The organism is Mucilaginibacter gilvus (assembly GCF_004054195.1).
Classification (GTDB): Bacteria; Bacteroidota; Bacteroidia; order Sphingobacteriales; family Sphingobacteriaceae; genus Mucilaginibacter; species Mucilaginibacter gilvus.
Genome location: NZ_SBIW01000031.1, coordinates 57,672 through 115,342 on the forward strand (window position 1 = coordinate 57,672; position 57,671 = coordinate 115,342).

52 protein-coding genes and 1 tRNA gene (2 of these 53 cut by a window edge) are annotated in these 57,671 nt (G+C 43.3%); 25 read left to right on the forward strand and 28 right to left on the reverse strand.

The features are described 5' to 3' along the window. From EPL05_RS23505 to EPL05_RS23540, 8 genes are all read right to left on the reverse strand, one after another. A protein-coding gene (locus EPL05_RS23505; RefSeq protein ID WP_128536434.1) for an SGNH/GDSL hydrolase family protein crosses the window boundary here: on the reverse strand, window positions 1-485 show its beginning. The gene continues 1,492 nt to the left of window position 1, outside the view; only the first 485 of its 1,977 coding nucleotides appear in the window; the start codon lies at window positions 483-485; its stop codon lies off the left edge, out of view. An 87-nt stretch (window positions 486-572) separates the two neighbouring features. Continuing rightward, a complete protein-coding gene (locus EPL05_RS23510) occupies window positions 573-1,799 on the reverse strand; it encodes a DUF4998 domain-containing protein (RefSeq protein ID WP_243837369.1) in 1,227 nt (408 codons plus the stop codon). A gap of 28 nt (window positions 1,800-1,827) precedes the next feature. Then, entirely contained in the window at window positions 1,828-3,072 is a 1,245-nt protein-coding gene (locus EPL05_RS23515) for a DUF4959 domain-containing protein (RefSeq protein ID WP_128536435.1), read from the reverse strand. A 33-nt stretch (window positions 3,073-3,105) separates the two neighbouring features. Further along, entirely contained in the window at window positions 3,106-5,016 is a 1,911-nt protein-coding gene (locus EPL05_RS23520) for a RagB/SusD family nutrient uptake outer membrane protein (RefSeq protein WP_128536436.1), read from the reverse strand. 24 nt (window positions 5,017-5,040) lie between these two features. Then, complete coding sequence (locus EPL05_RS23525) at window positions 5,041-8,295, reverse strand: SusC/RagA family TonB-linked outer membrane protein (protein WP_128536437.1); 3,255 nt, start codon at window positions 8,293-8,295, stop codon at window positions 5,041-5,043. 631 nt (window positions 8,296-8,926) lie between these two features. Next, window positions 8,927-10,579, reverse strand: coding sequence for a sodium:solute symporter (locus EPL05_RS23530; protein WP_128536438.1), 1,653 nt, complete (start codon window positions 10,577-10,579; stop codon window positions 8,927-8,929). A gap of 22 nt (window positions 10,580-10,601) precedes the next feature. Next, window positions 10,602-11,834: an enolase C-terminal domain-like protein gene (locus tag EPL05_RS23535; protein WP_128536439.1), complete on the reverse strand. Its 1,233-nt coding sequence runs from the start codon at window positions 11,832-11,834 to the stop codon at window positions 10,602-10,604. Window positions 11,835-11,836: 2 nt separating this feature from the next. After that, window positions 11,837-12,664: an SDR family NAD(P)-dependent oxidoreductase gene (locus EPL05_RS23540; RefSeq protein WP_128536440.1), complete on the reverse strand. Its 828-nt coding sequence runs from the start codon at window positions 12,662-12,664 to the stop codon at window positions 11,837-11,839. A gap of 355 nt (window positions 12,665-13,019) precedes the next feature. On the opposite strand from EPL05_RS23540, the gene EPL05_RS23545 reads away from it, so the two are divergent. From EPL05_RS23545 to EPL05_RS23555, 3 genes are read left to right on the forward strand one after another with little or no spacing between them, the layout of a single operon-like run. Next, entirely contained in the window at window positions 13,020-13,928 is a 909-nt protein-coding gene (locus tag EPL05_RS23545; protein ID WP_128536441.1) for an AraC family transcriptional regulator, read from the forward strand. A gap of 17 nt (window positions 13,929-13,945) precedes the next feature. Continuing rightward, window positions 13,946-14,521: a hypothetical protein gene (locus EPL05_RS23550; protein ID WP_128536442.1), complete on the forward strand. Its 576-nt coding sequence runs from the start codon at window positions 13,946-13,948 to the stop codon at window positions 14,519-14,521. 57 nt (window positions 14,522-14,578) lie between these two features. Beyond that, on the forward strand, window positions 14,579-15,637 hold the full coding sequence (locus EPL05_RS23555) for a nucleoid-associated protein (RefSeq protein WP_128536443.1): 1,059 nt from the start codon (window positions 14,579-14,581) through the stop codon (window positions 15,635-15,637). A 191-nt stretch (window positions 15,638-15,828) separates the two neighbouring features. Here the strand turns inward: EPL05_RS23555 and EPL05_RS23560 are convergent, their stop codons facing one another. The 4 genes from EPL05_RS23560 to proS all read right to left on the reverse strand — a co-directional run bounded on the left by EPL05_RS23560 (window position 15,829) and on the right by proS (window position 20,041). Further along, window positions 15,829-16,197, reverse strand: a complete 369-nt coding sequence (locus EPL05_RS23560) for a DUF5655 domain-containing protein (protein ID WP_128536444.1) — start codon at window positions 16,195-16,197, stop codon at window positions 15,829-15,831. 188 nt (window positions 16,198-16,385) lie between these two features. Next, a complete protein-coding gene (locus tag EPL05_RS23565) occupies window positions 16,386-17,237 on the reverse strand; it encodes a TIGR02757 family protein (protein WP_128536445.1) in 852 nt (283 codons plus the stop codon). Window positions 17,238-17,327: 90 nt separating this feature from the next. Continuing rightward, the gene (locus EPL05_RS23570) at window positions 17,328-18,467 is read right to left on the reverse strand and encodes a cystathionine gamma-synthase (protein ID WP_128536446.1); all 1,140 of its coding nucleotides are present in this window, start codon (window positions 18,465-18,467) and stop codon (window positions 17,328-17,330) included. A 101-nt stretch (window positions 18,468-18,568) separates the two neighbouring features. Next, window positions 18,569-20,041, reverse strand: a complete 1,473-nt coding sequence (gene proS, locus EPL05_RS23575) for a proline--tRNA ligase (protein ID WP_128536447.1) — start codon at window positions 20,039-20,041, stop codon at window positions 18,569-18,571. Window positions 20,042-20,147: 106 nt separating this feature from the next. On the opposite strand from proS, the gene EPL05_RS23580 reads away from it, so the two are divergent. Further along, the gene (locus EPL05_RS23580) at window positions 20,148-21,107 is read left to right on the forward strand and encodes a hypothetical protein (protein WP_128536448.1); all 960 of its coding nucleotides are present in this window, start codon (window positions 20,148-20,150) and stop codon (window positions 21,105-21,107) included. Between the two features lie 24 nt (window positions 21,108-21,131). Next, window positions 21,132-22,616, forward strand: a complete 1,485-nt coding sequence (locus tag EPL05_RS23585; RefSeq protein ID WP_128536449.1) for an OmpP1/FadL family transporter — start codon at window positions 21,132-21,134, stop codon at window positions 22,614-22,616. 115 nt (window positions 22,617-22,731) lie between these two features. Here the strand turns inward: EPL05_RS23585 and EPL05_RS24135 are convergent, their stop codons facing one another. After that, a complete protein-coding gene (locus tag EPL05_RS24135; protein WP_166727802.1) occupies window positions 22,732-22,902 on the reverse strand; it encodes a hypothetical protein in 171 nt (56 codons plus the stop codon). Between the two features lie 7 nt (window positions 22,903-22,909). After that, window positions 22,910-23,389: a Dps family protein gene (locus tag EPL05_RS23590; protein ID WP_128536450.1), complete on the reverse strand. Its 480-nt coding sequence runs from the start codon at window positions 23,387-23,389 to the stop codon at window positions 22,910-22,912. A 202-nt stretch (window positions 23,390-23,591) separates the two neighbouring features. Here EPL05_RS23590 and EPL05_RS23595 point away from each other — a divergent pair, with 202 nt between their 5' ends. From EPL05_RS23595 to EPL05_RS23605, 3 genes are read left to right on the forward strand one after another with little or no spacing between them, the layout of a single operon-like run. Continuing rightward, on the forward strand, window positions 23,592-24,341 hold the full coding sequence (locus EPL05_RS23595) for a DUF4905 domain-containing protein (protein WP_166727803.1): 750 nt from the start codon (window positions 23,592-23,594) through the stop codon (window positions 24,339-24,341). A gap of 21 nt (window positions 24,342-24,362) precedes the next feature. Beyond that, window positions 24,363-25,430: a DPBB and LysM peptidoglycan-binding domain-containing protein gene (locus EPL05_RS23600; protein ID WP_128536452.1), complete on the forward strand. Its 1,068-nt coding sequence runs from the start codon at window positions 24,363-24,365 to the stop codon at window positions 25,428-25,430. After that, the gene (locus EPL05_RS23605) at window positions 25,423-26,064 is read left to right on the forward strand and encodes a uridine kinase family protein (protein WP_128536453.1); all 642 of its coding nucleotides are present in this window, start codon (window positions 25,423-25,425) and stop codon (window positions 26,062-26,064) included. The genes EPL05_RS23600 and EPL05_RS23605 overlap by 8 nt, the downstream gene beginning before the upstream one ends. Window positions 26,065-26,072: 8 nt before the next feature. Here the strand turns inward: EPL05_RS23605 and EPL05_RS23610 are convergent, their stop codons facing one another. The 3 genes from EPL05_RS23610 to rpsO form a co-directional block, all read right to left on the reverse strand. Beyond that, window positions 26,073-26,342 carry a hypothetical protein gene (locus tag EPL05_RS23610; RefSeq protein ID WP_128536454.1) on the reverse strand — a complete coding sequence of 90 codons (270 nt, stop codon included), beginning with the start codon at window positions 26,340-26,342 and terminating at the stop codon, window positions 26,073-26,075. Window positions 26,343-26,500: 158 nt separating this feature from the next. Further along, on the reverse strand, window positions 26,501-28,627 hold the full coding sequence (gene pnp, locus EPL05_RS23615; RefSeq protein ID WP_128536455.1) for a polyribonucleotide nucleotidyltransferase: 2,127 nt from the start codon (window positions 28,625-28,627) through the stop codon (window positions 26,501-26,503). A gap of 220 nt (window positions 28,628-28,847) precedes the next feature. After that, window positions 28,848-29,126, reverse strand: coding sequence for a 30S ribosomal protein S15 (gene rpsO, locus EPL05_RS23620; RefSeq protein WP_128536456.1), 279 nt, complete (start codon window positions 29,124-29,126; stop codon window positions 28,848-28,850). Between the two features lie 248 nt (window positions 29,127-29,374). On the opposite strand from rpsO, the gene EPL05_RS23625 reads away from it, so the two are divergent. Together EPL05_RS23625 and EPL05_RS23630 are read left to right on the forward strand one after the other, a co-directional pair. Continuing rightward, entirely contained in the window at window positions 29,375-30,598 is a 1,224-nt protein-coding gene (locus EPL05_RS23625; RefSeq protein WP_128536457.1) for a fibrobacter succinogenes major paralogous domain-containing protein, read from the forward strand. An 88-nt stretch (window positions 30,599-30,686) separates the two neighbouring features. Further along, window positions 30,687-31,097, forward strand: a complete 411-nt coding sequence (locus EPL05_RS23630; protein ID WP_128536458.1) for an acyl-CoA thioesterase — start codon at window positions 30,687-30,689, stop codon at window positions 31,095-31,097. 74 nt (window positions 31,098-31,171) lie between these two features. Here EPL05_RS23630 and EPL05_RS23635 read toward each other — a convergent pair whose 3' ends face one another. Both EPL05_RS23635 and EPL05_RS23640 read right to left on the reverse strand, forming a co-directional pair. After that, on the reverse strand, window positions 31,172-31,471 hold the full coding sequence (locus EPL05_RS23635) for a hypothetical protein (protein ID WP_128536459.1): 300 nt from the start codon (window positions 31,469-31,471) through the stop codon (window positions 31,172-31,174). A gap of 196 nt (window positions 31,472-31,667) precedes the next feature. Further along, the gene (locus EPL05_RS23640; RefSeq protein ID WP_128536460.1) at window positions 31,668-32,654 is read right to left on the reverse strand and encodes a D-alanine--D-alanine ligase; all 987 of its coding nucleotides are present in this window, start codon (window positions 32,652-32,654) and stop codon (window positions 31,668-31,670) included. A gap of 300 nt (window positions 32,655-32,954) precedes the next feature. On the opposite strand from EPL05_RS23640, the gene EPL05_RS23645 reads away from it, so the two are divergent. The 9 genes from EPL05_RS23645 to EPL05_RS23680 all read left to right on the forward strand — a co-directional run bounded on the left by EPL05_RS23645 (window position 32,955) and on the right by EPL05_RS23680 (window position 39,164). After that, window positions 32,955-33,746: a PASTA domain-containing protein gene (locus EPL05_RS23645; RefSeq protein ID WP_128536461.1), complete on the forward strand. Its 792-nt coding sequence runs from the start codon at window positions 32,955-32,957 to the stop codon at window positions 33,744-33,746. Beyond that, window positions 33,733-34,038, forward strand: coding sequence for a rhodanese-like domain-containing protein (locus EPL05_RS23650; protein WP_128536462.1), 306 nt, complete (start codon window positions 33,733-33,735; stop codon window positions 34,036-34,038). Before EPL05_RS23645 ends, EPL05_RS23650 begins: the two co-directional genes overlap by 14 nt. A gap of 25 nt (window positions 34,039-34,063) precedes the next feature. Then, window positions 34,064-35,119: an endolytic transglycosylase MltG gene (gene mltG / locus EPL05_RS23655; protein WP_128536463.1), complete on the forward strand. Its 1,056-nt coding sequence runs from the start codon at window positions 34,064-34,066 to the stop codon at window positions 35,117-35,119. Next, window positions 35,119-35,526, forward strand: a complete 408-nt coding sequence (locus EPL05_RS23660; RefSeq protein ID WP_128536464.1) for an acyl-CoA thioesterase — start codon at window positions 35,119-35,121, stop codon at window positions 35,524-35,526. The genes mltG and EPL05_RS23660 overlap by 1 nt, the downstream gene beginning before the upstream one ends. 11 nt (window positions 35,527-35,537) lie before the next feature. After that, window positions 35,538-36,539: a YihY/virulence factor BrkB family protein gene (locus EPL05_RS23665; protein WP_128536465.1), complete on the forward strand. Its 1,002-nt coding sequence runs from the start codon at window positions 35,538-35,540 to the stop codon at window positions 36,537-36,539. An 87-nt stretch (window positions 36,540-36,626) separates the two neighbouring features. Further along, window positions 36,627-36,711 (forward strand) — tRNA-Ser (locus tag EPL05_RS24140). Window positions 36,712-36,963: 252 nt separating this feature from the next. Next, window positions 36,964-38,181, forward strand: coding sequence for a site-specific integrase (locus EPL05_RS23670; RefSeq protein WP_128536466.1), 1,218 nt, complete (start codon window positions 36,964-36,966; stop codon window positions 38,179-38,181). 39 nt (window positions 38,182-38,220) lie between these two features. Next, window positions 38,221-38,490 carry a hypothetical protein gene (locus EPL05_RS23675; protein ID WP_128536467.1) on the forward strand — a complete coding sequence of 90 codons (270 nt, stop codon included), beginning with the start codon at window positions 38,221-38,223 and terminating at the stop codon, window positions 38,488-38,490. Between the two features lie 2 nt (window positions 38,491-38,492). Then, window positions 38,493-39,164, forward strand: a complete 672-nt coding sequence (locus tag EPL05_RS23680) for a zeta toxin family protein (RefSeq protein ID WP_128536468.1) — start codon at window positions 38,493-38,495, stop codon at window positions 39,162-39,164. Window positions 39,165-39,478: 314 nt separating this feature from the next. Here the strand turns inward: EPL05_RS23680 and EPL05_RS23685 are convergent, their stop codons facing one another. After that, entirely contained in the window at window positions 39,479-40,174 is a 696-nt protein-coding gene (locus EPL05_RS23685) for a hypothetical protein (RefSeq protein ID WP_128536469.1), read from the reverse strand. 269 nt (window positions 40,175-40,443) lie between these two features. Between EPL05_RS23685 and EPL05_RS23690 the strand changes: the two genes are divergently transcribed. The 4 genes from EPL05_RS23690 to EPL05_RS23705 all read left to right on the forward strand — a co-directional run bounded on the left by EPL05_RS23690 (window position 40,444) and on the right by EPL05_RS23705 (window position 42,896). Next, window positions 40,444-40,701, forward strand: a complete 258-nt coding sequence (locus EPL05_RS23690; protein ID WP_128536500.1) for a helix-turn-helix domain-containing protein — start codon at window positions 40,444-40,446, stop codon at window positions 40,699-40,701. A 124-nt stretch (window positions 40,702-40,825) separates the two neighbouring features. After that, the gene (locus tag EPL05_RS23695; RefSeq protein ID WP_128536470.1) at window positions 40,826-41,146 is read left to right on the forward strand and encodes a hypothetical protein; all 321 of its coding nucleotides are present in this window, start codon (window positions 40,826-40,828) and stop codon (window positions 41,144-41,146) included. A 276-nt stretch (window positions 41,147-41,422) separates the two neighbouring features. Beyond that, window positions 41,423-41,974, forward strand: coding sequence for a BfmA/BtgA family mobilization protein (locus tag EPL05_RS23700; protein WP_128536471.1), 552 nt, complete (start codon window positions 41,423-41,425; stop codon window positions 41,972-41,974). Window positions 41,975-41,984: 10 nt separating this feature from the next. Beyond that, a complete protein-coding gene (locus EPL05_RS23705) occupies window positions 41,985-42,896 on the forward strand; it encodes a DUF5712 family protein (RefSeq protein ID WP_128536472.1) in 912 nt (303 codons plus the stop codon). 808 nt (window positions 42,897-43,704) lie between these two features. Here EPL05_RS23705 and EPL05_RS23710 read toward each other — a convergent pair. Then, window positions 43,705-46,179, reverse strand: coding sequence for a TonB-dependent receptor domain-containing protein (locus EPL05_RS23710; RefSeq protein ID WP_128536473.1), 2,475 nt, complete (start codon window positions 46,177-46,179; stop codon window positions 43,705-43,707). A gap of 208 nt (window positions 46,180-46,387) precedes the next feature. Continuing rightward, complete coding sequence (locus tag EPL05_RS23715; RefSeq protein ID WP_128536474.1) at window positions 46,388-49,096, reverse strand: DUF5686 and carboxypeptidase-like regulatory domain-containing protein; 2,709 nt, start codon at window positions 49,094-49,096, stop codon at window positions 46,388-46,390. Between the two features lie 286 nt (window positions 49,097-49,382). Between EPL05_RS23715 and EPL05_RS23720 the strand changes: the two genes are divergently transcribed. Together EPL05_RS23720 and EPL05_RS23725 are read left to right on the forward strand one after the other, a co-directional pair. Continuing rightward, the gene (locus EPL05_RS23720; protein WP_128536475.1) at window positions 49,383-50,060 is read left to right on the forward strand and encodes a response regulator transcription factor; all 678 of its coding nucleotides are present in this window, start codon (window positions 49,383-49,385) and stop codon (window positions 50,058-50,060) included. Window positions 50,061-50,062: 2 nt separating this feature from the next. Further along, the gene (locus EPL05_RS23725; protein WP_128536476.1) at window positions 50,063-51,322 is read left to right on the forward strand and encodes a sensor histidine kinase; all 1,260 of its coding nucleotides are present in this window, start codon (window positions 50,063-50,065) and stop codon (window positions 51,320-51,322) included. Between the two features lie 195 nt (window positions 51,323-51,517). Here EPL05_RS23725 and EPL05_RS23730 read toward each other — a convergent pair whose 3' ends face one another. The 6 genes from EPL05_RS23730 to EPL05_RS23755 all read right to left on the reverse strand — a co-directional run. Further along, window positions 51,518-52,177, reverse strand: a complete 660-nt coding sequence (locus tag EPL05_RS23730) for a phosphatase PAP2 family protein (protein WP_128536477.1) — start codon at window positions 52,175-52,177, stop codon at window positions 51,518-51,520. A 72-nt stretch (window positions 52,178-52,249) separates the two neighbouring features. Beyond that, complete coding sequence (locus EPL05_RS23735) at window positions 52,250-52,882, reverse strand: outer membrane beta-barrel protein (RefSeq protein WP_128536478.1); 633 nt, start codon at window positions 52,880-52,882, stop codon at window positions 52,250-52,252. Continuing rightward, the gene (locus tag EPL05_RS23740) at window positions 52,872-53,699 is read right to left on the reverse strand and encodes a sterol desaturase family protein (protein WP_128536479.1); all 828 of its coding nucleotides are present in this window, start codon (window positions 53,697-53,699) and stop codon (window positions 52,872-52,874) included. Before EPL05_RS23740 ends, EPL05_RS23735 begins: the two co-directional genes overlap by 11 nt. Window positions 53,700-53,909: 210 nt before the next feature. After that, on the reverse strand, window positions 53,910-56,384 hold the full coding sequence (locus tag EPL05_RS23745; RefSeq protein ID WP_166727804.1) for a DUF5686 and carboxypeptidase-like regulatory domain-containing protein: 2,475 nt from the start codon (window positions 56,382-56,384) through the stop codon (window positions 53,910-53,912). A gap of 185 nt (window positions 56,385-56,569) precedes the next feature. Further along, window positions 56,570-56,998 carry a PepSY-like domain-containing protein gene (locus EPL05_RS23750; RefSeq protein WP_128536481.1) on the reverse strand — a complete coding sequence of 143 codons (429 nt, stop codon included), beginning with the start codon at window positions 56,996-56,998 and terminating at the stop codon, window positions 56,570-56,572. 98 nt (window positions 56,999-57,096) lie between these two features. Then, on the reverse strand, window positions 57,097-57,671 hold the 3' portion of the coding sequence (locus EPL05_RS23755) for a COG4705 family protein (RefSeq protein WP_208394828.1). The gene runs 184 nt beyond the window's last position; the window shows 575 of its 759 coding nt (coding positions 185-759); its start codon lies off the right edge, out of view; its stop codon occupies window positions 57,097-57,099.

Consider the following 57,671-nt stretch of genomic DNA (forward strand, 5'->3'; position numbering starts at 1 on the left):
CAAACCGGGGTTTCGCCATAAATGCAGCTCACCTTATCTGGGTTGCGTTTTGCCCAGGCGTACGCGTATAAACCACCACGGCTCACGGCTTCCAAAGCCGGTTTTGTGCTGAACCACGCGGCTTTAAGCAAGTAGGCGTAAAACTTATCCCAAACCTGCATGGCCTGTGGACTGCCAAATTGGTTATCTGCATCAATATAAGCCACATACATGCCGCGCGAAAGCAAAACACTATCTGCATCGGTATGCCAATCTGCAAAGGAGGAACGCCAAACCCAGGGGTTGCCCGGCAGGGGTTTATTTGGTTTTACATAATAAGCATCATGCCCCTCGATAGAAAAATTTACCCGTTCGAAACCTTTCCATTTGGTGTTAAGCGGGGTGGCCTGCTGCGCCTTGGCCGGCAATATAAAACAAAGTAAAACACAAAAAGTAAAATAGTATTTCAACATCGGTATTGTGGTTTGGCCTGGTAAAGCTGCCATGTATCAACGAAAATAAGGTGTTTAAAACCAATAAACCATCCCTTTTGCAAAGAATGGTTTATTGATGTGTATCGGATAAGATAAAGTTTAGTTAAGAACGTCGTTCCAGAAGGTCATCTCGCCCATGTTGCTGTAGTTGCCATCATTGGTGGTTACGTGTTTTATACGCACACGGATGTATCTTACCGGCGGTACAGTGCCAAAATCGTATTTCTGGGCTTGCTGGCCATCGTCGGTTCTTTGGATGTCTTTCAATAGCGTCCAGCCTTTGGCCACCATCTCTGCAGACCAGCCGCTATCATGTGGCGATAAGCTTGTTTCGGCACCGCTGATATTGGCTATGCCCCAAATTTCAAACTGGTCGGGGTTGTTACAACAGTTACGGCCGGTCTCTTCTATCGAAGTAAGTTTTTTATACACCTTACCCATATCAAAAGTGATGGTATGCGGCATACCGTGGTCGCCATCGCTGTGGAAGATATTTGGATAACCCTGCGGACCTACCGAACCATCCCAGAGTTTGCTTACGCTGGTTTGCCCTTCGTAAGTACCGGCATCTCCGGATAACTTATTCTCTTTGAACAATGATTTGCTACACTGCGCTATGCCGCTAATAGCCGGAAAAGTACCGTAGTTTGCCACGTAAAAGGTATCGATGGAATTTTTGATCGGCACGTAAGATGAACGAAACTGCACGGGGGCACCCGATTTGTAATCGGTTAACGTAATGCCCAAACTATCGGGCTTTAGCTGTTTTACCACTTCTGCACCATTGCGGTTGGTGTATTTTATATCGGTACCAATATTTACTACGCTGGTATCGCGCGGCAAAAAGTTGAGCCTGATGTTACCGTTATCGCTCACCGAGAACGGGTTGGCGGCATCGTAAGTGCGGTTTAGTAAACCCGATTGGTAAATCGGCCCGTAAACCTTTACGTTATTTATATCCAATGGGATAGACCTGTTTCCCTTAGCATCGTACGAATAAATGGTGAACGAGTAAATGTACTCGTTCAACCCCGGGATAACCGCCGTGATAGAGTCAGTAGTATTGTGGTTGGTTGACGTTAAAGTGATCGAATCGGCCTTGTTGTTCCAATAGATCACATACTTGCTTATGCTTGGGTCCGGGCTTGGGTTCCAAACCAGGGCCGCGCGCAGGTTACCGCTTTTGGCATGTATTTTACCTACCAAACCCGGGTAGGTTACTTCCTTATTGTTAAGGAAGTTTTTAAAGTCTTTATCCTTGTTTCCGCAGCTGAATAAGCCAAGCATCACACAGGAAAACAGACAAATATTAAAAAGGCTTTTCATAATTTCTTTTTTAAATATTGATGAAATACTACTGCGGTTTACCGTAAACCGAAACTTCCATTAAGTGCGTTACATCGCCCTTGCCCCAGGTATCGTGCACCAGCAAGCGCAGGTATTTTACCGGCGGAGCCGATGTTGGCACCACAAAGTCTACCCCTGCCTCAACAAATTTTTCGTCGGTACCGTTGGTGAAACCCGGCTGCAAACCCGATGGCGGATTTGGATAACGGTAGTTAGAAAGGTTAACCCAATCCCCAACCACAGTACCTACCGATGCCGATGCCGGCAGCACTACATCCGCAGGCGACTCTTTACTCGAGCCCCAGAAAGTGAAGTTTTTTGGGTTACCATGGAAAAAAGCGTACTCCAGCGGGCGCTCCCAAATTTTGATACGGCTCAGCTGTGTAAGCACGCCTAAGCCAAATGTACATTGCAAAGGCTTGCCTGTACCCGGCTGCGTATGCCATCCATTAGAGTAGCCATCTGTTTTACCATCCCATAAATAGGGCAGCTCCCAGCCGTAACCAATATCGCTATCGCTTGCCTTTTTGTAAACCGAGAATTTGGTTTTATCAAGCTGGGTTTCAAACAGTGGCGTAAGGGTTACAATGGTAGTATCAGAAAGGTTGCCGAATTTATCGGTAAGGTATACGCCAAACTTGGTAGGTACCGAAGGGAACCCACGTACCGTATAGCTGATGGTATCGGTATTGGTGTAATGCTGGTCGGCAACTTCCAACGCTTTGGTAGAATTATCCAGGGCTATTAAAATTACACCCAGGTCTTTCCGGTTGGGGTTTAGCGCGTTTATGGCAACTCCGCCAAAATCTGTCGCTATGGTTAGCGATGGCTTTACCAGTTTATAAAACGGCGTATTGGGGTGTACGGTAACCTTTACGGGGTCTGATGCCACGTTGGCGCGGCTTATGGTGGTAAGCGTTACCTCATAGTCCTTCACATCGGCAAAACCATCAACGGCAACCGTATCGGTGTAATAGCTCGATTTGGTTTCGCGCGCGGTTTTATCATTTATATTATACTTTGCCAGTACATATAAAATATTTTCCGAGTTGGGCAGATCGTACGTAATGTAGGCGCCGCCGTTAAAGTTTTTTACCTGTACGTTGGTAACCACACCCGGCTTTGCTTTATCGGTACTTACCGGCTCTTTGTTGTAGCCATCGTTCTTTTTGCACGAACCGATGATACAAACCAGCGCCATGGCCAATGCCCAAAGCCCTGTTTTTGTTGAATATCTGTTTATCTTTTTCATATATCTAATACTTTTAGATGTTCCGTTTAAATTTTACCAGTAAGTATTTTGTACCAGGTTGCTGTTAACCGTAATGTCCTGGTCTTTAATAGGCCACAGGTAATTTCTCAACCCAAATACCGATGTAAATACGGTGTGCGGCTGGTAATAGTTGGCTGGCTGGCTTTCGTAAACGCTCCACCCTTGTATAGGTTGGCTTAATACGTTTTGCAACTCTTTCCACCTGCGCAGGTCCCAGCCGCTTTGTGCTTCAAAACAAAGCTCGATACGGCGCTCCTGGTGTACTATCTGGCGGAAACCATCTTTTGTGGTTACTTTACCCGGGGTGTTAGAGTAGTTTGTCCATGCGCTAACTACGCCCGGTATACCTGCCCTTGTGCGCACTTTATCTATATACGTTATGGCATCGCCTGTTGGGCCGTTTACTTCATTTGCACACTCAGAATATAAAAGGTACAAGCCTGCAAGCCTCATTAAAGGCAAACGGTAGCTCGATTCGATAAAACCATCATCATAAACCGATAAGTAGTTAACCAGTTTTTTTGGCCAGTAACCGGTGATGTTCAGCGTATTAATATCCTTAGGGCCGGCAAAGGTTTCTATACCGCGTGCTTCCACGTGGAAAAGATCGCCCAGGTTTACCTTACCGTTGCCAAACCATATACCGCCATCAAAACCAATGTTGGCATACATACGCGGCTCGCGGTTAAAGTGCTCTTTTGCGGTCGCGTAATTCTGCGCTATGTAAAAGCGGCTGGCGTTGTCGCCTGTTTTGATGGAATAACGGCCTGCGTAATCAAAGGTTTTATCCTCGTTTATAGGGACGCCTTTATCGCTGTAAAACATCTCCTGTGTAGCCAACGGCACCGCGAACAACGATGGGTTGCTAAAAATATTGATTACCGATTTGTTGGTTAAACGCGGCGTAGCGTATCCCTGGAAAGGGAACGTTGGGTTAAGCGCCCATATCAGCTCGGTATTCAACTCCCATCTTTCGGTAACGGCTGTTTGTACGGAAAGCACTTTACGCAAAGAATCGGGCAGTACGGTGATATTTGCTGGTGGTATAAACGTATGAAGAGACATCCCAGCTGCCTCACACTCGGTAATAGCTGCTTTGGCTGCATCTGCTGCTAATTTCCATTTGTTGGCATCATAAGCAGCCGGGAAAAGTGCAATGCCATCCTTGTCCTTCAAACTATTATAATCGGGGTTACCGTTAAACAGCGGGCTTGCAGCAGTTGCCAAAACTTCGGCTTTAATAGATAGCGCAATGGGCCTGGTTATGCGGCCCAGTTCCTGTACCTGGTTGGTAATAACCGGCGGCAGATCTACAGTTGCTTCATCCAATAAGCTTACTATGTAGGCAAAACACTCATCCAAAGGTGCACGCTTCACCTTTATTTCTTCGGTTGAGGCAGTGATATCCAAATTGGTTTTTATCAATGGTATTGGCCCGTACAAGCGCAGCAAATAGTAGTGGTAGTAAGCTTTTAAAAACTTCACCTCGGCTATCCAGCGTTTCTTTTCGGTTACGGACAGGTCGGTAGGCTTATCTATGTTCTCCAGCATGATATTACACCTGCGGATAGAACGGAAGATAGCCTGGCCGTGGTTTTGGCCATCCCAAAAGTTTAAGCCGGGGTTATTGCTGTTTTGCGTACCGCGCAGCAAAGCAAAGCCGGTTTCATCAAGCGGGTGCTTGGTTAAGTTATTTGGGTATACAATTTCGCCCGAGGTGGTGAAACCCGCGTTGGCCGTTGCATCGTACAATTGCTGCAGGGTTGCATAGCAGGTAAACAAGTAGTTCTCGGCCTCGTTGCGGTTGCGGAAAGCATACTCCAGCGTTCCAGTATTATCCGGAGCAACATCCAGGTACTTTTTGCACGATCCGCCAAGTAGCAGAACTACTATAACGCATACAAATTTTGATATTTTTTTCATGTTACTATGTGTAAATGGTGCTGATTATAAATTGACATTAAGGCCTATGTTAAATACCTTTTGTATCGGGTAAGAAAAACCATTACCGCCAATTTCGGGATCCCATAATTTAAAGGGGCTCCAGGTAAGTAAATTAAGGCCGTTAAAGTATACGCGTGCTTTGGTCATGCCCAATTTCTTTGTTAAACTGGCAGGAAGGCTGTAGCCAAATTCTACCGATTTTAAGCGCAGGAAGCTGCCATCGCGCATCCACCAGGTGCTGCCCTGCCTGTTGTTTTCAATCTGGTTACCGGTTACTCCTAAACGCGGGTATTGCGCGTAAAGGTTCTGGTTGTCTTCGCTCCAGTGGTCATCTGCAAATGCCTTAAGCAATTGTGTATTGCCACTTGCATAAGCACCATCGGGGCTTTGGATGAACGGACTGGTGCGGCTCGGATCGATAAAGAAGCTAACTTGTGCCTGGCCCTGAAAGAATGCAGAAAGATCGAAACCTTTATACCCGCCGGACACACCGTAACCATAAACTATTTGCGGAACGGTTGGAAAACCGATAAACGTTTGGTCGGCACCATCAATTTTACCGTCGCCGTTTAAGTCGCGGTATTTGATATCGCCGCCTCTTGGCGGTACGCCGTTAGATGAGAAGATCTGGCTTGGCGAGTTTGCCGCCTCATTATCATCAACAAACAAACGCTCGGCTATATAACCATAGTTACGGTTAATAGGCTGGCCAGATTGGTAGCGGTAAGCTTCGGCATACTGCGGCTCTTCGTATTTATCATAGTCGCTTTTGGCAATAGTTAGGTTACCCCTTGCCTGGATCCAGCCGGAGCCGCCTAAACTTTGTTTATAATCTGTTTGGATATCTATACCCTTGGAATTTGCAGTACCAAAATTGGCGCTCACGTTTGCTTCCAGCCCCATAGTGGTTGGGATGGCAGAACGCTGCTGTAAAATATTGTAGCGGTGGTATTTGTAAACCTCGGCCACAATGTTCCAGTTTTTAAACAGGGTAAGCTCCATGCCTATATTCAGCTGGCGCGAAGTTTCCCAGGTTATATCTGCATTAGGGTAATTGAAAATAGTAACCCCGTTACGGCTGTAACCGTTGTTGGTACCAAAAGTAGCCGGGTTGCCACCGTTGAGATCAAGCCTCGACAGATAATAGAAACGCTCTGAGCCTATCTGGTCGTTACCTACGGTACCATAGCTGGCCCTCAGTTTCATGCGGGAGATAACGCTGTATATGCTATTACCCCAGAATTTCTCATCAGACACGATCCACGAACCGCCGATGGTTGGGAAAAACCCGTAGCGGTGGTTTGAGGAGAAACGCTCGGTACCGTTATAGCCAAAGTTGAACTCTAAAAAGTAGCGGCTTTTGAACGAGTAAGTTGCACGGCCGGCTACCGTTAAGTTACGATATGGCAATGAGCTGAACAGGTCGCCGGTGTTGCCGTATAAGGTTTGCTGCTGCGTGCCTATTAACGAACCGCTGATGTTATGGTTACCAAAACGCCTGGAGTAATCCATCACTCCCTGGAAAAACAGGTAAGTATTGGCTTGTGTATTATTGGCGTTGCGGTCATAAATCAGGTACTCGGTAGCGTCGCCTGGTTTTGAGTTTAACCAGTTCAGGCTGTAATCATTACTGGTTTTATCGTACGAGCCAATGTTGTAGTAAAAAGGCTTATACCCCATTGATGATTCGAAATACGAGAACCTGTTGGTGTGGAACAACCCGTGAAAATTTAACCCGGTGGTTACAAAATCGAGGTTTTGGTTCAACTCCAGTTGTGCCGACATGCGCGACTGTGAGAAATTTTTATGCCCCCTTAGCAAAGCTGCGTACGGGTTTAAATATGCCGTAGCGTTTGAATTGTTGCTGCCCGGGTCGGGCGAGTTACCGAACAAGATATGCTGGGTATTCTGGTTAGCCAGATCTGCCGGGTAATAAGCCGGGAACAGTACCGGGCTGGTGTGCATGGCTATGTTGTACAAATCGGTAGAGAACGAAGCATCAGCCGTAAGCGGGCCGTTGTATTCGTTAAAACTACCCACAAGCCTTACAATCAGTTCGGTGCTTTTGCTCAGGTTAACGTTAACATTTGAGCGTAACTGGTAGTTACGGAAGTTAACGTTGTTATTATTATTGTTGTTGATATCCTCGCGCAGAATACCATGATCGATATTGTACGAGCCTGATACATAATAACGTGCAACGCCACCGCCGCCGCTTACGCTCATATCTGCGCGCTGGGTGTTGGTGCGATCTTTAAACAGGGTTTTTATCCAGTCTACCGCTGGGTAAACATATTTGTTACTTCCTGGCGCATTGGCTATTGTAGCCTCGCGGTTTAAAATATCGTTTTGGCTAAACGGCAATTTACTATATGGCGGGCGGGCAATAGTGGCCTCGTTGAACAAACGCATATACGTAATAGGATCGGCCAGTTCGAGGTTTTTTATCGATTGCGACGTAGAGTTCTCCACACGGGCGTTTATCACCGGCTTGCCTACTTTACCTTCTTTGGTGGTAACCAAAATAACACCGTTTGCACCACGGGCACCATATAATGCGGTTGCACTGGCATCTTTAAGGATAGAGAAGCTGGCGATATCATCTACCTGCAAACGGGCAAGATCTGATGTGGAAAGCTCCACGTTATCTATCAGTATCAGCGGGTCTTTTTTGTATCCGAAAGTAGTTACCCCACGGATAAAGAAGGAAGCGTTGTCCTGCCCAGGCTGGCCGCTTGGCTGGTAGGCAATTACACCGGCCACCTGCCCTGCAAGCGCATTGGTAAGGTTACTCGCCGGTATTTTAAGATCGCCGGGCGTTACGGTAGTTACCGAGCCCACTACAGCTTCCTTGCGCTGCTTACGGCCGTATGCCGTAACAACTACGTCGTTAAATTCGTTCTTAGCTTCCTTTATAATAATGGGGTAAACAAGTTTACCTGCCAAAACTGTAAAGGTTGTTTCTTTGTAACCTACATAAGTTACGCGAAACACGGTACCCGGTTCGGCGTTGATAACAAAGTTACCGTTAACGTCGGTTACGGTACCGGTGTTCTTGCGGTTTTCCGCAGTTAGGTTGGCACCTATAATTTTCAGGCCGGTGGTATCTGCTACTGTACCGGTAATGGTCACCTTTGTTTGTGCCGACGCTGTACTGCTGATAGCGCATAATACTATTATGCAACATACCGCAGCCAGTTTGCCCTGCACAATTTTAGATAACCAATGGCTTTTTATGCGTTCGTAAAATGGTCTCATAAATGTTTTCTCATAATTGGTTTTAAGTTCGTTGGATCGTTTTTTTGATTTTCAGAAGGCATAGGTATCCACCCACCGTATCTCAGTGTAAAAAATTACAAACCCCAGTTGTAAAATACGCTGATTATAAAGCGTGTTTATGCCACCTGCGGGGATCCGGAAAATAATCTTTTGGAAGATGGGCGGGATCGGGGCTTATTCTTCGCCTTTAACGGGGAAAGCAGTTTTGCTGCCTGCGTTTTGTAATAATGTTTCATAATTATAAGAATTGGTTAATTGGTTGGATAAATTTAGAATGTTCACAACGGCTTTAAAATGGATAAACCTTTAAAGGTGATGGACAATCGTATTATTTATTCCTTTGAGTTTTGTATTGGCTTTTACAAATAACATATATCTGCACCAACAATAATTTTATGTTATTATCAAGCATTCAGCGATATTGTATGGACAAAAACAACTGTATTTTTGACATATTATGGCCCGTACTAACAACCTCTTAAAAAGCAATGGATTGCTTTTTACAACACAGGTGATTTTAGGCGTAATTTGTTTCCATGTTGGCAAATAGTGCTGTAATTGCACCTTTTTTTGTAACCGGCGGAGGGATGCAGGAACTGATATTATTTTATCACCGGAAGAGCCAGAATAAAGCAGCCATTATTACAATAAGCAGCAGCGAAAGAAATTTGTAATTCCCCACTCCTGCCCAACCCAGACTATTAAGTGATTCCAGGGGCGATCGCCAGTAGAGCACCCCGCTCTCGGCGGTATGCTGCACTTTGTAGATAAGGGAAAGCCCCACCTGCAGCAAAACACAAAAAACGAAAAGGTAAAATGCCATCATCATAAATGGCACCTGCCCAATTACGGAGTGCGGCAAAGTTTTGCTGTAGATAAAGATCAGCACACCGGCTGCCGAGCCAATGTATAAGGTAAGCTGTGCAGATATCGCTGAAGCTTTTTTCCAGAAAACGCCTAACAAAAACACGCAGGTAATGGGTGGCGCAATATGGGCGATGATATCGTTCAGTCCGTTAAATATGCTTTCGTAGTTATTTAATAAGGGAAGTAATAGTAAGGATATGACGAAGGAGATCCCGGCGGCTATTTTACCGGCGCGCACCAGCTTATCGTCGCTGGCTTCGGGTTTGTATCTTTTGTAAATATCATAACTGGCCAGGGTGGAGATGGAATTTAGCGCGCCCGAGATCTGGCTCATTAAACCGGATAGTAAGGCCGCAACCAATATCCCGGCCAAACCCTTTGGTATCAGTTGCAATATCATTAGCGTATAAATGCCTTTACTGTTCACCACCTCTTTGCCGGCGGCATCAACCGTTTTAAGGCTGCCCACATCTAAATGCCCGGTTTGGTATAGCGCGTATGCAAACAGGCCGGGCATCACAAAAATAAATACAGGTAATATTTTAATGAAACCGCAAAACAAAGGGCCTACCCTGGCGTGGTTCTCGTCCTTAGCGCCTAATACCCGCTGTACAATGGTTTGATCGGCACACCAGTACCAGATGCCCAGTACCGGGTAACCTAATAATACGGCATACCATGGTAAGCCACTTGCATCGCCATGAGGGCGCATCATCGAAAGCTTATTCAGTTCGTTTTTCTGTTGCAGCACGTGTACCATATCGTCCCAGCCGCCCATTTTTTGGTAGGCAACCACGCTCATGATCACTGCACCCGATAACAGTACTACGGTTTGTATCGATTCGGTAACTACTACCGCTTTTAATCCCCCCACAACAGTATAAATTGTGGTGATGACAGCTATGATGATAACGCTGGTGTACATATTTACCCCAAACAAGGTTTGCAGTACAATACCACCCGCTAATAAGGAGAAGGAAATGTGAATGATGATAGCTGAGAGTATGGAAATAAAAGCCAGCCAGTCTCTACTTGCCCGGTTGTAACGCTTTTCCAGGAAATCGGGCAGGGTTGATACACCCGATTTGATATAAAAAGGCACAAAGAACAGCGCCAGTAAGATCAGTGTGAAGGATGCCATCCACTCGAAGGTTCCGTTGAGCAGGCCGGTATCAAAGCCGCTTTGGGCCAGGCTCACCAAATGCACGCAGGAAATATTAGTGGCAAACAGGGCCAGCCCTATCATGGGCCATTTTAAACTTTTACCGGCCAAAAAGTAACTGCTTGCCGCGTTCTTTTTATTTGCCGAACGATGCCGCAGCCCGGTATATAGGCCAATGGCCAATATCACCAGCACATATAAAATACTCACCGTGGCATCAAAAGAACCTATCATGATAATATATACTACTGTAAAATTAATCTTTTAAAACAAGGAGGTCGCAACTGCTGCCGGGTACTTGTGGTGTTTTGTAAACGCCGCCTATAATTTGCGCGGGGTTTACAAAATGCTTTTGCAGGTGCGGGATATGCTCTAAAAACAAAGCCTCGTGCCCCATGGCAATGTGGTTAAACAATACCAGGTGTTGGTGCAGTTGACCCATATCTCCCACGTGCGGCACCACCGGTATGCCAAATTTCTTACACAGCAGGCTCACCGTAATAAATTCGCTCACCCCGCCTACCCTCACGGCATCTACCTGCATAAATGCGGCGGAACCCGATTGCAGGTAATTTTTAAAGATGATCTTATTGGGCACGTGTTCACCCAGCGCAAGTTTAACGGGCGCTATAGCTTTAGCAAGCGTGGCATGCGCGTTTACATCATCAGGGTGCGTAGGTTCTTCTATCCAATAGGGGTTGATGCTTTTTAGTTTATTACAGATCTCGATAGCCTGCGGCAGGTTCCATTGCTGGTTGGCATCCAGCATCACTTTTACATCCGGCCCGGCAACTTCGCGTACAATATGCGCCCGGCGGATATCGCGCTCCGGGTCGGCAGAGCCCACCTTCAGCTTCATAGCGGTAAAGCCTTCGGCCAATGCTTTTTTGCAGTTCTCGCGCACCAGTTCATCAGAATAGTTAAACCAGCCGATAGACGTGTCATACCCGGGGTAGCCTTGTGCCAAAATTGGCATCCGCTCCGCCCTGGTAGGTTGCTGTGCTTTTAGCAGATCCAACGCCTGCCCGACGGTTAGTTCATCCTCTAAATAAGATAGATCAAGCGTATTTACAATCTGCTGGGGCGAGAGGTCTATCAGCAATTTCCAAAGTGGCACGCCCCTCTTTTTCGCCCAAAGATCGTAACAGGCATTAGTGACCGATGCCAGCGCCAAATGGACTATCCCCTTATGTGGCCCCAACCAGCGGAACTGCTGATCGTTGCTGAGCTGTTTAAACAGGTCGCTAAAATTGGCCATCACTTCTTCAATATCCTTGTCCTGTAGCTGGCGGCCATAATATTCGGCAGCTTTGCATACCAGGTTGTTGCCCTCGCCCAAAGTAAAGGCGAAGCCAGTCCCGGTTAGCCCGCTGTCATCGTGCAGGCGGGTTACGGCGTAAGAATATATCGGGTCGCGATGGATAGCATCGCTGCCGGCATTACCTTCCAGCGGAAAGCGCACATCATCAATAGTTATCTTCCCGATCATAGTTACTTAGCTTTTGAATTAACGGGTAATACAATACCATCTTTTGCTGATGGCTGATCCATATACCTGCGGTAACCCAACTCTGCACCGCCCGATACGGGCAGGATGCAGCCTGTAATAAACCTTGCATGCTCCGATACCAAAAACAAACAGGCATCGGCTACCACATCGCCCTCAGGGCAGTAGCCAAGCGGGTGGATCTCATCCAGGTAATGTTCTATGTGCGCGGCGTTTGGCTGCTGGTTGCTCCAGCGGCGTAGCATGGGTGTCCATACTCCCGCGGGGGCAACGGCATTTACACGGATGCCAAAAGGCGCGTAATCCAACGCCATAGATTTGGTAAGCGCGTTAACGGCCCCTTTGGTAGCGGTATAAGCGGCGTGCAGTTCCTGGCCTATATCGCCAACAAGGCTACCTGTGTTTAAGATGGTTCCCTTGGTTTCCTTAAGCGCGGCTATACCATATTTAGTGGTATGGTAAATGCCTTTTACGTTTACGTTGAAAACCTTGTCCCATTCCTCATCCGTAGTATCACATACGGTTTTTGAGGGGTTGGATACGCCCGCGTTGTTATGGATAACATCTATCTTCCCAAACCGCCCAAGGGTTTCTGTTATGGCCCGGTTCACATCCACTGGTTTGGATACATCCGCCAGTATATAATGGATGTCATCATTAAAAAACTGCATGCGGCAATTCTTCAGACTGTCTTCCTTGTGCGTGATGATACTCACCTTAGCCCCGGCTTTATGGTATGTTTTGGCGCATTCGTAACCTATACCTTCGGTACCGCCGGTTAAAAAAACAACCTTATCTTTTAGTAATTGCATACTGATTTTTGCATTTTTTATTTACGGGCAATAACAATAGGCTATTGCAGTATTTACTTGCTTAATATTATGTGTTTATGTTTGGTATTTAACCGGTTTCATTACCTCAAAAAACCCGGTGCTTTTTGGATAATGCTATAATTGGCTTTGTTAAATACAACAGCCAAATTTAACTGCCGGTTCAAAATCGTCTAATAGGTAATTCGGCTATTTTAATGGATAATTCACCTGAATTATTTTGGAAGAATAATTTGCTGTAATGGTGCGCTTTATCCAAATAAAATATAATTTAGCCCGCTATTATAAACAGCTGCCAACCTATAATGGCATATACTATTATACACCTTTATTAATAATGGGTAACTCTTTTAAACGCAAGGACGGGTTCGACGGTGAAAAACTGATCAGTATCCCTCAGAAAGTATTAACAGACTATGTTAAGCGTTACCCGGCGCTGTTTAATATTTACGTTACCCACATTGGTTACTTCCCAAAAGCATCGTACCATTATAAAGAACGCCGCCGGGGCTGCGTGGATAACATATTGATCTATTGCATAAAGGGAAAAGGCTATTATGTTATTGATAAAAAGAAATTTGAGGTAACCCCCAACCAATTCTTTCTGCTGCCTGCTACCGAGGAGCCCATGCGGTACTGGGCCGATGAAGAAGACCCTTGGACCATCTATTGGGTGCATTTTACAGGCGATAATATCGAAAACTTCAACTCATCGCTCAACCTTAATATTTTTAAGGGGCCTATACAAATTCCCTTTAATAATAAGGCGCTGGAGATATGGCATAATATTTACCAAAACCTGGAGATGGGTTATAGTATTGAAAATTTGTGCAATGCTACGTTTTGCCTGTACAATTTGATCGCGACGTTTTTGTTTCCCGATAAGCACATTGTAAGCGAACAGGTGGAGAACGAGGATATCATCACTACCACTATCCTCAACATGAAGCAAAACATCGAGAAAAAAATGACCGTGGAGGATATGGCGGGGCAGCATAAATTATCCAGCTCACATTTCAGCAGTTTATTCCGCAAGGCAACGGGCATGCCACCGATGGATTACTTTATCCACCTGAAGATGCAGAAGGCCTGCCAGTTTTTATACGCCAACGAAGCCAAGATAAAAGCCATAGCCATGGACCTGGGTTATGACGACCCGTATTATTTCTCGCGCGTGTTTAAAAAATATATGGGCATGTCGCCCGAGCAGTATAAACTGACTACTAATATAAGGTCGCAGGCGTAGAGGTTTTGCAATTACTTATGACAAACGAGGCAATATATAATAAGTCTATTGAAACACAGGAATTACAACTGCCGGGATTGGGGCTAAAACTTACACACTACGGCATTGTTGTTTTTTTGCTTTTTTCGCCTTTGATGACAATTGTGTTTCACCTAACAGATTATTTTAGCTATGGGTACACTTATTTCAAAGATGGTGAACTTTGGTTTGCGTTTCTCCCATCTGCTTTGGCTGTAATTTTTTACTTCATTCAAAAAAAAAGGCTAAAGTTCAAGATAGTTCAAACAACGTTAAGTGCCCAACAATTGAAAGAGGTAATAAGCGAAGTATCTAAGAACTTAAAATGGGTGCCAATGTCCTCATCCGAAAAAACATATGTTGCAAAAACATTTCCCGGCTTTTTCTCAGGAAGCTGGGGCGAACAGATCACCGTGTTATTTCATGAGAACACTGTTTTTATAAACAGTATTTGCGATCCCGATAAGAGGCCGTCAGTGGTTTCGTGGGGTCGAAACAGTGAAAATGAAAACACTCTTGCCGATAAGATAAACGAGGCCACTAATAAATTAACGCCCGCTGCCGGTTTACATTAATAAGCCGCCGAACTAATCCCTCAACCATGAACTAAAAATTTTACCTTCGCCTTAACTATGGTAACTTTTTTTGAAGCCTCGCTCGATACTATTTCTGTACACCATGTAGGTAACCAATCGCAAAACGAAATGTATTCTCTTTCTGACGCACCCGTTGAGCTAAAAGACGACATCATCCCCAACCTGCTCATGCAGTACTTTTTAAAGCCATTTGAAAAAGTGAACGAGGTTTATCACCTGATGCATAGCAGTGGCGACCTTGCCCTAAACGAACTGCACCACTTCGCTACCATGGCTTTTGAGGATAAAAGTAAATTCCACGAAGCATCAGAACAGATAGCCAAGCATTTGTATAAGGTGAGTACCCATCCTAACATCAAAGGCGGGGAACTATACGTGGTATACTTTAATAGCGTACAGATAGAAGGGAACCCGCTGGATGCCATCGGCATATTTAAATCGGAAAACAAGGAAACCTACCTGAAGGTCTATCCGGATAAAGGCGGCTTCGCGGTGGATTATGAACAGGATGCCATCAACATCAACAAACTGGATAAAGGTGTGCTCATCTTTAACATCGAAAAGGAAAACGGCTACAAAGTGGTGGTTATTGATAAAACCACCGGCGGGCAGGAAGCTGCCGTTTACTGGAAAGACGAATTTTTGCAACTAAAAGTGCGCAATGACAGCTACAACCAAACCAGCAACACCCTCGGCATCTACAAAAACTTTGTTACCCAAAAGCTGGACGATGAATTTGAGATGAGCAAAGCCGATAAGATTGACCTGCTGAATCGGTCCATGAAGTACTTTAAGGAAAAAGAAACCTTCGACCTGGACGAGTTCAGTGAAGAAGTGATTAGCAACCCGGAAGCTATCGCATCATTTAAAAATTTCAAGAACCAATACGAGGAAGAATTTGACAGCCCGATTGGCGATAGTTTCGAGATCTCCGGCAACGCGGTAAAAAAGCAGGCCCGGATCTACAAAAGCGTGTTAAAGCTGGATAAGAACTTCCACATTTATATCCACGGCGATAACAAGCTGATAGAAAAGGGTTTCGACGACGATAAGGCGATGAATTACTATAAGGTTTATTTTAAGGAAGAGGCGTAGTTGGGGATCATACCGATTTTAGTAAAGTTTGATGATGGGCAATACATTTGGCAAAATAATCCGTTTATTTTTACTTGAAAGCAATACGAACGGGTTAGTTTCGGCAGACCTTTCAAACTGGACTGGAAAAGCGTTTAAAATTCCTAGAATTAAGCTCAAGGAATATGCAGGCAGAGAGCAGAGTTACAGGTTTAATTTTCATTATCATACGCGAGTTGCATAAAGCCGATCACTTCCTCATTCAGGTCTTCAGCAGCGAGCATCTTGAAATGGTGATTGTATTGCTCCTGCCCCGGCACCTGCGCTATTTTCTGAAAACAAAGATTATCCGGATATTCTTGCTTAAACGGAAACACCACATGGATAAAGTTTTTGCCTAATTGCGTAACCCAGGCTATGCGTTTATGGCTGTTAGAGATCCCTATCATCGTTTTTGTGGCTTCAACTTTTACATCGCCAATGTTTTTAAACTGCGCGATGAAATGGTGGAACAACATTAAAGTATGTTCAGATTTTCCGGTGAGGAGGGCGGAGAGTTGGTGATCGTCGGCAGGTAGCATAGACTAAAGATAAAAAAAATGTCATTTCTAACGAGCGATAGCGAGGAGAAAACCTCTACGCTTGGCATTTAAGCTAATGCATTACGGCTTTGCATCGCTAACTGCGCGTCGTAGAGGATTCCTCGTCGCGCCATTACACAAGCCCTACCCTGGCTCGCTCGGAATGACATTGGGGCGAGTGTTTGTAGTTAAAATTCAGGCAATATCCCTTCACCCCCCCAGCGTTCTTCAATACCGAGACCAAAAAGGGCGAAATCATATTTCACAGGGTCCAGCGGGTCTAATTCGCGCAGGTTTTGGGTGAGTTCGAGGGCGGTTTGCCAGTCGGTTTGTTTGCGGGTGATGAGCTTGAGTTTGCGGGCCACGCGGTCTACATGAAGGTCGCAGGGGCAAATGAGGTCTGCCGGTTTTAATGTGTTCCAGATGCCGAAATCTACGCCTTGCTCATCCTTCCGCACCATCCACCGCAGGAACATGCAAAGCCTTTTGCATGTTGATTTCTGCGATGGCGAGGACACGTGTTTTTTGGTACGGTTAGGGAAATCGGGCAGGGAAATGAAATAGGAACGGAAATGATCCAATGCACCCTCAAGCCCCCCAGCCCACTGAAGGGGGAGTTCTTGAATTGCTGCTTTATTAAAATTCGACTCCCCCTTCAGTGGGCTGGGGGGCTTCGTAAATGCATCTTCTAAACTTTCAAACCGCTCGTAATGCTGCCTGAAGAACGAGATAAAGTACAGGGTATCTATATCGTTAAACGTGCGGTGTTTAAAGTGCAGTAGCTTTATAAGGTCGGGTTCCTGGTGATTGATGATAAAATCGTAGGGTGCGCCATCCATCAGGGTGATAAGTTCTTTGCACTTATTGATGATGGTTACCCGCTGCCCCCAGGCCAGGGTAGCCGCCCAAAAACCCATGATCTCGATATCCTGTTTTTTGGTGAAAAGGTGTGGGATACTTACCGGGTCGTTAGCGATAAACTCCGGGCGGTTGTATTGGGCAACCTTTTGATCGAGGAAGGATTTGAGGTTATCATTCATAGATGAGTATCAAGTAGCTGGTATCAAGTATCAAGTAAAAAAATGAGGGTTCCTCCCATCTTGCTACTTAATACTAAATACTCGATACTATTAGGCCAAGGCCTGTTTCAAATCTTCCAATAGGTCTTCAATATCCTCCACCCCTACGCTTAAGCGCAACAGGTTATCTACAACGCCGGCTTTATCGCGCTCGGTTTTGGGGATGCTGCCGTGGGTCATGCTTACGGGGTGGTTGATAAGCGATTCCACACCGCCTAATGATTCAGCTAAAGCGAACACTTTGAATGAACCGGCAATGCGGAAGGTTTCCTGCAGGTCGGCATTTTTTAGTACGATGGAGATCATGCCGCCAAAATCGCGCATTTGCTTTTTGGCGACTTCGTGGTTCGGCGAATCGGGGAAGCCCGGCCAGTAAATTTTCTCTACCCTTGGGTGATCTTTTAAAAACTCGGCAACCGCGCGTCCATTTTCGCAATGCGCTTTCATCCGCAAGTGCAGGGTTTTAATACCGCGCAGCACTAAAAAGCTATCCATTGGTCCCGGAGTAGCGCCGCAGGCGTTGTAAATGAACCAAAGTTTTTTGTAAAGTTCCTCGTCGTTCAGCATCAGGGCACCCATTACCACATCGCTGTGGCCGCCAATGTATTTGGTTACCGAATGCATCACTACATCGGCACCCAGATCTATCGGGTTTTGCAGGTATGGCGAAGCAAAAGTGTTATCCACCACAAACAATAAATTATTGGCTTTGCTAATTTTACCAATAGCCTCTATATCCACCACCTGCATGGTTGGGTTGGTAGGCGTTTCTATCCAGATGAGTTTGGTTTTGTCGTTGATGTATTCGCTAACGATATTAGGGTCTTTCAGGTCCAAAAAGTGGAACTTGATGCCGTAGTTAGCATAGATCTTGGTAAAAATGCGATACGAGCCACCGTAGAGGTCGTTACCGGTAATTACTTCGTCGCCGGGTGCGAGGAGTTTCATCACCGCGTCTGTAGCGCCCATGCCGCTGGAAAATGCCAGTCCGAACTTTGCGTTCTCCAAAGCCGCTAAACAATCCTCCAGCGCCTTGCGGGTTGGGTTTGTACCGCGCGAATACTCGTACCCCTTGTTATCCCCCGGCGTTTTTTGCCAGTAGGTAGAGGTTTGGTATATCGGCGTCATGATAGCGCCAGTAGTTGGGTCGGGCTCCTGCCCTGCGTGTATTGCTTTTGTTGCGAATTTCATAGCGTGCTTTCAGCACAGTCCATAGTCGATAGTCTATGAACCATAATAAAAATTAAACCGTTCATAGCTATGGACTATCGACCATCGACTATAGACTCTTTCTAATATGCCCGTGCAAACAGCACTCTTTGCGTCGACGGATTACCCGTCAGGATGCATTTGCCTTCTTCCTGCTTATTGTTCAAAGGTATACAACGGATTGTAGCCTTAGTTTCATCTTTTATCTTTTGTTCGGTTTCTGATGTGCCATCCCAATGTGCAGAAATAAAGCCGGGCTGCTCATCAAGCATGCGTTTAAACTCTTCGTAGGTATCAACCTCAGTCGTGTTTTCCGCACGGAAGGTCGACGCTTTGGTGTAGATGTTCGTCTGAATTTCTTCCAGAAGGGCAGTAATGTGTGCTGCTAAACCATCCTGTTGTACGGTTTCCTTAGTTTTGGTATCGCGGCGGGCCAGCTCCACGGTGCCATTCTGCATATCGCGGCTGCCTATGGCTACGCGCAGTGGTACACCTTTCAGTTCGTACTCGGCAAATTTGGCTCCCGGGCGATGGGTATCGCGGTTATCAAATTTTACAGTAACGTCTTTCGAGCGCAATTCCTTGGTTAAACCTTTTACGTATTCGGTAATGGCATCCAGTTCTTCGGGGTGTTTGTATATCGGCACAATAACCACCTGTATCGGTGCCAGTTTTGGAGGCAATACCAGGCCGGCATCATCCGAGTGGGCCATAATTAAGGCACCAATTAAACGGGTAGACACCCCCCATGAGGTTGCCCAAACAAAATCCTGTTTGTTATCCCTCGTGGTAAATTTCACGTCGAACGCTTTGGCAAAATTCTGCCCCAAAAAGTGTGAGGTGCCTGCTTGCAATGCCTTACCGTCCTGCATTAAAGCTTCGATGCAATAGGTATCCAGCGCGCCGGCAAAGCGTTCGTTGGCGGTTTTGCGGCCTTTTACTACCGGCAGTGCCATCCAGTTTTCGGCAAATTCGGCGTAAATGTCCAGCATTTGTTCTGTTTCTGCTACAGCTTCTTCGGCTGTTGCGTGGGCGGTGTGTCCCTCCTGCCATAAAAATTCGCTGGTGCGCAGGAACAAACGGGTGCGCATTTCCCAGCGCATTACGTTGGCCCACTGGTTCACCAAAATAGGCAGATCGCGGTAGCTTTGGATCCAGCCGCGGTAGGTGTTCCAGATGATGGTTTCTGACGTTGGGCGGATAATTAATTCTTCCTCCAATTTTGCGTCCTCATCCACAACAATATTGCCGGTTCCATCGTTCTTTAGCCTGTAGTGTGTTACTACAGCACATTCTTTAGCGAAACCCTCCACGTGGCTGGCCTCCTTAGAGAAGAAAGATTTTGGAATAAGTAAAGGAAAGTAAGCGTTTTGATGCCCCGTCTCTTTAAACATTTTATCGAGCTGGGCTTGTATCTTTTCCCATATAGAATAGCCGTAAGGCTTAATGATCATACACCCCCTGACAGGCGAATATTCTGCCATATCAGATTTAATTATCAAGTCGTTAAACCATTGCGAATAATCTTCGTCTTTACTAATAACACCTTTGCTCATATACTGATTTATTGGAATAGAATTTGACTTTATAATTAATATTACTAACCGCCAAATTTATAAATTTATACGTTTATTTGAACTCGAACTTTATACTCTCTTCAAAATGAAAAGGAACCTACTCTTAGGAATCACAATGATCGGCGCCATGGCGCTGAGTTCCTGCTCCGTTAACAAAACCGCATCCAATCAAAAAAATAGCGACGACGTATACTTTTCGCAGGCTACGGCCGGCGACGAGCCCGAATACGTTGCGCAAAAACCCGTGTATCGCCAGGACCAAGACGCTGCATACCAGGAGGAAGGCGACGATGATTACTACTATTATGACGATTACTCATCGCGTATAAACCGTTTTGGATATTATTCGCCCTTTAGCTATTACGATAGCTACTACGGGGCATACAACCCATACAATTACGGCAACTACGGTTTTAATATAGGCCTCGGCTTCGGCGGTTACAATGGCTTTTACGGCGGCGTTGGTTACGGTTACGGCGCATTTTCGCCTTATGCCGGTTACGGCTGGGGCGGTTATGGAGGCTATGGCTACGGTGGTTATTACGGATACGGCGGCTATGGTGGTTACGGATACTCGCCATATTCTTACTACGGTACTGGCTATGGTTACGGCTATGGAGGCCAATACTGGGGCGGAGTATCGGCAAACAGCAGTTATGGTACTCCACGCCCAAACAGGGGTAACGGCAGCCCGCGCGGCATTGGTGTAAGCGGTCGCAATGGCATAGGCTACACTGGCACCGCCAATAATGGTATTGGTTATTATCCTAACAGGCCAAACAGGGCCGGCGGCAACGGCGGCGGTGTACGCCCTAACGGTACAGGCGGCTACAGTAATGGCGGCTACAGCAATTCGCGCCCTACCAGGGCAGCGCGTGGCGAAAGCGGCCAAAGTTACCAGCCGCAGCAAAGGCCGGCAACCCAGGAACGCCAGCCAGACAGGCAGCCATCTTACTCTCCTCCTCCATCAAACAGTGGCGGCGGTGGTAGCAGCAGCGGATCAGGCGGCGGCGGAGGTGGTGGCGGCAGGCCAACAAGACCATAATTCATTTTTACACACCTAAAGTTTATGAAAATAAAATATCTACTCAGTGTGATCGCTATAGTAGCGGTCACTAAAAATAGTTTTGCTCAATATTCGCAGGATGCCATCCGGTTTTCAGGCGCGCAAACAGGCTCTACCGCCCGTATTAAAGCAGTTGGTAATGCGGGTACAGCCATTGGCGGCGATCTGAGCTCGGTAAGCGGTAATCCTGCCGGCCTTGGTTTCTTTACCAAATCTGAACTGAGCATCACCCCGGAATATAACGATATCAAAATAAAATCGACCTACCAGAGTACACATGGTATGGATACCAAAACATCCGGAAATTTAAACCACGCTGCTTTTGTAATTTACCAGCAATTAAACCGGCCAAAAGGTGCCGACAAAAACAAAGGCTGGTTGAGCTTTAACTACGGCGGCGGTTACAGCCGTACCAATAACTTTTACGAGAACATTAATTACGCTGGCAGCAACGGTACAAACTCCATTAACGATTATTACGCCAGCCAGGCAAATTTATACGGTATTGATGTAGGTACTTTAGCAGGTAATGCTTACGACCATAACCTGATAGACAATTATGGCACAAATGCCAGTCCAAACTATAAAAGTAACGCGTTCCCGGGTGTAGATCAGCAGAGTATTGTTACCCGCACGGGTGGCCAGTCGGCTTTAGATTTTGCCTTCGGTGCCAATTACAGCAATAAGTTTTACATTGGTTTGGGCGTAAGCTTTACCGATGTACGCTTTAACTCATTTAGCAATTTTTATGAGGATGGGGCATTATCTGTATTAGAAGGAACCCCTACGCCTGTAGCGGTAACCCGCGATTACAGTTCCAAATTTTCGCAGGATCAAACCACCCGCGGCTCCGGCTTTGCAGGCAGGTTGGGTGTGATATTTAAACCTGTTGACGCATTGCGTTTAGGTGCGGTAATCAACTCCCCTACCTATTATACTATCGACGATTCGTACAGCGAAAGCCTTGCAACAAACATTAGCAATGGCAGCCGTTTTGAAGATGGCCCGCAGAATTACTCATTAACGTATAACATGCGTACGCCATGGAAATTTGCAGGTGGCGCGTCGGTATTTATCAAGTCGTTTGGTTTTATTACCGGCGATATTGAATATGTAGATTACAGCAGCACCCATATCAGCAGCGACTCTAATTTTGACGCAACAGGCGACAATGCTTCCATCCGCACTTTATATCAATCAGCCGTAAACTACCATCTTGGTGCCGAAGCACGTTTAACCAGTTTCTTTTTACTGCGCGGTGGATACGGTATACAAGGTAAAGCCCGCCGTGATGATAACGCAAGCGACATTAAAACCGTAAGCGGCGGCGTAGGCCTGCGTTTTGGTGCCTATTATGTTGATGCTACTTACACCCGCGCAACAGGCACCCAAACGGTATTCCCTTATGAAATAGGCACAGCAAGCCCAAGCGCCTTGCTAAACAGAACCAACAATAACGGCTTTTTAACTTTGGGATACCGCTTTTAAGATTCGAGATAGTAGATGTGAGATTTGAGACAGAACTCAATTCACCAAAAAAAGCGATGAGGTAATCTCATCGCTTTTTTTATGCTTAATATTTATTGCTTAATCTATCAATTTATTAAATTTCAAAATCGAATCGATATTTAAAGGCTGTAAGTTCAACTTCTTTAAGAATTGAGATAACTAAATCAACTTGTTTTTCAGCTACTGCTTGATCAAACTTCGCCATCAAACCGCTTAAATATAAGCGTTCGTTTACGGTCATCCCACCATATTTATTTTCACTCATAAATTACTTAATCTTCATTCACAAACGAGCGAAGCATCCAGGTATTTTTCTCCTTGAACTGCATAAAGCGGTTCACCATGTCGTTGGTGCCATCGTCTCCGGCTTTGTCGGTTATCTCCAGTATCTCGCGCTCCATCTCTATCAGGCTGGCCATATCTTCAATGATCGCCTTCACCATATCGGTATCCAGCATACCTATCGTGTTTATTTCTTTTAAGGTCGATTGGCTGATGTAGTCCTTAAAGGTGCTGTACGGTGGTTTGCCCAGTGTGAGGATACGTTCGGCTAATTCGTCTATCGTAGTAAGGGCCACGGTGTATAGTTCTTCAAACTTTACGTGCAGGGTAAAAAAGCTTTTTCCTTTTACATTCCAGTGGCAACCACGTAATTTTTGATAGTGGATGTGGTAGTTGGCCAACAGGTCGTTCAGGTGGTCTACAACCGGTTTTACCTTTTTTTCTTCTAAGCTGATCTCTTTAGCGTCCATAGTGTAATTGTGTATATGTTTCGGGTTTGATAACAAGGCCTTTAACGGCATTGTTTATTTAAATTGTGTTGTTTACATTACAATGAAGGAGCCTTGATAGGAATTTCACGGGAAATGTTTTGGCTCCGCTGATGCTTGTTTTGCGTTTATAAAGGTAGCGTTTTTAATATAATTAAGCATATTTGCAGCATAAATGACAATTTTGCAACCATTAATCAGCCATCAATTCGGCGGCACCATCTGGCGGATGGAGATAGACGAGCTTACCGATGTAATGGTGGTAGAGGTCCGCAACCAAACCGATAAACAGGTGAGTTTCGCGTCCCTCAACCTCAACACAGGCGAAATTTATTTTGAGGCTTTTAAAACGGATGAACGCTGGCTTACGGGTATCGAAGCTGTTCATAATGGCGTCGCATTATTCCATTATTACAAGCACGAGAGCGGCCCCGAGCATAAAGGCATCATCGCCATTGATGCCAATAACGCGGCACAGCTTTGGAGCAATTACAGCTATGCGTTTGATCATCTCGGCATTAACGGGCCGGTGGTTTACAACACCAGCCTTCAGCCTAAAAAATTATTGCTGGCAGATATTAAAACCGGGCAGGTGCTGCGTGGTTACGAGGGTGCGGATAAACCTTTGCCCAATAGTATAGTCATACCTGCAATATCATCTGCAAGCCAATTTGTTCCGGGGATGTTACCCGCCGAGCTTGTTGGAAATATAGTGCATTACCTTAATCACAATAATTATAGAATTGTATCTTTGCACGCTTTAAAAAACGGTGTGCTGCAACAGCACATCTATATTATGGATGGTATTGAAGTGTTGTATACCGATTTATTGAACACCGGTATACAAAAATTACAACCCGAGGCGTTTGTATTACATAAAAATGCCCTGGTATACATTAAAAATAAAACAGAAATTATTGTATTACCCCTCTAAAATACTGTATAATAATCAATTATGAAATTAAAGGCACTGTTACTATCTACCATACTTACCACGCTTTCAGCATCGCTGTTTGCCCGCCCGCTGATTGATTCCATTGGTGTGGAGAACTTAAACGGCAAGAAAGTGATCCTGCACAAGCTGGACCCGAAAGATAATTACTACTCTATTGGCCGCAAATACGGCGTTGCCCCAAAAACCATTATTGAGTTTAACAGCAACGCCAGTATGCAAATTGGCAAGATCATAAAAGTACCTACTGAGCGCCCTTTTAGCGGCGATGTACCTGCACCCGCTGTAGTAACTACTACACCTGCACAACAGCCGCAAACCAAGCCGGTGGTACAGCAGCTGGTAACCAAACCTGTGGTACAACAGCCGGTAAGTACTACCCCGCCTGTTAATACGCCGGTAGTAACTACGCAACCTGCAGCCAATCAGCCGCCTGCTGTAAAACCAGCCGAGCAAAAGGTGGAGCAAAAAACAGCCCAGGAAGTTGCCAATAGCAACGTAAGCGGCATTACCGTACAGCAGTACAAGGTAGGTGCCGGGGAAACGCTTTATTCCATTGCCAAACGTTTTGGCACTACGGTAGATGATATTACGGCCACCAATAAACTAACAAGCACCATTGTACCGGGCCAGATATTAACCATCCGTTCGGGTGTGCCTGCTACCCCGCCGCCACCGCCTGTTGCCCATCCTATTGATTCCGCGCTTGCAAAACGCGATAGTACCTACGTGGCATCCCCGGCAGATTCATTGGCAGATAAACGCGCCGGTACCAGCAAATACGGATTGTTTGAAAAGAACGAAAAAGGCGTAGCCACCTGGATAGATGATGCCAGCCTGGACCCTAATAAAAAATTGATATTACACCGTACCGCCCCTATTGGCACGGTGATGCGCATTACCAATCCTATGACGGGTAAAAGCACCTTTGCCAAAGTAGTGGGTCGTTTTACTGATAACCAGTCTACTCAAGGCGTAATGATCGTAATGACCAAAAATATTGCTGAATCTATCGGCGCTATAGACAAACGTTTTCATGTAACCATTAGTTACGGTACTCCTAATGAATAAACCTTACGTAATTGGTATTGCCGGCGGAAGCGGAAGTGGCAAAACCTTTTTTTTGAATTGCTTTTTAGCGCATTTTACACCTGAAGAAGTGTGCCTGGTATCCCAGGATGATTATTATATCCCCGTGGCGCATAATATGACCAAGGAGGAGAATAAACTCTACAACTTCGACTTGCCAAGCACCATTGATGCCGAACTGTTTGAAAGCGACATCAGCAAGCTGATGCGCTGGGAAACCGTTTACCAAAAGGAATATACTTTTAATAATCCCGATATCGTCCCTAAGATATTGGAGATAAAGTCCGCCCCTATCATTATTGTGGAAGGTTTGTTCATCCTTCACTTCCAAAAAATAGCCAACGACCTGGATATGACTATCTTCATTGAAGCCGATGAAGACATTGCCCTGCGACGCCGCCTAAAGCGCGACCTGGCTGAACGCGGCTACTCTAACGAAGACGCCTATTACAAATGGGTAAACCACGTTGTACCGGCTTATAAAGAGTACCTGCTGCCCCACCGTAACCAGTGCGATAAAATTGTGGTAAACAATGGCCACGTTGCTGATCATATTATGGAAGTGACCGACCAAATTTCGCAGGAATTGAGAGAGAAGGTGCTGGAAGGTATATAAAGCTAATACTAATCGCAATTCAGCAGCAGATCGTAGTATTTCTTCATCAGTACGGTATCGTAATTAACAAGGGAATTGTAGGCTTCGGTGACTAACTCGTTCAAAATAGAAGAGCCGAGTTGCCCTGCCCCGTTCGGGATAGAATCGTAATAAGTAATAAGCTCTTTAACCCTTATAATTTCGTACAATAATTGCTGTATCAGGTCGGTTTGCTGCCCGTCCCCCATGCCACGCGAATTATTGAGAAAACCTAAAGGATCGTTGGTTGTAGATGTCATTTGCAAAACAAAGATCCGGCTAAATGTTTCTCGATATAACTATACTTAAGCCTAAGCAACCGCTAAGATTTGCATTTTGTTTTGATTTTTTTCCAAAAAATTCAATTTAAATAGCAAAACCCTCTTTTGGGAGGGTTTTGCTATTTAATTAAAAAAAATCATTTGCTTGAATCTGGTCTTGGCAGTAAAACCTTACGAGAAAGTTTCAACTTACCTTGCTTATCAACATCAAGCAGTTTTACACGTACTTCGTCGCCTACATTAAAGATACCATCCATGGTCTCAATTCTGCGGTGATCAATTTCAGATATGTGTAACAAGCCATCTTTACCCGGCATGATCTCAACAAATGCACCAAACGGCATAATTGATTTCACTTTACCTTCGTAGATCTCGCCAACTTCTGGTTTAGAAGCAATGTTGCGGATACGGGTTAAAGCCGCGTCGATAGAAGCTTTGTTATCGGCAAATACCTGTACTATACCCTGGTTGTCCTTCTCTTCGATAGAGATAGTGGCACCAGTTTCACGTTGCATTTCCTGGATGATCTTACCGCCGGGCCCGATAACTGCACCAATAAATTCTTTGTCGATTTTAATGGTAACGATACGTGGAGCGTGTGGTTTGTAATCTTCGCGTGGCGCGGTAATGGTTTTTGCCATTTCGCCAAGGATATGTAAGCGGCCTTCTTTTGCCTGGTCTAAAGCGTTGGTAAGAACTTCGTAAGAAAGACCGTTTATTTTCAAGTCCATCTGTACAGCAACAATACCGTTTTTGGTACCGGTTACTTTAAAGTCCATATCACCTAAGTGATCTTCATCGCCAAGGATATCCGAAAGGATAGCGTATTTAGTACCCATTTCGTTGGTGATCAATCCCATCGCGATACCAGATACCGGGTTAGATATTTTAACACCTGCATCCATCAAAGCCAATGTACCGGCACAAACCGTAGCCATTGATGATGACCCGTTAGATTCAAGGATATCAGAAACGATACGGATAGTGTAAGGGTTCTCATCTTCGTGTGGTAACACACGTTTTAACGAACGCATAGCCAGGTTACCGTGGCCAATTTCGCGGCGACCAGCACCCCTGTTCGGACGAACCTCACCGGTAGAGAAACCAGGGAAATTGTAGTGTAACAGGAATTTTTGGTAACCGTTGATGAAAGCACCATCTATCATTTGCTCATCGTCCTTAGCGCCTAAGGTAACGGTGGTTAATGCCTGGGTTTCGCCACGGGTAAACACAGCAGAACCGTGTGCAGATGGCAGGTAACCAACTTCGCTCCAGATAGAACGAATTTCTTTGGTATGGCGGCCGTCTAAACGTTTGCCTTCATCCAAAACAAGGTTACGGATGGCATCGTATTCAACATCGTGGTAGTATTTTTTAGCTAACGATTTAGTGATATCGTCAATTTCGCCTAAAGTAGCGATGTAAGCATCACGTACTTCTTTGAATTTAACAGAACGCTCATCTTTTGCAGATGCAGAAGATGCGATATCATAAACCTGCTGGTAAGTAGCTTCGTAGATCGCTTTCTTAAGGTCTTCGTTACTGTGCTCGTGGCTGTAGGTACGTTTAACGGTTTTACCAACTTCTTCGGCCAGTTCAATTTGCGCTAAACACTGTATTTTGATAGCAGTGTGTGCAAATTTAATAGCTTCAACCAGTTCAGCTTCCTGTATCTCGGCACTTTCACCTTCCACCATGTTGATGTCGTGCTGGTTACCTGCTACAATAAACTCAAGGGTTGCAGTTTTTAACTGGGTAAGGGTTGGGTTAATAACCAATTTACCATCAACTTTAGCAACGCGTACTTCAGATATCGGCCCGTTGAAAGGGATATCAGAAACAGATAATGCCGCAGAAGCTGCTAAACCTGCCAGCGCATCCGGCATAATGTCTTTATCGGCAGAAATTAAGGAGATCATCACTTGTGTATCAGCGTGATAATCTTCCGGGAACATTGGGCGCAATGCGCGGTCAACCAAACGGGAGATCAAAACCTCGTAGTCTGACAAACGTGCCTCACGGCGTAAAAAACCACCCGGGATACGGCCGGTGGAAGCGTATTTCTCTTGATAATCTACAGAAAGAGGTAAGAAATCAATGCCCTCTTTTGCGTCTGGTGATGATACTACGGTAGCAAGCAACATGGTATCACCCATCTTAATTACTACAGAGCCATCTGCCTGTTTGGCCAGTTTACCGGTTTCGATCTCAATGGTGCGGCCGTCACCTAAATCAATTACCTTTTTAATTACGTTTAAACTCATCTTTTTTGTGTTGTGGGGTACTTTTCATCTTCAGGAGCACCCCGGTTTTTATGTGTGTGTATATTGTTTCGATGCGTATGTTTTTGCCGGTTTCTCTCGCGGCTTTTGAAGCTATTTTGGCTGGTTTTATAGGTTTATAAGGGGCAGCAACTCATGGTTTCAAAAAGTAAAAAGCCATCCAGCATAATGCGGACGGCTTTTTGAAAAATATTCAGGAGGATTACTTGATGATATCCCTCAGCGCTAAGGCCTTGATGATAGCACGATACCTGTTGATATCTTTTTTGAACAGGTATGCCAGCAATCCGCGGCGTTTACCTACTAATTTTTGTAGCGATAACTGGGTAGAAAAATCGTGTTTATTTTTCTTAAGGTGACCGGTTAAGTGCGCTATACGGTAAGTGAATAAAGCAACTTGTCCTTCGGTTGTACCTGTATCGGCGGCACTTTTACCGTGCTTTGCAAAGATCTCTGCCTTTGCTTCTGTACTTAAATACATTACGTAAATAATATTAAAGTGTTTAAAATTCTATTAATTGTGGCGCAAAGGTAAGTGTTTTAGTTTGAAGTTTAAAACCTTTAGCCAAAAGAATTTCGCGGGCGATACAGCCGGTTTTTACAGGTGTTTAATAAACTTAACACATAACACATAACACCTTGCGTATTGTTACGTACAAAGGCAATTAGTACTAATATTTATTAGGCGTTGCTTTATCAAAAACTTATATTTGGTAAAACCAAAGCCTGATGAAAGTTAGAAACTATTTACTGATTCTGCTTAGTACGATAATTTACTCGTGTGCAACAAAAAAAGATGGGCCGACTCCAACCCCATTTAAAACAGACCCGGTAATTAACGATACAACAAAGGTTTTGCCAACTTTAACAGATTTTGGTATCAATCCAAAAACATTTGGCGATGCCGATTTTATAATTACCGCACCCAAAAGTAACAGTACAGGGGCATTTATCTACACCAGTAGCAACTTGTTGGTAGCCCAAACAGATGGCAATAAAATTATTGTTAAAGGCAGTGGCACAACGGTGATAACTGCAAGCCAGGCCGCATCAGGCAACTTTGCGGCGGCCAGCATAACTGCAAGCTTTAATGTGGCACCTAAGCAAACCATTACCGGTAAATTCAATGCCCCTGTTTTTTTAAGTGGTATAACTTATCATATTGTGGCCCCCGTTAGTAATAACCCCTCTAAATTTGTATTTAGCTCGGGCAACCCGCTTGTGGCAAAAGTGAGTAACGACACCCTAAAAGTTGTAGGAATTGGCCAGGTGTTTATAATAGCACGCCAGGAAGCCACGACCGGTTATAGTACTGTTGCCGATACACTTGTGCTGACCTCGGCTGTTACCCCAATTACAAAACCGATAACCGACGCTGATAATAATATATATACCGCCGTAACCGTAGGTAATCAAATTTGGCTTGGGCAAAACCTGGTTACAACCAAATACCGGGACGGGAGCGCTATAACCTATAGCGCAGACGATGGCATTACCGGATGGGGTGCTTTAACCGCAGGTGCCCAAACTATTTATAACAACGACCCCGCTAACAAAACCTACGGGCGACTTTATAACTGGTATGCCACGACAAACAAAATTGGCCTGGCACCGGCGGGCTGGCATATATCTGAAGATGAAGAATGGATTGCACTTTTCACCCACTTTGGCGGCAGGGATAATACAGGGCCTGCCCTGCGCCAGTCTGCAAATAATGCTACAGACTTTAATGCATTATTAGGCGGTGTTTATACCAGAGACTTAACTACGGGTAAATTTACTTTTAATGGCCTAAACAAAACGTCTAAGTTTTGGATAGCCGGGGAATTTAACAGCACACTTGGGTTGGGTACTCTTTTAGTTGAAAATTCGCTGGTGGGCATAGAGAGCGCACCAAAACAAAATGCATACTCGGTAAGGTGCCTGCAAGATTATGTGGTGACCTTTAAATAAGAAACAACTAACGCAGGAAATCATCTACAGGGAACTTTTATCGACTTCTAAGTTCTTACTTTTGACTTTTAACTTTTTACTTAAAAGAATGCCCTACTCCACCTTCGAAACTGAGCACCGCGTACGCCCCGATGATATCGACATGTTTAGGCATGTGCACAACAGCAAGTATTTTGATTACGTGCTGGCGGCCCGTTACGAGCAAATGGAAACCTGCTATGGCATGGCCATGGAGAAATTTATGGAACGCGGCTTTGGCTGGGTAGTGCGCGCCGTATATATGGACTATAAACGCGCCCTGGTAATGGGTGATTACTTTTTAGTGCGCACCGGCATCGAAAGCATCAACGACAAAGGTTGCCGTGTAGCCTTCACCATCACCAACAAAGCCACCAAAAAGGTATGCTGCGATGGCTACTTCGATTACGTAATGATTGATATGGCCACGGGCCGCGGCACTAAAGTACCGGAGGATGTAATTGCGCACTATGGCATCTGATGTGCAGATTTCAAATGTGCATATATGCAAATGAAAAAACTCAAAGCCAATAAAACTATCTGCACATCCAAAGTTTAATTCGCCAGTATAACATCACCGCAGCAATTCACATCACTTACCAGTAAGCCTTTTGAGCCATTGATGGTTTCTATGGTGTGGATATACTTATAGGTTTTGCTTAACTGGTCAAATCCATGGTCAATAACCTGTATGTTCAGGTCCTCTACAGAAAAATCTACGCTATCCTGCAGGCATAAAAAATGCTGACCATCCATCGGCAAAAAATCATGGGTGTAACCTTTGTCGTGCAGGTCGATGACGCGCCTGGTTAAGGCGTTATTCAATTTACGGGCGTTGTTCTTAAGACTGTTCATGGCTTTGATAGGTTGTTACGGTAAATAGGACGCTTGGGCACCGCAAATAGTTACAAATGAGCTATTTAAATCAGCATTTTATCTCAACAATTTTTATACCAATAAACATTTATGATGAGCCAATTGTAAAATAAAAATAGAGCCCTGGCTTTTTGCAAAACCAAGGCTCTATTTTTATGCTATTTGTTAAAATTTGCTACATCGCCCCCTCTATCAGTTCGCTATAAAACTCAGGAACACTCATACCTGCCGCTCTTACCTGCTGTGGTATTAAACTCGCAGATGACTGCCCCGGTGTGGTGTTGATCTCGATGAAGTTAAAATCCTGTGAGCCTTCCAGCAGGATAAAATCGACCCTTACCATGCCGCGGCAGTTAAGGCGTATATATACCTGGGTTACTATTTCGGCTATTTCGCGCGCCTTTTCGGCGGGGAGGTCGGCCGGGGTAATTTCCTCGGTAAAACCGGGACTATATTTAGCCTCGTAATCAAAAAATTCCTTGGAGGTGATCAATTCAGTAGCCGGCAGTACCCTTATTTTGCCTTTAAGGCGGGCAATACCTATGCTAAACTCGCGGCCTTTAATAAACTCTTCAATCAATATCTGGCTGTCTTCGTGGAAGGCTTTGTCGATAGCCCCCTGCAAGCCGCCAACGTTGTGTACTTTACTCATGCCTACGCTACTGCCGCCATTGTTTGGTTTGATGAACAGCGGAAATTTAAGCGTGGAGGCAATAGTAGCCGTATCATGCATATCGCGTTGGTGTAGCTGCATGGATTTTGCAGTATGCAAGCCATGGATGCCATTCACAATGGCTTTGGTGTAGGCCTTGTTCATGGTAATAGCCGATGTGGTAGCATCGCAGGTATTGTACGGGATGCCTATCATGTCAAAATAGCCTTGCAGTTTACCATCTTCGCCGGGTGTGCCGTGTACGGTGATGAACGCGAAATCGAATTTTATCTTCTCGCCGTTCAGGGTAATGCTAAAATCATTCTTGTCTACAGTTAGCCTTTCACCATTGTTCTCGTAAATCCAGCTATCGCGGTTGATGAGGATGGTGTAAACCTTATATTTATCAATAGTGCCAAGGTTTGCGGCTATATTTTTAGCGCTGTTAAGCGACACTGCATATTCGCCGGAAAATCCCCCGGCCAAAAGGGCTACGTTTATGGTTTTCATGTTTTCTGATTTCTAATTTCGAATGTTCAATTTTTCGCGTTGTTTTGTATATTGTTGCTCAAGAAGGCTACGCCGTTTCGATTTTTTTAGGATGTGTTAAAAGTATGTGTTATTTGAAAAATATTCTAATTGAAAATCCATTATCCTTCATTGAGATAATATCACCGTTTAACAAAAGCAATTAAATTCGAAGTAGCGAGGCCCTCTCTTAATACCAAAACATCAACAACAATTCGAAATTGAAAATTCGAAATCCGATATTTTTCCCCTATGTTTGGGTTTAATATCGCATCACCAGGTATGAGTAAATTCGGGTCTTATTTAAAATCAAGGCAATTCAGAAACACTGTTTTATTAGTAATATCCACCGTTATCGGTATTGTGCTAATAGCCTTTTTCAGCCTCGGTTACTATACTCGCCACGGCAGCGGTATCCCGGTACCCCAGCTAAAGGGGCTTGATGTAGATAAAGCCATGGCAGCTCTTAAAGAACAGGGTTTTAACTACAAAATAGACTCTGTTTATGTACCCGATCAAACACCCGGCACTATTGTAGAGCAGGACCCGGATGCCGGCACCAACGTAAAAGAAGGCCGTACCATATACCTTACCATGGTTACCCAACAGGCACCACCTGTTGCCCTCCCCGATCTGACCACCGAACAAAGCATCTATCGCGAAGCGGTGGCCACACTATCTAACTACGGCCTTAAAGTTGGCGATACCATTTACCGCAGCGATATAGCCCGCGACCGCGTGCTGGAAGTTAAATTTAACGGCCAGGTAATAAAACCGGGCACCAAATTACCAAAGGGCTCCCGTTTAGACCTGGTATTGGGTAACGGTGAAGGTGCCAGCGAAGTGGATATCCCCGAACTCATCAATCTCGACCTCGACGCAGCCAAGTTCTCTATTAAGGGAGCAGGTTTAACTATAGGTACCATCACCTATGAAGGTAGCATCACCGATTCTACCAACGTAGTAGTGGTAAGCCAATCTCCCATGCGGTCAGATTCGCTGAGTCAAACCAGCATCGGTACGCGCATAAACCTTACTGTTTCACAAGGGCAAAAAACCAATGAGCCAAATTGATGCTGCTACCCTGCAGCAGCGTTTAAATAATGGCGAAATATTAAACCTGCTGGATGTTAGGGAAAAAATCGAATTTTCTACCTTTAATATCGGTGGGTTAAACATTCCTGTATCCAAACTCGCGGCCAATATCAACCTGGTTAATTACAACAAAACGGATGAGGTAATCGTTATTTGTAGCGCGGGTATCCGCAGCGATAACGCGCAGGGTATTTTAAGCGCTTTAGGCTATCAAAATGTGCTGAATTTAAAAGGCGGATTAATAGCTTTGCAAAAATTAAACAACAAGTAAAACACATCTCCCAACCATATCTTCTATGTCAGAACAAAAAAAGCCTTCGGGCGGGGCGTTAAAAAAATTCATTATCGCACTGGTGCTTATCATCATCATATCGCTTGCAGGCACAGGCGTATTTTACTATCTGCGCTACTTTGGCCCCAACGTAAGCGATAAACAGGAATACCTGTACATCCGCACCGGGTCGGATTTTAACGAAGTTTATAAAACCATTATAGACAAGGGTATTGTTAAGGATACCACCACTTTTATGTGGGCAGCTCATAACATGAATTACGTTACACGGGTGAAACCGGGCAAATACCGCTTAACCTCGGGCATGAGCAACCGTTCGTTGATCAATATGCTAAAATCGGGCAATCAGGAACCGGTGAAACTGGCTATCCACAACATCAGGTTAAAGCAACAGTTTGCGGGCTTTGTGGCCAAAAAACTGGAAACAGATTCGGTATCGATGCTGCGCCTGCTGGATTCTACCGCCTTTGTAGAAAAATACGGCTTTACAACCGAGAACGTGTATACCATGTTCCTCCCAAATTCTTATGAGTTTTATTGGAACACCACGCCGGGGAAATTCTTTGACCGGATGTATGCCAACTACCAAAAATTCTGGACACCGGAACGCAAAGCAAAGGCCGCCGCCATTAACCTTACACAACAGCAGGTATCTATTTTAGCTGCCGTTGTAGATGCCGAGGCACTGCATGATGATGATATGCCAGCCGTAGCCGGTTTGTACCTTAACCGCCTTAAAAAGGGCATGAAACTGGAAACAGATCCTACCGTAATATTTGCCGTTGGCGACTTCACCATCAAACGTGTATTAAGGAAAGATCTGATGAAGGATTCGCCCTACAATACTTATATGTATGCAGGCTTGCCCCCCGGCCCTATTATGATGCCATCCATCAACGCCATCAATTCGGTACTGGATTACCAGCACAACGATTACCTGTACATGTGCGCCAAGGAAGATTTTTCGGGCTATCACAACTTTGCGAACAACGAGGCACAGCATTTAATAAACGCCCACAAATTTCAGGAAGCGCTAAACCAAAGGCACATATACCGCTAATGTTTCAGTACGCTACCAAACTAAGGGTGCGCTACGGCGAAACCGACCAGATGGGTTATATGTATTATGGCAACTATGCCGAATTTTTTGAGGTGGGCCGGGTAGAGATGCTCCGCAGCCTCGGGCTAACTTACAGCGGCATGGAGGCATCGGGGATAATGATGCCCGTATTGGAGTTGAATTGCAAATACCTGAAACCCGCCCGGTACGACGAAGAGATCACCATCAACGTATCTATGGCGAAAATGCCGGGTGTGAAGATCCATTTTAAGTACGAGCTTTTTAACGAAAAACAGGAACTGATACACATCGGCGAAACCTTGCTGGCCTTCATCAACATGAAAACAAACCGCCCCTGCCTGCCACCACAGGAATTTATTGATAAATTAAAGCCTTTTTTTGAGTAATTTTATCCATAATGAAATGGATACACCGCTTTTTAAGCCATTTTAAGTTTTATCACTACATAACCGACTGGGCAAAATCAGTTTACATCCCGGGGTTCAGGCCCCTGCCATTGTATACAGTGATTATTTTCTTTATAGAGGAGATCCAAAAAACGTCGCTTACCAACCGCGCGGCTGCATTAGCCTATAATTTTATGCTGGCGCTGTTCCCGGCCATCATCTTTTTATTTACGCTGATCGCCTATATCCCGGTAACCGATTTCCAGCGAGACCTGCTTAGTGTTTTTGCGGAGATAATGCCTACAAACGCTTACGAAGCATTTAAAACTACCATTGAAGACATCATTAAGAACCAAAACGGCAAATTGCTTTCTATTGGTTTTATAACGGCCCTATACTTTGCTACAAACGGCGTTAGTAACCTGATGCAGGCCTTTAACAAATCATCGCTGATATTAGAAACCCGCACCTGGCTTAAAAGGCGCGTTATAGCGCTTTTACTTACCGTAGTTATAAGTATTGCGCTGCTTATAGCTATTGTAATTATGATAGCCGGGCAGGCGGTTATTGGCTTTATACAAGATAAATTTTACAGCAATTCGCACTATTGGTTTTACCTTATCGCGTTGTCGCGCTGGATAATTATACTGGTGATATTTTTCGTCAGCATTTGTATTTTGTACCGTTACGGCCCGTCTAACAAACGCAAGTGGAAGTTTATTAACCCGGGCTCTATTTTAGCCACCTCACTGGCCATATTAACCTCTATCGGCTTTACCTATTACACCAACAATTTCTCATCATACAATAAGGTTTATGGTTCCATTGGTACGCTCATCGTAGTAATGATCTACCTGTACCTAAACTCGCTCATATTGCTCATAGGCTTTGAATTAAATGCCAGTGTAGACCTTTCCAAGCGGAATATACGCATTGTTAAGCCGCGGTATAATAGCTTCAGATCACCCAAAACAGCGATTTCGCAGGCAAAAACGAACATTCCGCACAAATAACCCAATGGCGTACAGGAGTTTACAAGTAATTTAAAAAAAGTTAACATCGGGTTTGGCAATTCGCCCCGGATTTGTACTTTTGTCCCCGGAGAGCTGGCAGAGTGGTCGATTGCGGCAGTCTTGAAAACTGTTGACTGTAACAGGTCCTGGGGTTCGAATCCCTAGCTCTCCGCTGATTACAATATCAAAATACATTAAAAGCCTGCAAATCAAAAGATTGCAGGCTTTTGTATTTTAGTCAAATGGCTATTTTATTCGTCAATTCGCAACAAAAAGGTGCGTAATTCGGTGAGTAAAATCTATAAATTACTTACTCACCAAAACGAACTATATTATTGATAATCAAGATGTTCAATAAATGAACATCTTGTACAGGTCTGGTTGCAAGCTTAATTTTGTTTCACTTTTTAATGCTTTAAACATTATGAAAACTAATTTTAGCTTGCTTTTTTACTTAAAAAAGCCCAAGAACTACGAAAGTGGCTCAGTGCCGATCTACATGCGTATCACTGTTAATGGCAGACGCGCGGAAACTACATCAGGCCGTGTTTGTGACCCATCCGGCTGGAACAATATTGCCGGAAGACTTAAGGGCACTAAAGAAGAAGTGCGATCCTTTAATGCTTACCTGGACAATTTACAGGCACAAGTTTATGAGGCGCATCATTTATTAACCGCAGAGGGACAGGAGATATCTGCTGACAGCTTAAGAAGTAGATTTTTGGGCAAAGAAGAAAAATCTAAAATGCTCCTTGACGTTTTTAGAGATCATAATAAAAAAGTAGCGGCATTGGTTGGCAAAGAATATGCTGCCGGGACATTAGAACGTTATAAAACTTCTTTAAAGCACACACAGAATTTTTTGAATTGGAAATATAGTGTTGGTGACATCGACGTTAAGCAGATCGATCATGATTTCATTTCCAATTATGATTTCTACCTCCGATCAGAACGCAAGTGCGCTAATAACTCTGCCGTCAAGTACATCAAGAACTTTAAAAAAATCGTGCGGATATGCTTGTCCAGCGGCTGGCTGGATAAAGACCCTTTCCTAAATTACAAAGCAAAAGTTAAACGGGTAGACCGGACATTTCTGAACCAGGAAGAATTGCAATCTTTAGCAGATAAAGTGCTGGAAATTGACAGGGTAAGCCAGGTCAGGGATATTTTTCTTTTCAGTTGTTTTACCGGTATGGCTTACGCAGACGTAAGTAAATTAACCCGTACCGAAATCGTAAAGGGGCCTGATGGAGAGATGTGGATTTATGCGAAAAGGAAAAAGACCGATACGCTTACCCATATTCCTTTGCTGCCCTCCGCTTTAAGCATTTTGAAGAAATATGCTGACCACCCTGTTTGCGTCAATAAAAATAGAGCCTTACCGGTCATGTCTAATCAAAAAATGAATGCCTATCTCAAGGAGATTGCAGGTATTTGTGGCATTAACCGCTCACTTACCTTCCATATCGCCCGGCACACTTTTGCAACGACAGTGACGCTATCAAATGGCGTTCCCATTGAAAGTGTAAGTAAAATGCTGGGGCATACGAACATCAAAACCACACAACACTACGCAAAGGTATTAGACCTTAAGGTTGGTCAGGATATGGCACTCCTTAAACAGAAATACGCAAAGGCATAATCAAACAATTAATCTTTTTTAAAATTTAATTATATTTGTATGAGAACATTACATCAAACCATGGGCAGTACGACCACAAACGATCCACGATCTCTTCCGGCTATCGGGCTGTCAACCGAAGAACTTAGAATGCGGCTGCAACATATAACTGAAAAGGTTATCAAAGACACATGGGCTAAAAACAGCTATCTTACCTACTACGATGAAACGCTTTGCCCGGATGCCAGCTATGCTATCCATGCCTACCGCGACAGAAAAGAACTGGTTAAATTAGAAAACGGCGAGGCGCATCTGGTCAAAATATTATAGTCATGCCATCAGAGAACCCGCAATTATTAATTGTCGGGGGTCCGAACGGTGCTGGTAAATCTACCTATAGCGGAGGTTTATCGCCTAAAGGAGCTTTTGTATTTGATGCAGACATCATAAAAGCCCGTGTAGCGGCCCGTTTACCCGACGAAGTTCCAGTTGAGAGTATTCATTTCGCCGTCCAATCGGTATTCCTTGACTTTGTAGAAGAGGCGATCAAAAACAAGCAGAACTTTACCATAGAGACTAATTTCAGGGATAATGACCTCATGGATACCATAGCCCGTTTCAAACAAAATGGTTATAATACCAATATGATTTATCTGACGCTGCATGATGTCGAACTTTCGATTGACCGTGTTAAGCAACGTGTAAACGCAGGTGGCCATTTTGTTGACGAGGGTGGCATTCGTTATAACTTTGAAGAAGGATTAAAAAACCTGGAATACTTTGCTGGCCGGTTTGACAAACTCGATATTATCGATGCGTCAAAAGACCTTGGTCAATTCAGGCCGCTATTGAGTATTAAACAACAACAACTTGTTTACTTGAGCACTGATTTGCCTATTGGAGTGGAACAGACTATTGTCAATATCGCTGATCGATATAGAGATAATTCCAGGAATGAAGATAACGACGAGGATCGTGGTTGGGATTTTAACAGGGGAAGGTAAAGAGCCCATCAGGAAAAGCCGTTTCCACATTCCGCTATGCTGCATGGCGGAAACAGCTTTCCTTACCCGCGAAAGGACGTTGCTCGCTCCCTCACAACAACCTTTCTTTGCCGATTCTTTAATGATAATCCATATTCACCAGTTCGCGAATGTAGTCCAAACCGGGTCAAAAAAGCAAGGGTATATAAACGGTCAGCTGTGTTTTGCATTTTAGCGGACTAACCGCCCTTGCATTTTTGCCCGGTTTAGCGCTGTTGGTTGCCTAACTGTTGGATATGGCCTGTCTGTTCATTAGCCCTCGTATAAAATTCTTTTTAAACATACTTCTCCCAACCAGCTACCTGTTCTAAAAGCTGCCCTGCTGGCATATTAGGGTAATAAGTCATCACATATTCCATAAAAGCTTTAATATTCTCCGGCCGTTCGAATTCCATCACGGTGAGGACGAGCATCGGCCATCTTTTGGTTTGTGTCATAAAGCCGTATAGCGGAAGGTAAGGCGGTGAATAATGAAAAGAGTTCGCCACCAGTTTATCATAAAGGACCTTATTCATCGACTTTTTAAAATCCCTCAATAGGTCATAAGCAACAATATCCTTGCCGCCAGATTTGATCAGTTCACCTATAAAAGGCATCCCCTCATCCCAAAAGAAAGTATAAAGGTAACCCATAAAACCTTTTTCAGTGATATCACAAAGATCTTTGCTGTAGTAAGCATATTCTTTCTTGAATATCTCCAACGAGAAATCATCTTTATGTCTTTCAATAATAAAGTCGATCACTACATTTTCCCTGGCAATCACTTCAGCGAGTTCGGGCCCTTTAGGTTTTAAACCGGGGATATCGAGCAAATACCTTGCTTTAGAGAACAATTCAAAGTAGTAGCTTTTAAAAAAGATGGTTTTTCTTTCAAAGGTAACTTGTACATACAAAGGATGGGTAAGCTTTCCGTGAAAGTCAACTTCCTTTAACCGGTCATTCAGATAAGTCTTATAAGTGATCTTGTACACTTTTTTTAAATATTTTTTTTTGAGTGCTTTTGACCGTCATTGATTGACTTCTTTGATTTGATGCTGAAACTACAAAAATCAAAAGTTATCAAACTTAATCAAATCAGATTATTTCAACGGCTCAAATTTATGCATTTGTTTTGACGTATTTTATAATATCAAAACATATATTTACGTTTGTCCTTTATTCCTCTACCTGTTCAGCCATTTTTAAGCCTGGCTGAAAAGAAAGGATATTATTTATCAAATTATTTTAAGAATTACCTATGATGGCTATCGAATTAATTACCAAAGATGATCTGAAGCAGTTCAAAAGCGAGCTCTTGGACGAGATCAAAAAAATCATGAAACCCGGGTCGGGTGAAAGCAAGCAATGGCTAAAAAGCGTTGAAGTTCGAAAGATGCTCAGCATCTCTCCCGGCACCTTGCAGAACCTGCGGATCAATGGCACCCTACGCTTTACCAAGGTGGGCGGCATGATGTATTATAAACTGGAAGACATTAACAAAGTATTGGAAGGCAAATGAAATTCTTCACGCAAAACAAGTTCACTGCAGATTTATTCGCACCTGAATTTGTTCGTTGTGAGTTTGTTCATTGTGAAAAAGTTCTGGCTTTGGAGCGAATCAATTAAATAACATTTACTACCATATGACTCTATTAAAGAATGAAGTTGCTGCCTTTGGCAGCTTGTTGCGAAAAGCGGAAAAGGATAAATCATTATTCGCTACCCATATCAGCTTAATGGCGGCTTTGTTTGTCTTTTGGCAGAGGAACGGTTTTAAAAGCCCGTTTAATGTTAACCGCAAGGAACTGATGGCTTTCAGTAAGATTGCCTCTGTTGCCACTTATCATAAATGTATGCGGGAATTAGATGGCAGGGGCTATATAAAATACGCACCGTCCTTTCATCCAAAGACCGGCAGCCTTGTCTATTGGCTTTCACCGTTTACCTCAACCCCTATTATCTAAGTTCATGCGAAATTCAACAATTGGCAACCAAAATGTCTCACGGAACTTTTTCTCCCGGAACAATATCTCAGGCTACTTTTATAACTCCAACGTCCTTTCGAGAAATCGAAAGGAGCAAGCGGAAGCTGGGCGGAGCCCTGCTTTGCTTGCCCTACGCTACGCTGCGGGGGTTTTGCGTATCCTCCGGGGATACTTTGAATGGTTTTTCACGGCGAAACAAAAAGAAAAAGGATACTTGGCAGTATTCTGTATAACCATATAAAGGCATAATCAACAATGGAAGATATAAATGTAAGATCAGTAAGATACCCACTATTGGTTGACCAGAAGTTTGAGAAATTGGCACTTAAACTGGGCAGGACAAAGCGCCAGCTCTTTATTCAAATGGTCGATTATTTCTATAAAAGCAAAAAAGACCCGGCAGACCTTAACGATGAGGTATTAAAAAACACGCTGATGAAGAATCACCAGCAATATATTGGTTTTATCAAAACGCAGGAAAATATGTTGCTGGTTCCAATGAAATCACTAATGGACAGAATCGGTGAATCCCAGCGGCAGGTCATTGACCTTTTTAATACAGAAGTATTGCAACATAATGTAGATGTATTGAATAACCAACATGCGCTCGCGGCTATGTTCAGTGAAATTGCTAAATTAATGGAAGCGATATTACAAAGCCAAAAAAATAGGGAAACTTTAAAGGCTCAGTTCATGTCGATACTGGAGGGCTACATCAGATCAAGGGAAAGTTTTACGATAATGACCTTGGGTAAGGAAAAGGAAGAATTAATCGCAGTGGTTAAAGATCAGTTACGGTCATTATAAAGGGTATTTTATGTTTATCAATATCAGCGACAGTAAAGAAGCGGCCAATAAAGGAAGCAGTAGCTGGTTAGTGCATTACCTGGAAAAAGAGAACCGGCTGGATAAGAAAAATGAACCTGAGTATTGGTTTAACGGCAGGCAAATAAATATTGACCCTTATTTGGTTATGCAAACCATTGACAATAACATCGCTAAATTAGGTAAAGTGGATGCCAAATTCTTCCTGGTCAATATCAGCCCAAGCCAAAAGGAAATCGCTTTTTTAAAGGAACAATATAGCGATGATGGCGTAAAGGATCAGCTGAAAGGTTTTGCGGTGCGTGTAATGGATGCTTATGCGCAAAACTTTAAGCGGGAAGGAGTAAACAGCCACGAAGACCTGGTATGGTTTGCCAAGTTGGAGAACTATCGGTATTATTCCTACAATGACCCTGAAGTTAAACAGGGCTTTAAAAAGCGCGGCGACAGAAAAGAAGGAGAGCATATGCATATTCAAGTTATCGTCTCCAGGAAAGATGCGACCAATTTGATAAAACTTAGCCCAATGAATACTTCAAGGGGTAAAAACGAAGAACATTCCAAAAAGATGGGCCAGTTTGACCGCGTAGCTTTTAAACAAAGCGGCGAAAGTTTGTTTGATAGCTTATTTGAATTTGGCAGGCAGCTAAAAGATACAATGGCTTATGCCAATACGCAAAAGAACGGCAGTATAAAGGAACGGGTGGAAATGGATACGCAGGAAAAGGAAATGTCTATTTCTGCTGATGGCCTGCCATGGGACGAAGGATTGATCAGGCAGGCTGTTATTGACCAACCGGAAAATTTGATGAGCGAACAAATCCAATTTAATATAACTGGTGATGTAGATGATGAAGCGGTGCACGGAAAGAACAGGCATCGGCATAAGCCGCGTTGGCGGTAATGGTAAATAAGTAACAGAATTCACATAATTCGCTATGAAATCAAGCCCTAAGTAATACCTTATGAGCTATAAGCTCATAAGGTATAGCGCCGATTATAATTAAAAACTGATAATAGTAGTTTTCGCTTCACAAACAGATAGAAAAATATTAGTGCCGCCAGTCATTTTCGGCAGACGGGTCGCTGCACTACGTTTTACCGCGCCTTATTCAATCGCCGTCAGCCTCGCGGCTGTATTAGACGGAGTGAAATTCGCTCCTCATAGCACCCGTGCCTTTTCTTATCCCTTTTGGAATCCCATTTCATCGGGTCCGGCAAAGTTACCGACCGGCGGATGAAAAGTAAAAGCTGTATGAACAAAGCATTTGTGTTTTGTTTTTTAATGGTGCTTGGCCTTGACATTTCATCCGCCCTGCACTTTTGGTGCCTAAGCGGTGACAATGGGATGTGTGTGATTGGACAATTTGAAACACTCTCCATTTTTATGGTTACAGAAACCTGCTTATGGTTTGCGTTTTTACACCTGGAATCACAATAACCACAACAAACACAAGGAATAAGTCGTCTTTCATGATATGTGAGAGTTAATGATTTTAAATATAAGTGATTAGTTCTATAAACAATGCTCAGTAAATGCCGAAGCAAAGAAAATGTAATCGGTGATCTAATAACAAAAATGGGGCGTTCGAAGGCGATTTGCTTAGTTCGATAAGAAAGAGCGCTATGAAGAAACTACGAATTGCTTCTTTAATATTCGAAAAACACCTTCGTTTGCCAATGATCGTTGATGTCAATCCCAAAAATAGCTCTTATTTACCGCCTCTATCAACAGGTACGTCAGGCATATTATCATCTTTTTGCTTATCCTTTTTAAATTCAAGCTTGCCGAATTTATACATGAATGTGATCCCGAACGAGCGGAACGGAACTTGCCGCGAATTGGTTTGATAAAAGTTATTTCCGGAAGTCGTCGATCTGAAATTGATATATTCATTGAAAGGATCGGCTGCGCTTAATCCAATGCTGATCTTTTTATTAAGGAACTGTTTACGAACGGCCAGGTTATAGAATGCAAAGGCTGGCCTGGTTCCCTGGAGGTTTCTTTGCGATGAATTATAATTGCCGAAAATCTCTGCGGTAAAATCCTGGCCAAACTCATAAGATGCATTTAAATTTAAACGATACATAAACCCGCTAACCGTGGGACTGCCCGGATTTGCAGTGATCCTGTCGGAGAACATCATATTCGTGCGCAAATTCAATTTACTTGTAACCGGTACTGAACCAAATAAGCTAATGCCCTCGGTTGTCTCCGTACCAATATTATAGCGCTGGTTCAGATAAACGTTCGAGTACTTGGTGCCGCCAACGCTCAGCGTATCATAATGCGTAGTGAATGACTGTATGTCGTTACTATTGTACCGGTAAAACGCGCTAATAATAATATTGGCCCCTTTTGCAAAAGATTTGTTATAGGCAAGCTCATAATTATGCCCTATTTCGGGTTTCAGGCTTGGATTTCCGGTACTGATATTGTGGGGATCACTTATATTGTAAAAAGGGTTTAGGTCGCCATCGTCAGGCCGTTCTATACGGTAAGCATAGCTCAACTTAAATGATTGGGTTTTATCTATTTTGTGCGAAAAGACAATAGATGGGGCCACAATATTATACGAGGGGATTTGCGCTCCCGGAAAATTGGATGAAATAGTAGTGTATTCGTCCCTGAGGCCGACTTTACTGTCAATAAATTTATTGAACATAGAGAATGTTGTCGACAGGTAGTAAGCATAAACTTTATTCTGATATTTAAAACCGTAGGTTTGATTAGCATCAGGAACAAAATTAACGCCCGACAGGGAATCGGTAACCACTGTATTATTAATATTGTCAAATTCACCCTTAACACCGGTTTCCAACGTAAAGTTGTCGCTTACCGGCCGAACATAGTCAATGGCAATCTCTGTTTGATGATCTCTCCCTGGATTATTACTGCGCAGTCCTGACGATTTATAGCCTCCGTTTAAATAATCCTGCTGCTGAAAAAAGTTAACTGTATTATTACCAAAACTGGTATTATAGGATATATCCAGCTCCTGGTCCTCTTTTTTAAACAATTTCTTGTATTCCAGGCTGTAATCGAAGCTTTTTTCACTAAAACGGCTGTCAGAATTCCGTACGCTGAGGATATCCGATGCTATCGAGTTGTTGCTGAGGTTGGTTATGACCTGTTCCTGGTTTGTAAGCCCATTGTTGTGATTAGAAAAATGATTATAACCAAATGAAGCAGTTAACTCATCCTTTGGGGTTATGCTCCAGTTAAAATTTAACCCGGTGCGGTAGCCTCCCCGGTTAAAGGCGCTGTTTCCCCTTTGAAATAAGCGCGTGGAAGTATCTCGCCGGCTGTTATACGACAGGTTGTCGGAAGTATTGATCGTATTGGTGTTAACTTGCTCATTACCGCTAAAAGAGGCATTTACACCAAAGGTGCCTTTACGGATATTTAAATTTAATGAACCGTTATCGCGTCGTGTGCCTGCCGAAAGATTAATCGTTCCGTTTACTCCTTGCAGTTTATTATCCTTTAGTATGATGTTAATAATGCCCCCTGTGCCGTTTATATCATATTTTGCTCCGGGGATGGTAATTACTTCGATGCTTTTAATTTGATTTGCGGGTATGGTTTGCAAAGCATCGGTCACGCTGGAGCCGAATATCGTCGATGGCTTACCATTTATGAGGAAGCGAATACTTGGGCTACCCATAAGCTGCACATTCCCATCAATATCAACGGTTACCATTGGCACCTTCCTTAATACATCAATCGCAACACCTCCTTGTGATGTTAGGTCGTTAGCGGTATTATAAACCAGTTTATCAATCTTATTTTCAATAGTTGGCGCTGCTCCTACCACGGTTACGGTCTGCAATTGATTTCGGATAGGGGCAAGTAATATCCTCCCCAATGAAATATCCTGTGAATTATCATTAACTACTACCTGATCGATACTCTTACGCCTGTAACCTAAGAAATCAATTGCGAAACGGTATTCTCCCGGCCCAACGCCTTTAATTGAAAAGTTTCCCTTAGAGTCTGTCACTGTACCGTTAAATGGGGCTTTGTTACCTTTTTTAAAAATACTGATGGTTGCGTAATCAACCGGTGCCCCTGTAATCGAATCGATAACAGTGCCCAAGATCTGACCCTTGAATTCAGCTGAATAAGCGCTCGCTTTCGATAAAAAAGAAAAAAGAATTAACAACGCCGTGAAAATATTTTTCATAAATGGAGAATGGTGATGTCCAAAAATGAAATAGCAAGTTGGATTAAATTTGAATATTAACGTATGTTTTAATATTGTTACAAATAGATTGTAACTGTTTAATCAATTTAATTAAAAGTGCTTTAATTATTCCAGGAATCTTAGATTAGGTAGTTGATTTGAGCGAAGTGAGTTCTATTATTTGTTATGGTAGTTAAAATCTAACTAATCAAAAATCGGGGCTAAAACTAAACTTGACCCCGTAGGGAGTTATACCCGGATGATCTAAATAATTGAACCGCTTGATAATATCAATCCGTAAAATTTTAAAAATGTTCCCTATCCCGGCTCCGGCTTCAATGTATGGTGTATTACCAAATGCATAAGTGCCGTTGGTTGAGGTTGTGCCGGCAGGAAAGTCATATAAATCTTTTGTGTACATAGGATTGTTTTCATTGCGCAAACCACCGTATAGCGCTTTAAAGGACAAATATTCACGCCATTTCAGGTGTTTGACGAGAGGGATCTTATTTAGGAAAAAGCCATTGAAGCTTTGTGTGAAATTGATGCCCGCGTAATGATCACTTACAAATTCCAGGTAATACATTTTGTTGTAAGCATCAGGATCGTACGCGATAGATTCGTTGGCAGGACTTATATTTAATAATGGAAAAGGGACTTTCCCGATTAAAAAACTCCCAAGCAACGTTACATCTGCATAACCCAGTTGTGACATGTAAAAGCGCTTCTCGATACTGGCGTTGATATTGGTAAAACTGTAAGAATTATTAGCTACGCCTTTTATCCCTTGGCGGATCAGCAAGTTCATTATCGGGTATTTACTGTGAATTGTCGTACGGTCAGTAGTGCCTTGTATCACTTGCTCATGCGGCGCGTAACGGAATCCAAGATTAACTTCATTTGTTACTAAATTATTGATCAATGTATGGTTCATATCATTGAGCCGGTAAACGAGGTTTCCGGCGGCTTGCTGATTCCAGCTCTTCAGCGCCAAATCAAAAGAGAAATGATTGTCAAATTCCTTAACATAATCCACTTTAATGATCTTGCTGTATATGAAATAATCGCTTGCTCCCGATTGGAATGATGACAACGGCGGCTGTGAGGTGTTGATAGAAAAGTTTTGTCCGGGAATACTGATATCGTATTGATAACTGACTTTAAAATAATCGTTCGGGTAACGATAAAAAGGGATCTTGTTCAGTGATAAATAGGCGCTCACATTATACTTGAGCTGTTTATCCTTAGTGCCATAACCGATATAACTATCAAGATAAAAAGACTTATCAAACTGGGGTGTAGTGCGTCCGCCGATTTGGAAGCGTGATCCTTCGAGGTTGTCGAAGGAAAAAGCATCAGTAAGCTGGCCCAGCTGCACGGGTCCAAGATTGGCATAGTTTCCGACAAAAGTCGTGGCAAGCCATGAAGCAACCTTATAGGAACGCATACTTTGCAACCTGTTCAAACGGGCATAGGTCTGGGCTTGCCCGGTTGCAAGAGTATCAGCACGGTGTTTTATCCAAAAAGTGGTATCCCGCTTATCCGCTTTTATCATTGTCTGATTGCCTTTGCCCCGGTAAAAATTGGCCTCCAATGGCTCGTTCAGTTTGTAATTTGAATAAAATACCGTTCGTTCCCCAAACACGCCTGTGCCTTTGTTCCGTAAAATTCCAAAATCAGCTTTAACATCACTTTTGCTGAGGTAATATCGCCCACCGGGGAACGGCTCAAAATCCAGGCGTATTTGAAGGTTACGCATAAAGTTGATATTGATCTGTTTATTTATATCCAGCTCGCAGGATTCCACTGCGTAATTCCCGTCCAGCGTAACCGTCAATTTGCCTTCAAACAATAAATCGCCTTTATAACGGGGTGTAAAACTAAGTTCAACCAGTTTTCCCCTATCCGATTGTAAGGTATCCAGGATAAAAAACTTATAAAATTCTGGCGCATGGTCAGCAATAGGGCTCAAGAACTGGTTGGTGATGATAAAAATATTATTGGAATAAATATCAATATTATTGCCATACAGCCGATTAAGGTAAATATCAACGCCAACAGTATCAATGAATTTAATGATATTGATCTGCTTTTCGGCGTTCAGTATCTGTATGGACTTTGGCGGATCTTTCCGATAATAGTTTTGAAATACTTTTTCACTGATGTAAACCGGTAATGTTGTTTTGGGTTGCTCGTTAATGATCTGCGTCGTATCGAGCATGAATTTATACTTATTAAAAAAGCGGCTCCGGATGAGTTTAGAAGGCAGATCGAATAAAGACAACCCAATCCGCTCGTACTGGTCGTATTGCAGGAAATCGGAATGTTCCATTCGGTTTTGCTCTTTGTGGTCAATTACCTGCTGGATAAGTTCTACCGCAGGATTCCCCTTGTTCCTGTAGCGGCCTCTTTTACCGGATAAGATGGAAACTTCCTTTAACTCGGTCTGACTGCTGTGCAAGCGAATCAGCAGGCCATTCGTTTGGCCCGCTTTGATCGTTTTTGTGACGGATTGATAGCCGATGTAGGAGAACAACACACGCGTATATGAACCTGGCGCAACTAAAACAAACTTACCTTGCTTATCAGAGCTGGTTCCGTACCCGCTGCTCATATACCGGATACTAATTGCTGGAAGGGGTTGGCCGGAAATAGCATCCGTTACCTGCCCTGTAACTCGCGTAATTATTCGAGTTTTAGCATGGTTTATTCTATCTGTATCCCCGATGTGTTTTAACTGCTCATTCGCCTTCTTCAGGCTGTCTGCCTGCTGGGCGAGACCCCACACCGGTGCCAGCATTAGGAAACAGTAAATTAGTCTACTTGGCTTATTCTTAAACAAGCACCTTAGCAGCAGATGTGATTCCAGCGCATCGACTATAGGTTTCGCTGTAGCATTCCCAAAAAGAGTTGACAATTTATTTAATAATTAGCGTAAACGGCGAACGGTTAAGTATTTATGCATCCATATAAAGAATTGAAAAAGAATAATTTTATTTGTGATGCAAGGTCAACCTCAAATCTGAATTGTTTTTGAATTGTGGGCGCATTCACGCCCCTTTTCAGTTTTAAACATTTAAGGAGATTATCGATATGGTAAGCTCACGTCAACACGATCACTACACCTAATCTCTGATGACTTGTTCGATTTCAGAAATAAATCAGATTTAGGAGCTTTATTTATAAATGGTTAACGCAATGGTATGAAATTATTGGTAATTGAAGATGAAAGGGAGATATCCGAAAGTATTTGCCAGTATTTTGCAGGAGAAGATTTCCTTTGCGAAACAGCATTTGACTATCGCGCTGCTATTGAAATGATAAATATGAATGAATATGTCTGCATTTTACTGGACATTACCTTGCCTAATGGGAATGGCCTTGATATTTTAAAAGAGCTAAAAAAAATGGAAAAGGCGGATGGGGTTATCATTATTAGCGCCCGTAATTCGATGGATGATAAGATAAAGGGCCTGGAGACCGGCGCGGATGACTATTTGGTGAAACCATTTCACCTGCCGGAATTAGGAGCACGGGTTGCATCCATTATTCGCAGGAGGTCGTTCGGCGGTAAAAGTCAGATTGCTCTTGACCATTTAGTACTGGATGTTTTTAAAAAAACGCTCAAACTAAAAGATGAAGATATCCCATTGACCCGTAAAGAATATGAGTTGCTGCTTTACTTTATCGGGAATAAAAATAAAGTAGTGACCAAAGAAGCTATTGTCGAACATTTGTGGGGCAGCCATATCGACATGCTGGATAACTACGATTTTATTTATGCACACATCAAAAATCTCCGAAAAAAGCTGGTTCAGGCAGGCTGCCCGGATTATATCAAAGTTGCCTATGGTTTGGGTTATAAATTTACCATACATTAACCATGGCCGCTCAACTGTTTACCCGTTATAACCGTATCAATCTGCCGATCATTCTCGGGATCTTCTTGCTGTCAGGCACAGGATGTTACTTCTGGATCGATCATATCCTGATCGCAGATTTAGATGAAAGCCTGAACGAACAGGCGCAAAAGATCGATCAGTATATTGATGCCAATAATGCTTTCCCTAAGCCGGAAATGACAGATGAATGGGAGTTCAGCTACCGAAAGATCAATACACAAACCTTCCCGGCGCGCTTTGAAACTACAGAACAGTATGATGCAGACGATAAAACCGACATCCAATTCAGGAAGATCACTTATAGTCATCCATCGGGCAATAATAACTATTTAATTACCATATCCAAATCGCTGGAAACTGTCGGTGGGCTTTCCCGGTCTATTGCGCTGACCACCATGATTGCCCTACTGTCGGTTATTTTTGTCACTCTGCTTTTAAGCCATTTTGTTTTGAAGAAGCTATGGATGCCTTTTTACCATACACTTGACCAGCTTAAAGTATTCAGGTTATCGAAACGACAGGAGGTAACATTTAAGGAAACGGGGACAACCGAGTTTGAGTTCATGAACAAACAGTTGGGCGAACTGATTGGCAGCGCAGAGAAGGATTATATCCTGTTAAAAGAGTTTACTGAAAATGCCTCACATGAAATGCAAACTCCTGTCAGTATTATCCGGTCTAAACTTGATGTGATTGTTCAGGGAGAGAACCTTTCCCCGATACAGAGCGATGCTATCGGAAGTATTTACCAGGCCGTAAGAAGATTAACCAACCTCGGCCAGTCCTTATTATTGCTTGCGAAAATAGAAAACAACCAGTTTATTGATAAGCAGACCTTTGACCTGAAAGATAAGCTTAAAAATAAAATTATACAATTCGAGGAGCTTTGGATGGAAAAGGACCTCCGTATAAATCAGGAGATTACTTCATCGATGATTTCTGCTAATCCTGATCTGATCGATATTCTTCTTAATAATGTGCTGAGTAACGCCAGCAGGCATAATAGTCCAGGCGGAGATCTTAATATATTTTTAAGTGCCGGCAAACTAGTCATAGGCAACAGTGGTCCGGGAGAGCCGATTGATCCACTCCGGATATTTTCAAGGTTTTATAAACAAAATCAGCATAGCCAGAGTAACGGACTTGGACTGGCCATTATCAAACAAATTTGCGAACAGTCAACCATCGCTATTAACTACCAGTTTGCAGATCGAAAGCATATATTTACTTTTAAATGGTAGACATTGGTGCTAATAATGAATACAATTCTATTTACTTTATCAGAATCGAATTTTATTCAGCGTTTACCTCACGCAACAAATAATAAAGCAACGAACGAGGCCTGCAAAAGCTTTGGCATTAAAATTTATGCGCAAATCTGGCAATAGGTATCTATTTCTTAAGAAAACGTTAAAACGGAATTGAAATCCATCACGCTATTTTGCTGATCGGTGTGTTACCGGGTTTAAATAGAAATAGCTAAGCAAATACAGACATAAAAGCCCCAGCAATAAGCCCCCAAGCACATCGGTAAACCAATGCGCACCCAAATATATCCTGGAAACAGGCACGGCGAATATGAGCAACAGACTGCAGCCTGAGACTGACAAACGAACTATTTTGTTTATCGCGGACAACCGGAACATAAGTAATATTAGAAATCCAAAAAACACTATGTAGAATACGACATGGCCGCTGGGGAAACTCTGCTGCCGAGTTTTTTCCAGGATGTTTACGAGGGAAGGCAAGGGTCTGGGACGATTAACCAGAAATTTAATAATGGAGCTTGCCAACCCGGATAAGAGAGTGAGAATTGTAAACAAGGCCTCCCTTTTGTATTTAAATATAAAAAATAGGGATGCAGCGATGATAACCAAAAATACAGCGTTCGGCATATAACCGAACCAACTGACCCCTTTCATTGCCATATCCAATGGGTGATTGCTGTGTTCCTGGATCTCCCCAGAAAATTTGAGGTCCAAGTTTGAAAGAGGATCAATAAGAACAAAAGCCGTAAGCAACAAGAAGCCGATTGTGATGGAGGATAGCAAATAAACTATTAGACCTTTATTAAAATCAGGAAGCTTTATTTTCATCAATTGAGATTTAAAAATCAAGTGTAATATTATTCCTTTTTTTGGCTGTGAAAGATGGGTTCATATTAACTACTAAAACAAAGTTGTGGTGAATCCAATACTAAGGGCCATTTCGCTGCGGTTGGCTAAAATATCATTATTTGAGAAGCTGTTTTGATAACGTGATGGTTCTACAATCAGCGCGAAGTGTTTGGCCAGATAAAACTCCAGGCCCGCAGTTAATTTGACCGAAAGCGCCTGTTTGGTGGCTTGAAAAAGTACAAAACCGCTTTCGTTACTGCTAACAACATCATAACCTCTGATTCCGAAGCCTGGTTGAAGCAACACATACCAGCCGATTCGCCCATACCTTTTCCGGTATCCGGCACCAGCCAAAAAATAGGTGCGGTGCATGTTGCCGCTTTTCACATTAGTCGGCAGCTCCGTAGTTGCACCGCTGTATTTATGCGTTACACCGTCATAATTAAACCGGTAAAACAAAGATCCGTCATTGTTAGAACGGTACTCAATGGCAGTGTTTAGAAGCAAACCGGGTTGATAACTAACCATAGCGCTTTTGGGTTGAATACTTACGCCGATTAAACCCGGAAAATATAGTCTGGAAGCAAAATTCTCCTGCTGGGCTAAAGCATTGCGGGTGATCAGGAGTATGATAAATATACCAATATACTTCATCTTAGACGATGCCGGGCTGCTATTGCTCAACGGGAACTTTTCTTTTTAGTTTTTGAAAGGGGATTTTTAATATCGGGATAAACCGGGAATTGATCGCGGGATCCATATGGGTATCTATTCCAAAGTTTGTGCTTTGAACGGGTAGTTCCTTAAATGTTCCGAATAACCTATCCCAAATACTTAAAACATCTCCATAATTTCCATCGGTATAAGGTAATTGGTAATGATGGTGAACGTGGTGCAAATTGGGTGTGATAAAAAGGAATCCCAACAGCCTACCCACTGGCTCAGGTAATCGAAATTGGGTGTGAGCCAAGATATTAAAAAAGGTTTGAAACACCTGTCTGATCATCAACAGTATCAAGTTGGGGCCGAGCAGAAACACCCAAAGAATTAAGAAGCTTGTGCGAATACAGGTCTCCCCGGGGTGTTCGCGAACCGTGGTAGAAACATCAACCTGCAGGTCACTGTGGTGAACCAAATGAAACTTCCATAAAAAGTCAATTTTATGCATAATCACGTGATAGCTATATTCCCCGAGGTCAAGTAATAAAAACAAGCTTATATAAAACACCCATTTATTTCGGTGAAAAGGAATGTGGTTTATTAGTCCCCAATGATGGGTGGCGTCCCAATTCATGACCAGGATGACAAAACTTGTTAAAAATAACTGAATAGGTAAAGCGGTAAGTATAAACCTGGCGTTTAAAAAAGTATGCCGTAGTTTTCTTACTGTAGCTGTCGTGCAGAAAATAATTTCTGCTATCCAAAGTAAGATAATGACAAGTGTATAAAAAATTACTTGTGATAAATCTTCATGTTGGAGTATTAAGGTGTGAATCTGCATTGCGGGTTCTACGGGATATACCTATAGTGGACTAAGGTATATTTCAATTCTGAACAAAAGTTGTATTTTCAGTAATCCTGAAACCATTTTGCTATCAATGCGTGTGAATTTAACAGTTTGGTTATTAAGCTATTAGAATATAAATCATTAATGTAAGAATACGGCAAATATTAGTTCTTAAGCAAACACGCCCCGATTGACTTAGTTTTTTTACAACCTGATTTGTGCGGAAATTTTAATACCAAAATTTTTCGGTGATCCATTTACCGAATTTAAATTATCCCGGTAGGTTAGCCGGTGGATAAAGTCAACCCGCAAAAATTTAAATATATTTTCAACACCATACCCAGCTTCTATATATGGGTTATTACTTAATCCTTTTAAGGCGATGGATTGGTTATCAAAAATATTTATCTTATTATTTCTGGAAATGTCCCCGTATAACAGATTCGCGGTACCAACCAGCCGCCATTTAAAGTTTTTGATCAGCGGCAGGGAGTTGAGTAAAAGCCCCTCAAAATGCTGCGTATAACTCAGACTGGCGTATTTGTCACTCGCAAATTCAAAAAAGCGCATGAGGTTAAAAGCATTGGGATTGTAAATGAAAGTTTGGTTACCTAAGTGATTCTCCAGTAACGGATAGGGTACAGTGGACGGGATATAACCGGCAGAAAATGAATATTTCCCCCTGCCCAAACCACCTAATTTAAGCGTTTGGCTGACGTTTAAACTGAATTTCTGGTAACTGAAGTCCCCACCTAACGCGCCCTTAAGCCCGAGTGTATATCTAAAAGTAAATACGGGTGCTGTTATATTACTTTTTAGGTGTATTGCCCGGTTGACTGTTTCAGATAACAAAGGTTGCGAACCCGGTGACCATTGCGTTTCCAGTTGCAGTTCAGAAACCACAAGCTGGTGGCTGATGCCGCCTTTCGGATCATTAAACTGGAAAAGAAATTGAGGATCAAGCGACCAGTTGGAAATGCTGACCTTCTCGGTGAAACCTTTAAACAGGTCCCTTTTCAGGTAAGCCGTCACGATATCCTGGTCAAATACTTTTCTTCTGTCAATCTTGCCAAAGCGGGTAAACGCCGAAAACAGGTTATTTCGCTGGTAAAGATAACTATCGCTCAATAAAGCGACCTGGTTAAGGTCATGTGTAAAACTGATGCCGGCCTCTGTCCAGTTTTTCCGTGACAATATAAAATCTACACTGGTTCCGAATTTTACATCCTGGTCTTTAGTTCCATAAGCCAGGTAACCACCCAGTATCCATTTTTTATTGAAGCTCGAATTGGTTTTAAACCCGACGCGGATGCGGTTTCCCTCCACATTGTTATAGCTGTAAGAGTTCAGCAACGGCCCAATACTGATGTCTCCTTCGCGATAATAACCATTGATCAACAGATCAGCGGCCATCAGATAATTCCTGACGGTCGGTATGGATTTGACCGTATCGATCAGGTGATAGACTGACTTTTCCGCGAGTGTCAAAGAATCAGGCCTGTTCATATCCCAATAGCGTTCATCCTTCGTTTGCGCATTATCCGCAACCGAGATAGTGTTCTTGAAGAAATCGGGAGGATATACCCTATTGGAAATTGTATTTTTATTGACTGTATATATTTTAGCCAAAAAGCCGCTGCTGCCACTGGTCAATTGGCCTACTTCCAACAATATCCGTGTTTTTTGGGGCAACCAGGGCTCATCGGGCTTTCCGCTTTCCATTTGCTGTTGAACAGCTATCTGGTGGATAAAATTAAGATTAGCCGAGGGTTCTATCGTCGCTTTAATTTGGTAGAGTGCATAATTCTCTACGGCTATCCAGATCGTGCCGGTAAAGGCAAGGTCCTGCGGACGTTTTGGCTTAAATGAAATCTGGTAACAGGTTTTACCATTGACTACAGCGTTCCGGTTATCCAGCTCATAATCATACCAACCTTTCCAGCTGTCACTCAATGGGGAAGCGAAATCCTTGCCAGCGGCGCTTACAAAGTTTTTATAAAAATTATATTGCTGGAATGAGCTGCCGGTAAGTTGTGCAAGCAACGTGCCGTCCTCAAACCCGATACCATTGGTTTTAGTCCGCCTGATGTCCTCTCTTTTCGCTTCCGGCTTACCCTGGTAAAAGAAATCGGATATCGTTTCAGAAAGGAATAAGGGCAGAACCGGCATTTTATCCGCGTCTGTGATCTTGAGGCTGTCAGCCAGTGATAAGGCCTTTTTAATAAATTTCTTCCTCAGCAGTTTCTCGCTGAGATGATTGGCATCAAGCTCAATGCGGCTGTAGCTTTCATATTCATAGGATTGCAGGCTCCGGGGATCATTTCCTGCCTTGTGACGTATGACCTCCTTCATGATCGCCCAGGCGGGATTGACGTAGCCTTTTGGACCAATTCTGACTTCCTGCAAGATTTGTGAGGATGGCTGAAGTTGTACATTTAAAGTCTGCACAAGAGTGCTACTGATCAAAACCGACTTCGGCTGGTAACCGATAGAACTGATGGTAACGGAATCTTTAATCCTTGTTAATTCCAAATGAAAATTACCATCAAAATCAGAGTGGGTTCCAACGGATGTTCCTTTGACAGCAATAGTTGCATAAGTCACGGGGTCTTTGGTATTGGCATCGGTAATTTTCCCTGTCAGAGTTATTTTCTGCGCGGATGCTAATTCCCCAACCATGGAAATTAAAAAGACAAAGACCAATATTTTAACCTCAAAAACCATAACCGTATAACGTAGCAATCGGTAACAAGTTCGTTACGGATTCTGATTATTTTTTGAATCTTAATCAGATCCTGCCTGATTCGGATAAATAAAAAAGGATGCCCGTAGACATCCTTTAATTCGCTTGTTTACGAAAGGGGTTAATCTTTTTTTAAGAAGTTTCCTTTTTCGTCAAATACCAAATCTTTTCCTTTAACTTCGGCCTCATACATCAATGTACCTTTGGCATCGGTTACCTTGCCGGCTTCAGTAATTTTTACGCCTTTATAGTGTTGCTTTACGTACATTGCTACACCAGCGGGCAATTCACTGGGCGAAATAGCAGCTACCTGTTCAACGAAAGTGCCGGACGGCGTATATTGAACAGACATATCTTCACCGGATTTTCCACCCCAATTTGCTTCAAAATTCCCCTTTTCCTTTTCCCAGGTAATTTTAGTGGCTTCAGGATACTTTTTCATTAATGCTTCTCTAACCGATGTTGGCACAAGTGCACTTTTAACTGTTTGAGCAATCGTTAATGTTGTAACGCTCAAAAGCACTGATAAACTTAAAATGATTTTTTTCATATGATTTTTAATTTCTCAATGTTAATACGCCTTTCTGAATTTTCTTTGAACTGGTAAATAAAACTTTAATTTAGGAATAGCTGTTATATTAGTGAGTGTTAATCAATCACATCTTTTTTTGTCCGTGTAAGAAATATAACCGTTGCCAGTATGGCAGCCAAAAAAATAGCGCTCGTGACAGCTGTACCAAGTCCCAATCCGCCGTCTTTTGTCGATTGTGACAAGAAATCTCCGATGGATGCACCCAATGGTCTAGTTAAAATATAGGCTATCCAAAATGCGAGGATCTCATTCAATTTTAAATATTTGTAGCCAACATACACCATACCAATCATTGCACCGAATATAATTGCGGAAGGCCAGTAGCCAAATTTAAAGGTCTCCGCAAGCAAGTCGCCAGAAGCGGTTCCTAATGCGAATGTGAAAAGGATAGTGAGCCAGTAAAAGGCTTCGCGCCTAATAGTATCAATTTCGTGAATGGAAAGCGTCTTTTCAACCCAATACCAAATGGCAAATACTGCCGCTAAGATGACACTGAAAACAATTGTTGTGGTGATCAGTGATATACCTATGTTATCGGTGAGGTTATCGGTAATTAGGGTGCCAACAACACTAATGAGTACAACAGCAGTCCAATAATACGCCGGTAAATATTTTCTGGATTTGAATTGAA

What these genes read in the sequence shown, in the direction of transcription:
- EPL05_RS23730 (WP_128536477.1), bottom strand. Translation starts at nt 52,177, where the DNA reads ATGAAAATAAAGCTTCCTGATTTTAATAAAGGTCTAATAGTTTATTTG.
- EPL05_RS23520 (WP_128536436.1), bottom strand. Translation starts at nt 5,016, where the DNA reads ATGAAAAAAATATCAAAATTTGTATGCGTTATAGTAGTTCTGCTACTT.
- EPL05_RS23540 (WP_128536440.1), bottom strand. Translation starts at nt 12,664, where the DNA reads ATGCAATTACTAAAAGATAAGGTTGTTTTTTTAACCGGCGGTACCGAA.
- rpsO (WP_128536456.1), bottom strand. Translation starts at nt 29,126, where the DNA reads ATGTATTTAAGTACAGAAGCAAAGGCAGAGATCTTTGCAAAGCACGGT.
- EPL05_RS23515 (WP_128536435.1), bottom strand. Translation starts at nt 3,072, where the DNA reads ATGAAAAAGATAAACAGATATTCAACAAAAACAGGGCTTTGGGCATTG.
- EPL05_RS23705 (WP_128536472.1), top strand. Translation starts at nt 41,985, where the DNA reads ATGTTTATCAATATCAGCGACAGTAAAGAAGCGGCCAATAAAGGAAGC.
- mltG (WP_128536463.1), top strand. Translation starts at nt 34,064, where the DNA reads ATGTCAGAACAAAAAAAGCCTTCGGGCGGGGCGTTAAAAAAATTCATT.
- EPL05_RS23670 (WP_128536466.1), top strand. Translation starts at nt 36,964, where the DNA reads ATGAAAACTAATTTTAGCTTGCTTTTTTACTTAAAAAAGCCCAAGAAC.
- EPL05_RS23560 (WP_128536444.1), bottom strand. Translation starts at nt 16,197, where the DNA reads ATGCTACCTGCCGACGATCACCAACTCTCCGCCCTCCTCACCGGAAAA.
- EPL05_RS23710 (WP_128536473.1), bottom strand. Translation starts at nt 46,179, where the DNA reads ATGAAAAATATTTTCACGGCGTTGTTAATTCTTTTTTCTTTTTTATCG.
- EPL05_RS23535 (WP_128536439.1), bottom strand. Translation starts at nt 11,834, where the DNA reads ATGATCGGGAAGATAACTATTGATGATGTGCGCTTTCCGCTGGAAGGT.
- EPL05_RS23580 (WP_128536448.1), top strand. Translation starts at nt 20,148, where the DNA reads ATGAAAAGGAACCTACTCTTAGGAATCACAATGATCGGCGCCATGGCG.
- EPL05_RS23745 (WP_166727804.1), bottom strand. Translation starts at nt 56,384, where the DNA reads ATGGTTGGGGAATTAGCATCCGCGCAGAAAATAACTCTGACAGGGAAA.
- EPL05_RS23555 (WP_128536443.1), top strand. Translation starts at nt 14,579, where the DNA reads ATGGTAACTTTTTTTGAAGCCTCGCTCGATACTATTTCTGTACACCAT.
- EPL05_RS23690 (WP_128536500.1), top strand. Translation starts at nt 40,444, where the DNA reads ATGGCTATCGAATTAATTACCAAAGATGATCTGAAGCAGTTCAAAAGC.
- EPL05_RS23565 (WP_128536445.1), bottom strand. Translation starts at nt 17,237, where the DNA reads ATGAATGATAACCTCAAATCCTTCCTCGATCAAAAGGTTGCCCAATAC.
- EPL05_RS23630 (WP_128536458.1), top strand. Translation starts at nt 30,687, where the DNA reads ATGCCCTACTCCACCTTCGAAACTGAGCACCGCGTACGCCCCGATGAT.
- EPL05_RS23750 (WP_128536481.1), bottom strand. Translation starts at nt 56,998, where the DNA reads ATGAAAAAAATCATTTTAAGTTTATCAGTGCTTTTGAGCGTTACAACA.
- EPL05_RS23610 (WP_128536454.1), bottom strand. Translation starts at nt 26,342, where the DNA reads ATGACATCTACAACCAACGATCCTTTAGGTTTTCTCAATAATTCGCGT.
- EPL05_RS23530 (WP_128536438.1), bottom strand. Translation starts at nt 10,579, where the DNA reads ATGATAGGTTCTTTTGATGCCACGGTGAGTATTTTATATGTGCTGGTG.
- EPL05_RS23640 (WP_128536460.1), bottom strand. Translation starts at nt 32,654, where the DNA reads ATGAAAACCATAAACGTAGCCCTTTTGGCCGGGGGATTTTCCGGCGAA.
- EPL05_RS23550 (WP_128536442.1), top strand. Translation starts at nt 13,946, where the DNA reads ATGACAAACGAGGCAATATATAATAAGTCTATTGAAACACAGGAATTA.
- EPL05_RS23650 (WP_128536462.1), top strand. Translation starts at nt 33,733, where the DNA reads ATGAGCCAAATTGATGCTGCTACCCTGCAGCAGCGTTTAAATAATGGC.
- EPL05_RS23570 (WP_128536446.1), bottom strand. Translation starts at nt 18,467, where the DNA reads ATGAAATTCGCAACAAAAGCAATACACGCAGGGCAGGAGCCCGACCCA.
- EPL05_RS23645 (WP_128536461.1), top strand. Translation starts at nt 32,955, where the DNA reads ATGAGTAAATTCGGGTCTTATTTAAAATCAAGGCAATTCAGAAACACT.
- EPL05_RS23740 (WP_128536479.1), bottom strand. Translation starts at nt 53,699, where the DNA reads ATGCAGATTCACACCTTAATACTCCAACATGAAGATTTATCACAAGTA.
- EPL05_RS23680 (WP_128536468.1), top strand. Translation starts at nt 38,493, where the DNA reads ATGCCATCAGAGAACCCGCAATTATTAATTGTCGGGGGTCCGAACGGT.
- EPL05_RS23635 (WP_128536459.1), bottom strand. Translation starts at nt 31,471, where the DNA reads ATGAACAGTCTTAAGAACAACGCCCGTAAATTGAATAACGCCTTAACC.
- EPL05_RS23665 (WP_128536465.1), top strand. Translation starts at nt 35,538, where the DNA reads ATGAAATGGATACACCGCTTTTTAAGCCATTTTAAGTTTTATCACTAC.
- EPL05_RS23720 (WP_128536475.1), top strand. Translation starts at nt 49,383, where the DNA reads ATGAAATTATTGGTAATTGAAGATGAAAGGGAGATATCCGAAAGTATT.
- EPL05_RS23525 (WP_128536437.1), bottom strand. Translation starts at nt 8,295, where the DNA reads ATGAGACCATTTTACGAACGCATAAAAAGCCATTGGTTATCTAAAATT.
- EPL05_RS23725 (WP_128536476.1), top strand. Translation starts at nt 50,063, where the DNA reads ATGGCCGCTCAACTGTTTACCCGTTATAACCGTATCAATCTGCCGATC.
- EPL05_RS23605 (WP_128536453.1), top strand. Translation starts at nt 25,423, where the DNA reads ATGAATAAACCTTACGTAATTGGTATTGCCGGCGGAAGCGGAAGTGGC.
- EPL05_RS23545 (WP_128536441.1), top strand. Translation starts at nt 13,020, where the DNA reads ATGGGTAACTCTTTTAAACGCAAGGACGGGTTCGACGGTGAAAAACTG.
- EPL05_RS23625 (WP_128536457.1), top strand. Translation starts at nt 29,375, where the DNA reads ATGAAAGTTAGAAACTATTTACTGATTCTGCTTAGTACGATAATTTAC.
- EPL05_RS23700 (WP_128536471.1), top strand. Translation starts at nt 41,423, where the DNA reads ATGGAAGATATAAATGTAAGATCAGTAAGATACCCACTATTGGTTGAC.
- pnp (WP_128536455.1), bottom strand. Translation starts at nt 28,627, where the DNA reads ATGAGTTTAAACGTAATTAAAAAGGTAATTGATTTAGGTGACGGCCGC.
- EPL05_RS23695 (WP_128536470.1), top strand. Translation starts at nt 40,826, where the DNA reads ATGACTCTATTAAAGAATGAAGTTGCTGCCTTTGGCAGCTTGTTGCGA.
- EPL05_RS23590 (WP_128536450.1), bottom strand. Translation starts at nt 23,389, where the DNA reads ATGGACGCTAAAGAGATCAGCTTAGAAGAAAAAAAGGTAAAACCGGTT.
- EPL05_RS23600 (WP_128536452.1), top strand. Translation starts at nt 24,363, where the DNA reads ATGAAATTAAAGGCACTGTTACTATCTACCATACTTACCACGCTTTCA.
- proS (WP_128536447.1), bottom strand. Translation starts at nt 20,041, where the DNA reads ATGAGCAAAGGTGTTATTAGTAAAGACGAAGATTATTCGCAATGGTTT.
- EPL05_RS23510 (WP_243837369.1), bottom strand. Translation starts at nt 1,799, where the DNA reads ATGAAAAGCCTTTTTAATATTTGTCTGTTTTCCTGTGTGATGCTTGGC.
- EPL05_RS23585 (WP_128536449.1), top strand. Translation starts at nt 21,132, where the DNA reads ATGAAAATAAAATATCTACTCAGTGTGATCGCTATAGTAGCGGTCACT.
- EPL05_RS23675 (WP_128536467.1), top strand. Translation starts at nt 38,221, where the DNA reads ATGAGAACATTACATCAAACCATGGGCAGTACGACCACAAACGATCCA.
- EPL05_RS23660 (WP_128536464.1), top strand. Translation starts at nt 35,119, where the DNA reads ATGTTTCAGTACGCTACCAAACTAAGGGTGCGCTACGGCGAAACCGAC.
- EPL05_RS24135 (WP_166727802.1), bottom strand. Translation starts at nt 22,902, where the DNA reads ATGAGTGAAAATAAATATGGTGGGATGACCGTAAACGAACGCTTATAT.